We start from the raw sequence: 57,671 nt of genomic DNA on the forward strand, positions 1-57,671 counted from the left end.
TCTCATCCCTTTTCACTTTAATAATGCAAATTTAAAAAAGTAAAAATTTCTAAATTAACTTTGCAAACATAGGAGCGCGCAAAGTTTTTTTTGATATTGAAGGTTTTATAAAAAATGCTAAGAGCGCAAAGCTTTGTGTAACTTTGTGTAAATCTTTGTTTTCTCTGTGGTAAATTTTACCGCAATGAGCGCAAAGCTTGTGTGCTTTAAAAATAAACCTTAGCGAACTTTGCGTAAATCCTTGCGCTCTTTGCGGTTAAACATCACTTTAAAATAAACCTTAGCGAACTTTGCGTAAATCCTTGCGCTCTTTGCGGTTAAACATTACTTTAAAAATAAACCTTAGCGAACTTTGCGTAAATCCTTGCGCTCTTTGCGGTAAAACTTTTTGCGGTTAAATAACTTTACTTAGCCACATCAATAATCGCCTGAGCAAATGCTTTTGGATCTTCTTGCGGAACATTGTGTCCTATTCCTTTTAAGATTCTGTGTTCGTATTTACCGATGAATTTATTGGCGTAAGCTTTTCCGTCTATGTTAGCACCGTCGAAATCGCTTCCTATCGTAATAGTCGGAACTTTAATTGCTGGTCTTGTCGCCAATTTTTTTTCCAAACTATCGTATTTAGATTCTCCAGGTTCCAGAGATTGTCTCCATCTGTAATTATGAATAACAATTGCTACGTGATCCGGATTATCAAAAGATTGTGCGGTTTGATCGTAAGTTGCTTTGTCGAAATTCCATAACGGAGAAGCAATTTTCCAGATCAGTTTATTAAACTCATAAGTATTTTGGCTGTAGCCGAGTTTTCCTCTTTCGGTAGCAAAATAATATTGGTACCACCATCCTAATTCGGCTTGAGGAAGTAACGGTTTTAAATTCGCTTCCAGATTTACAACAAGGTAACCGCTTACAGAAACCAATCCGTTTAGGCGGTCCGGCCAAAGCGCTGCCATCACCACTGCTGTTCTTGCTCCCCAATCGAATCCGCCAATAGTGGCTTTATCAATTTTTAGTGCATCCATAAAAGCAATAATATCGCTTGCTAATGCTGCTTGTTGTCCGTTTCTAAAAGTATCTTTAGAAAGAAAAGTTGTTGTTCCTGATCCTCTTAAATAAGGCGTAAGAACTCTGTACCCTTTCGCAACTAAAATAGGCACCACTTCATTGTAACTATGAATGTCGTAAGGCCAGCCGTGAAGCAAAATTACCGGAGTTCCGTTTGAAGGTCCTGCTTCTGTATAGCCTACGTTTAATAATCCGGCATTAATTTGTTTTAAGGTTCCAAGAGAACTTGCCATTGTTTGTTTTTCTGATTGCGCATTTACAAATGTCATTGTAAAAAATAAAGCTGCTATTAAAAGCATTTTAGAAGCTACACTATTCGTGAAACTGCTTTTGTTGTATAATGTTTTCATGATTATTATTTTTTAATATTTTGATTATGAGTTAATTTCTTCGTCAAAAGTATTCTGATAACCATTCTTGTACAATCAGAAAATAGTTGAAACGGACGAAGTAAAACCTGAAACGGACAAACCTAAACCTGAGATTTTATTTTTTCATCACTAAAATTGGTTTCCCTTTCTCGACGATATAAGTAGCTAACTCAGACGCTTTGGCATTAGTATGATTTTTTGCCGAGTGAAACTTTCCTGCCGGAATAAAAAGAACTTCTCCAGCTTTTAAGGTTACCGGCGTTTCATCTTCAATTTGATATTCCAGCGAACCTTCTATCACATAAATAATTTCTTCTCCCGGATGCGCGTGTTTACCGAACGAAGTATGAGCATCAAAATCAATTCGGGCCTGAACCGTTTCTTTTCCCGGAATACTTAGATCGTGTTTTTGTAAATCGGTTCTTTTTATGCCACTTTGTTGTGCTTGAGCATTTGATGGAGTGAATAATGCAATAAGACCTACGATCATAATTGCGTATATTTTATTTGTTTTCATTTTGTTTGTTTTTTTAGATTGTGTGTTAAATAATTTTTCTCGCAGATTTGGCAGATTGAGCAGATTTTATTTTTTAATCTTTATAATTCTTTGCTTTTGATTTAAACACATAGAAACATAGTTTTACTGAATCAAGAAAGGGCGTTTCACTTTAAATAGTACCGCATAGTTGTACTATGTTTAAAAATCTTGATTTTTTAGAAAGAACTTTATGTAAATTATAAAATCTATATTTCTATGTGTTTAAATAATCTACACAACGATTTCTAGTTATTTTCTTAATGATTTAAAAGCCGCACGAAGTTCTTCCGTAAAAAGTTGTGGCTCTTCCCAGGAAGCAAAATGACCTCCTTTTGATACTTCATTAAAGTAAATCAGGTTTTTATAACTTTTCTCTGTCCAGCTTTTAGGTGCCTGATAGATTTCTCCCGGGAAAACAGTTACAGCAACCGGAATTTTTATGTCGTTTGTTTTCTGTTCAACCACATTAAAGTTGTTCGTATTATTTTCCCAATACAATTGTGCCGATGAGTTTGCTGTGTTTGTCAACCAATACAAAGTGATATCATCCAGCATTTCATCTTTTGTAAGTGATTTTTCAGCATTTCCTCCGCTATACGTCCATTCGTTGAATTTATCTAAGAAAAAAGAAGCCAATCCAACAGGAGAATCTGTAAGTCCGTAACCTAAAGTTTGAGGTCTTGTTACCATCATTCCCGCATATCCGCCACCTTTTGTATATAGTTTATTAAGAGATACAAAAGCAGCTTTTTCTTTAACTGATAATCCTTCAGGAGCAGGATCCCCGTCTTTTAAAGCTTTCGCAATATCTGCAGGAACTGTTGCAGGCATATTTACATGAATCCCCAATAATCCTTCTGGAGCCTGGCGTGCCATAGCATCCGCAATTACAGAACCCCAATCGCCTCCTTGTGATACATAAGTTTTATAACCCAAACGTTTCATTAAAATATCCCACGCATTACCTATTTTTTCCGGTCCCCAACCTGTTCCTGTTGGCTTTTCAGAAAAACCATAACCTGGCATTGACGGAATTACAAGATCAAAAGCATCTTCGGCTTTTCCTCCGTACGCAGTAGGATCTGTTAAAGGTCCAATTACTTTCAAAAGTTCGAAGAAAGATCCCGGCCAACCGTGCGTAATTACCAATGGTAATGCATTTTTATGTTTGGATTTAATGTGAATGAACTGAATGTCTAATCCGTTGATATTGGTTACAAATTGAGGTAATGCATTTAGTTTCACTTCTGTTTTACGCCAGTCGTAAGTAGTTCCCCAATATTTTACAAGACTCTGAATTTGTTGTAATTTAACGCCTTGCGACTGATCTGTAACGGTTTCTTTATCCGGCCATCTTGTAGCGTTTACACGATTACGAAGATCTGTCAAAGCCTCTTTCGAAATACTAATATGATACGGACGAATTGCTTCTGAAACTACTTTAGTTTGCTTTTTTTGTCCAAAGCTTGTTGCGGCGATCAACATAAATGTTCCTGTTGTAATGGCGTTTAGGAAGCTGCGTTTGTTTGTTTTAATTGTTTCCATTTTGATTATAAATTTTGTTAATGTGATTAATTTCTTTGTCAAAAGTATCTCGATAACAAGCGATTTAAAATCAGTAAATAGTCTAAACGGACGAAGTAGAACCCGAAACGGACATTGAGGAAGTCGAAGGCTTTAAGGTGATAGTGTCAAATTGAATTCTATGATATTTTTTAGGAGCAATTTAACCTAATTTAATTTTTTTCTTCAAATATAGCCCGTGGTTTCAACCACGGGAACACAATACGAGGCGTGATAATATTGTACCCCGTGGTTGAAACCACGGGCTATGTCTGACAACTTTGCGTTTACATCATTTCTAAACCTCACAGGCTTAAAGACCTGTCGGGTTTATTACATTATATAATTTATTTAAACAAATAGATTTTCGGTTTTACTATGTCACAATCTTTGTCGAGTTTCTAGTGTGATTTCTCCCTTCGTTCGAAATGACAAACTTTGGGGCAAACTATGCGATACTATTAAAAGTGAAACGCCTTTTTACGCATACCAAAACTATGTCTTTATGTGTTTAAAAAACAATAACGCACAAAAAAAGCCCAATCTATAAAATCAGGCTTTGATCAATATACACTTAATGATTATCCTTTTAAATGATCAAAATAAGCATTCGTTTCTTCTATAAGCGAATGCATCAGTTCTTTGGCTTTTGTGTGCTTTAAAATCGGTGCTATTTGTCCGCCCCAAAATAAAATCATATCCCATTTTTGCTGCTCAAGAGCTGCTTTTCGTAAGGGTGATATTAGAGTCGTGTGCAAAGGAAACGGCAGCACATCTTTTTCTTTGTCTGAAATTTCTTTGGCAATCCTGCTGGTTAATCCGCGGCCTAAACGTCCTGTGTACGCACGTGATAAAGTAGTGTATTTTGCTGCATCAGAGAATAACATTTCTCTATGAATGGGTAATGCATTCGATTCGTCACAGGCCAGAAACGCGGTTCCTATCTGAGCGGCACTTGCTCCTAAGGCTAATGCTGCAGCTACTCCTTTTCCGTTTGCAATTCCTCCTGCAGCGATAATGGGAGTTTTTACTTTTTCGCGAATGAGTTGTAGTAATACAAAAGTACCTGTTAAGGATGATTCGGCGGAAGCCAAAAACGAAGGTCGGTGTCCTCCTGCTTCAAAACCTGAGGCAATAATCATATCTACGCCGGTACTTTCGAGAAAAATAGCTTCATCTAAAGTCGTTGCCGCGCCAACGGTTACGATTCCTGATCTTTTGCATTGTTCTAAAACATCGGCAGAAAGTGCCCCGAACATAAAACTGAAAACTTTTGGTTTTATATCTAAAATTACCTCCAGCTGATTTTCAAACCTGGACTGAAACGGAGCAGGTTTTTCCGGTAATTCAATACCAACTTCATCAAAATAAGGTTTAAATAATGCGGAAGTTTTATCATATTGTTCATCTGACAAACCAGATTGCGGAATATCATGATCCAAAACCCAAAGATTGATATTGTACGGTTTATTGGTTGCTGCTTTTAATTGTTTGTCGGCCTCAAAAATTTCCTGAGGCGACATTGTATAAGCACCATATCCGCCAAGTCCGCCGGCATTTGATACCGCAGCGGTTAATGCTACAGTTGATAAATTTCCGCCAAATGGTCCCTGCATTATAGGATAATCAATCCCTAATAATTCCGTAGCTTTTGTATTGTACCACATTGCTATTTTATTTAAAGTTATTCGCTTGTATCAGTCAACATTTTATTGACGATAAGCCATTTTCCGTTAATCTTATGGAAAGATAAAAAATCGCGATAATTAAAGTCGTACATTTTAACATTAATTTCAGCTGTAGCTATTGAATTTACTACATTAATCTTCAAGATTTTTCCTTTGAAAGGTTTTCCTGAATCTTTAGGACTTTGTCTGTTTTTTACGCCATCAAGATAAAGATCTACCGTTTTAAAATAAGGCTGTCCTTTTATATCTCCAAAAAGTAGAGCGCTTTCATGAAAGATACTTCCCAAACGTCTTTCGTCGCCTTCGTAAATTCCTTTAAAATAATAATTTTCTAATGCATCAGTAATCGCTGATACTTCGGCCTGATTTTCCATTTTAATGTTATTTTGAGCTTTTATGCCCTGCAAAGTACAGAGCATAAAAGCAATTAATAAAATAGTTTTCATTTAATTATAAGTTGTGTCCTGCACCTTTACCGCCATCAACGTTGATGATTGCACCGGTAATAAAACTGCTTTTTGCAACGGTATAGACCATTTCGGCTACGTCATCGACTTCTCCTACTCGGTTTAAAAGATGCAATCCTGCACTTTGATCTGATTTGTCTCCGTGCATTGGCGTACGGATAACACCTGGTGCAATCGTATTTACACGAATGTTTTGCTTGCCAAATTCGGCTGCTAACTGAATCGTCAAGGCGTGAATAGCACCTTTACTTGACACGGGAGCCGAAGCAGGCCATCCGCCCAATCCGTGATTTACCAAAGGAGTTCCTATGTTGATTACAACTCCATCTTGCTGTTTCAACATTTGCGAAATTACCGATTGTGTGGTGAAATAAGTTCCTTTTAGGTTGGTGGTCAAAAATTTATCCAGATAAGCTTCGTCAACTTCTAAGAATGATTTGCTGTCGAAGATTCCGGCATTGTTTACCAATACATCTACAGATCCAAATTTTTCTAAAGCAATTTTTACCAATTGTTCTCCGGTTTGTTTTTTACTTACATCTCCGGCAAACATTGCCACATTGTCTCCTGCTCCAAATTCGTTGTAAGCACTTTCTAATGCCGATGGTGTTAACGAATTGATGACAACATTATCGCCTCTTTCCAAAAAGTATTTGGCGATTCCTTTTCCGATACCGGAAGCTGCTCCGGTAACGATTATCGTTTGTTTTTTCATGATATTTATTTTTTATCGGCTGTTATACCTTTTTCTCTTAATACAGATACCTGATCTCCCGCGTAACCCCAATCGTCGAGTTCGATTTCCTGAATAACAATGTGAGTTAAATGCGGATCTTTGTTTAATACATCGGTAATCAGGTTGGTGATTCCGCTTATTAATTCCTGTTTTTGCTCGCGGGTAACACCTTCGCGGGTCAATTCGATTTTTACGTAAGGCATGGTCTTAGTTTTTAGATACTTCGGCTGTGATAGTAAAATCTAAATCAAAGTCGTTGTAGATTAATGTATCGCCTAAATCTTTGAAGAAGTTTCCTGAACGAAATTTGATATCGTATTTGGTACGATCAATAACCAATTTACCTGTAAGTGAAAGTGTATTGTTAATGCTTTCTACTTCGGTTTCAAAACCTGTACGATGTGTGATGTCTTTTATCGTAAGATTCCCTTCCAAATAATATTTACCATTTGAAATTTCTTTTACAGAAAGAATCTCAAATCTTGCAGTTGGAAATTTTTCGATCGAGAAAAAATCATCCGAAGCCAGATGTCCAGCAAACTGTGCATTTGTATCCGGATCTGTAACATCCAGAATTTTTATTGAGGCTGTATTGATGACAATATTTCCGCCATTTATTTTTCCGTCATTCAAAATAAAATTACCTTCTTTGATACCAATTGTACCATTATGTGCACCGGTAACTTTTCTGCCGGTCCAATCGATGTTGCTGTTTGCGCTTACGATATTAAAATTTGTTGTTTCCATTTTTATTGTATTTAAAAGTACAGTACAAAGGAACGGCGAGTATGGAAATTGGTTACGTGATGTAGATCACAATCTTTTTTTTGAGGTGCAAAGAGGCAAAGGTTCAGAGGTGAAAAGGTTTTGTTTCGCGCAGATTTAAAAAGATTTAGGCAGATAAAGGCAGGTGAATATTAAGGCAATGCTTGTTTTTTTAATCGCGCAATCCCGATGGTTATCGGGAGCAGAGACGCAAAGTTTATTGTTTCTAAGTTTTTTTTATTCTCATTTTTGTCATCCTGAGCGAAGTCGAAGGACACGCGAGCAGCTCGACAAAGATTGCGATTTTGATTGTGGAATCTCTAGTGTGATCTCTCCCTTCGGTCGAGATGACAACTATGAGGAAAATTGGAAATTAAAAAATCCATTTGATCCTTATAATCTGTGGCAAAAAAACTTTATGAATTATATAATCTACTTAGGGTTTCTCTTGAAACTCCCAGATAAGCCGCAATTAAATGCTTAGGAACTAAATTATAAAGTTGTGGATATAATGCCAGAAGTTCTTCGTAACGGGTTTTGACATTGTTATTCATAAAAGATAAAAGTCGTTTTTGCGAAGCGATATATCCTTTGTTGGTTCTCCAACGGAAAAAATGTTCGATTTGATGAAATTCAGCACACAATTTTTCGCGGTCGCTGTTGGAAAGGCAAAGCAATTCTACATCAGAGATACAATCTACATTTATGGTTGCGGGGGTTTGATTGTATAAAGCACTATAATCTGATGTCCACCAGGTGGGCATGGCGAATTGCAGAATGTACATTTTGATTTCATCATTGATAAAAAAAGCTTTCAAACAACCTGAAATTACAAAATATTCGCAATCAACTTTGTCTCCGGCACTAATAATAGTTTGTCCTTTTTTGAATGATAACGGTTTAAAATGCGAAAAGAAATAATCGAATTCTTCGTCTGTTAGCGAAGCGGTTTTGGCAATGTGTTGTTGGAGGATTTCTTTGGATTCCATAAAAAAGTGGCAAAGGTTCTGAGTGACAAAGGTACAAAGGATTTTCTTTAAAGTTGCTAAGGTTCTGAGGTACTAAGGTTCTGAGTTTTTTTTCTTTTAAAATCAGAGTCGTCTATAATTTCTAATGAAAACGGATGCCTAGCCCTGATTGAAGTGGAAATCCTTTTTATTTTTTTCTTTAGAAAATAAAAAGATTGAAACGGAAAGCAGGAAATAGCTCCTAATAAAATTAGTTGCTAAAGCGCTAAGATACTGAGATACTAAGGTTTTTTTAAAGATGATTATCTTTTTGTTTTAAATAAAAACAGGAACGAGTAGTATTAAATATCGTTCCTGTTTTTTTATTAGTAGCTTTTAGCAAAATTATCTTCTGCCTCTAAATCCGCCTCCGCCTCTTAAATTACCATCGCCTAGACGGTTTCCTTCTCTTTGGAAATTTTGAAAATTACGGGTTTGCGATTCTCCACGATCTCTGGATAATGCTGAGCGATCGAGATCATTTGTAATATCAGAACGACCTGGTTCTCCCAGTGGTTTTTCTCGTTGGCCCAGAGTTTGATTGGCCTTTGGAAAATTATCATGCTGGACCCCATCGCCTAAACGATTTCCACCGCCCAGATTTTGGTCTTGTTTAGGTAAATTTTTATTTTGAATTCTATCACCGGCTCGCGTTGCTCCGCCAATATTCTCATTCGGTTTATTGCGCTCTGTGGCTGAACCCGGATTTTTTGATGAACCAAGTTTTCCGGCTTGTGTCCAGCCTCCGTTGCCATTGTTATAGTGACTCCAGTTTCCGTTAGCGTCTTTTTTATAGACATGTCCGTCGTGTCCGGCATATACATTATTGTTGGTATGAATGGTTGTTCCTCCTCCTCTATGATGCGTAATTACGCCTTTTTGACCTCCCGAAGTTTCGTAACCAATTGCAGTACCACGCCTTGTAGTAACATGTCCGGATTCTACCCACTGACGCCCATTTGTGGCAGCAGAATGTCCCCATTGTGCATAGGCATTATGCCCCTGATTGGTTCTGGCGTAATTTCCTGTCCAGGGATTATAGGTACTTGCTGCTGTACGACCTCCGTACCAGCCTTGTACACTTGCCGAACGTCCATATCTTCCTGTTGCAGGATTGTACCATGCCGAAGTTCCTGCCGCACCATAAGGTCCGTATACGCTTCTTCCGGCAGCCCAGCCACCTGTCCAGGGATTGTAGACTGCACCGCCTCCATACGTATAAGGCCAAGGACGATAAATTGGGTATAAACCTCCGTAATATACATATGGCGGATAGTAATATCCTGTACCATAAGTTAATATAGCACCTACTGTAGCTCCAATAATAAAAGCGCCCAAATAACCGGCTGTTGTGCTGCTTTCTACCGTGGTATCGGTTGTTGTTTGGGTAACATAGGTGACATTATAAACAGGTGAACTTGGCGGAATGGTATAAATTTCTTTAGGAACAGAATCTGCTGTTTTCCAAGGCCCGTTTGGGCTTGTCGACATGAACCAAACTGCCTGAAAACACAAATAATACAAATCGCCTACTTTTATGACCTTATCCTGAGTATTGCTCGCATATTGCATTTTGGTACCTTCGATAGGTTTAAACTGAGGTGTTCCGTCGTAGGTTACTTTGGCTTTTGCTTCGGCATCTGCTTTGTTTATAATGGCTGTTGTAGGAACCTGAGCCAGCATTACGGCATCTTTGGCTTCCTGCGTTCCCGGTACAGATGCTAATACGTTGGCCCTTGGCGAATCTTTAGGAATTTTGGCAAAATCAGCCGGCAGGTTATTTCCGCCATATGTCCACGGCCCAGTTAGTGCTGCAGACTTAAACCATCTTCCGGATAACAAAACATAATATTGTCCGTCGCCTTCGTTGGCAAAAATATCATTTTCGGTATTGTCGATGTATAAAAGTTTGGTTCCGTCTATTTTAATAAATTTTGGGGTTCCGTTTATGGCAATTAATTCTGCCGGTTTGCTACTGTAGAAAATCTGTGGGGCGGTACCTCCAGATGAAGCGGGAATCATTTTTTTTACATCATCAAAATTTTGACCTGACGGAAGATTACTTAAACCGGAAGGCAGTTGTGTGGTTTTTACCCATTTTCCGTCGAGAGTTTTCGAAGTAACCCAAACATTATCTGCCAGCAAAAAATAGTCTTTTGTTGTTTTATCAAAAAACAAATCCCAATTGGTATTGACTACGTATTGAATATCTGTTTTTTCTACCGGTACTAAAACCGGCTCTCCTTGTACAATAAGCAAAACTGCCGGATTTGTACTGTAAAAAATAACGGGCGGATCGTTCTTGCCTGCAATGCCTTTTGAAGGGCTTTTGGTCTGGTTTAAATCTGCCAGAATACGATCTACCGAAATAGGATCACCTCCTTTAGGCAATGTTTCTTTGAAAAGTTTTTCCATTTCTGGAACTTTTTTTTCATCAAGTGCCGGAAATCGCACATCGGTTACCTGAACATTTTTAAATAATACGTTGCGGTTATTTTTGTCGACTAATGTCTCTGCCTTCACAGAAGCTACACCCAGTACTTGTTTGCCGTCTTTTGGAGTCAGTGAAAAGGCAAGTCTTGCCGTAATTTCTTTATAGTCTTTCCAATCGTCGACCTGTGGCTGGTAATAAACCAGTTTTGTGCCATTGTTTGCTGTTTCACGCGGCCACCCATCATCTGTAATTGAATCAGAAACAGCGGATTGAACTGTTTTTGAAGCTGCCTGATTCTTATCCTTATCTTTCTTGCATGAGAAAAAAATTGAACTAATACAAAGTACAATTATTAGAAAAGCCTTTTTCATAAATTAAAAAATTTAAATTACTATTTATTGAAAAATCATTTTTATATATCCCTTAAAAATTGTGATGTATAAAATTAAGTTTACGGACAATATAAATCTAATAATCAGGCTTTTCCTTTGTTTCAAATTGTAACTTGAAACCAAAAAAGGTAATAAAATTTTAAATTTCAAAAAATAAATTCCAAACTCCAATTAGAAATCCCTTTGAATTCGCTCAGAATTACAAAAAAAAAAACTTTGTCCCGATAACTATCGGGACAGTTTCTTTCTAAAAATTTTTGTGCCTTTGCCTCTCTAATCTTTTGAACCTTTCTTAAGCTAAAACCATCCCGCCATCCATAATAAAATCGGCTCCGGTAATGAATTTTGCTGCATCGCTGCTTAGATATGCCACCATTTTGGCAACATCTTCTGAGGCTCCCATTTGTTTTAACGGAACTTTTTCGATCACAACATCCATAATTGATTTTACGGTTGTTTTATCCAGCCCGACTTTGTTCATCACCTCCGTTTCTGTTGGACCGGGACTAACGGAATTTACCCTGATTTTTCTTGGCGCCAATTCTAAAGCTGCTGATTTCATAACCGAATTCACAGCGGTTTTGCTCGAAGAATAAATCGATGATCCCGGACCTGGCATACTAGCTGTATTCGAAGAAAGAAATACAACCGATGCATTGTCATTAAGGATTGGAATAAATCTGCTTAAGGTAAAATACGCTCCTTTGAAGTTGACATTGATAATACTGTCGAATAAGGTTTCTGTAGCTTGTTCTATATTTCCTAATCCTGCAATTCCGGCATTGATAAAAAGAATATCCACTTGTCCGAAATCTTCTTTTACTTTTGATGCCAGTTTTTCAATATCCAAAATATTGGATTGATCCGCAACAATAGCGGTTACTCCCAAATCTAAAGCTGCTTTTTCGATTGCTTCTTTTCTTCTTCCTGTAATGATTACCGTTGCGCCCTGTTCTTTTAATTGTTTGGCTGTTGCGTAACCTATACCGCTGTTTCCGCCTGTAATTACGGCTACTTTATTTTTAAAATCGTCCATTTTTTTATTTGTTTAAATTAATGGTACAAATTTAAAGGGGAAAACATATTGCTTTTTCAGTGGTATCATGGAGTATACCTAGATGTGTTTTTTATCTTTTTCCCACCATATAAGTGATATAAGTTCATTTAAATTTGGAACGTTAAAAAAGTAATTGCTTATAATTTCTTATATCATTTATATTGTTTAAAACCATTCAAATTCACACTTTCTTACATTACTTATATGGTTTAAAAACAATCCACGATTCTCTTATAATTTCTTATATCACTTATATGGTGAAAAAAAATGTTTTTATATATTCGTCTAAAAATTGTTATGGAAAGAAATCAGAAAGAAGAAGTTCAGGCGCTTCAGGATACTATATATGTTTTGGGAGGGAAATGGAAATTGCCTATCATCAATGCGATCTGTAACGGAAACCATCGATTTAAAGAAATTCAGCAAAGTATTCCGGGAATTACTTCAAGAATGCTTTCGAAAGAATTGAAGGATATGGAACTGAATAATCTCGTAAAAAGAACTGAAGACCGTGATGCAAAAGTGGCTATTCTTTATGAATCAACACCTTATTGCCAATCCTTTGGCCCTATTATAACCGAAATGATCAATTGGGGAATAGCGCATAGGAAACACATTAAAAATAAAGTTGAAAAATAAATCTAAAATTAAAATTCCAAAAAATAAATTCCAAATTCCAATTGGGAAGTCCTTCGACTTCGCTCAGGGTCACAATAGAAAAAAACCTTTGAAACTTTGTTACTCTGAACCTTTACCCCTATTCCAGACTTTTTAACTGCAACGCTCTTTGTAAAAAACTCTGATGTGTTAATTTGCTTTCGGCTTCGTTAATCGCCTGGAGCAGATTGTTTTGATTATCGGCAATTTCTTTTAGAACGCTGGACATTACATCCCAAACGGGTTTCATTTTCAGGATTAATTCCTGTCCTTTTGGGGTAAGTGATATCAATCTTTTTCGTTCGTCGACTTTGTCTTTTTTTGAACGGATTAACTTTTGTTTTTCAAGTTCTTTTAATAAACTAATGGTCGAAGGATGTGTGTAACCAATTTCGTTTGCAATTTCGACTACACTCAAAACTTCTTTATGATGCAAAGTATACACGACAGGAAACCATTTAGGTTCAAAGTCGATTCCGTATGATTTATAAAATAAAGCACCGTCTTTTCGCAACTGCTCACTAAGTCTTTGCAATCGTGTCGAAATGGCTAAAATCCCAGATTCATCAATTATATTCATCGTTACTTTTTTAGTTTTAAATGACAAAAAACATTGTCGGCACTCATAACAGGAAACGTGTCCGGAAGCGATTCTTTTTCGATTCGTACAAAATGATTTCTTTCATAAAAACGCAAAGCAGCTTCTAAGACTGTTATGGTTCCCAAATATAAATCATCAATTTCATTTTCGCTGCAATAATCCAGTAAAGTGTCTAATAATTTCTGGGCAATCGAAAACTCTTTTCCACGATATTGTTTCTTTACAAACATTTTTCTGATCGCAGCTTCAGAATCGTTAAATTTTATTAAAGCAATTGTTCCTACCAGTTCATCATTTACAAAAGCGCCCCAGAAATGACCTCCGCTTGTGTAATAGAAGTTTTTTATATTTAAAAGATCAGGCTGATCCTCAATAGTAATAGGAACGTTAAATTCTTTTTGCTGAATGTTTAAAATTAAATCTACTACCTCATTTGAGAATTTGTTTTCTATGGGAATAATTTGTGGTATCATATTTGTAAAATTTAAAACACAAAACTACGTAGTTAAATACATAAATAAAAATATTTGATTGAAAATTGTTTGTTTTTTTTTAGGAGCTAATCCCGCTATGCGTTGCAATCTTTTGTGCCGAACCCCGGCACAAAAGGATTTCCACTTCTATCGAGGCTAGGGTATTCGTTTTCATAATTATATTTTTCTTTTAGTTTGTCGTTTCGACGAAGGAGAAATCCTCACGAGAAGGTCGACAAAGATTGGATCTAAGTTGCGGAGTTACTTGCGAAGATTTCTCCTTCGTCGAAATGACAGACAGAACGGTAACTTTATATATTTCAAAACATTTTAAACAAAAAAAACTTTGTGACTTAGCGACTTTGTGGCAACTTTCAAGTCAGGTAAAATGTGAAACTTATCACAAAAAAGTAAAAAGATTTGCAGATATGACCAATCGGTCATATATTTGTACTCGTAAAATGAAAACTATCATGACAAAGGGAGAAGAAACCAGACAATTCATTATAGAAAAAGCAGCACCAATTTTTAATACAAAAGGGATTGCCGCTACTTCTATGAGCGATATTATGGAAGCAACGAAATTGTCTAAAGGAAGCATGTATGTGCACTTTGAAAATAAAGATGTACTGGCCTGCGCCGCGGTAGATCATAATATGAAAGTACTGGGCGATAAACTGGTATCTGAAATTACTAAAAGTAAAACAGCCAAAGAAGAGCTTTTTACTTATATCGATTTTTTCAGTAATGCCGTAAATCCTCCACTTACCGGTGGTTGTCCGTTACTGAATTTTGGTACCGAGGCTGACGACACCAACCCTATCGTAAAAGAGAAAATCAATAAAGGCTGTAACGCTAATCAGCAGTTATTGACCAATAGTGTCAACAAAGGAATTGCCAACGGAGAATTTAACCCGGAGTGGAATGCTGAAGAGTTTGCCATCGTTATGTTAGCCATGATGGAAGGCGGTCATCTTATTGCGAGAATGGCGGGTAATAATGATAAAATGAAAGTCATAGCTAAAACATTAAAAAAAATTATAGAGGAAAACACACTCTAATTTTTTTTGCTAAAAAAGTGACCGATCAGTCATTTTTAATTACAGTATCAAAAATCAATTACAATTACAATAGCAAAATCAATAATTAATAATAACATCAATAATTTAAAAACAAATACAATGTCAAAAACAATTTTAATTTCAGGAGCCTCAAAAGGATTTGGAAAAATCTGGGCAGAAACATTTTTAGCAAAAGGATACAAGGTAGCTACAACAGCAAGAAATATTGATACCCTGGCCGATTTAAAAGCACAATACGGAGACGCAATTTTACCTCTAACATTGGACGTAAACAAACGCGATGATTCGTTTGCACTTGTAGAAAAAGTAAAACAACACTTTGGAACTATTGATATCCTGATCAATAACGCAGGTTATGCCTTAAACGGAGCTGTTGAAGAAGCTAGTGAGACAGAAGCAAGAGCACAATTTGAAACTAACTTTTTTGGTACTCTTTGGTTGACCCAGGCAGTTTTACCCATAATGAGACAGCAAAAAAGCGGACATATTATACAAGTTTCTTCTATTTTAGGAATTGCAACTTTGCCTAATTTAGGTCTTTATAATGCTTCTAAATTTGCTGTAGAAGGTCTTACAGAGACTTTAGCTCAGGAAGTAAAACAATTTGGAATCAATGTTACTTTGGTTGAACCAAACGGTTATTTTACAGACATCTGGGGTAACGGTTTCAATAGTAAAAGTATTGATGCTTATGATGGACTTAAAAAAGCAATAGCAGAAGGACATGATCCTGACACTTTTGGACAAGCAAGCGCTACTGCACCTGCAATTGTTAAACTGGTTGAAGCAGAAAATCCTCCTTTACGCCTATTTTTAGGAAAAGTAGCTTTACCACTTGCAAAACAAGTTTACCAACAAAAATTAGCCACTTGGGAAGAATGGGCTGATGTTTCTGTAGCTGCTCACGGTTAATTTTAAACCTTTCATTAAAAATAAAACCTCCAAAATTATTCGTTTTTTGGAGGTTTTAAATTTTATACTTTATTCGTATTTCAGGTATTTTAGAACATCAATTTTCGTTGCCTGATAAGCTCTTGTAAGTACCACTAATAACGTTAAGAACAATAAAGCAGTAAAGCCAATTATAAACGGATAAACAGAAATAGTAATTCTGTACGCAAAATTCTCTAACCATTTATTTAGTAAATAATAGACTGGAAATAAAGCTATTAAAAATCCAATTATACTAAAAATAACATATTGTTTACAAAGTTCTTTTAATAAAACATTCGTTTCGGCACCCAGTGTTTTTCTAATAGCGATTTCTTTCATGCGTCTTTCGATAGAATAAGAAGCCAAAGCAAATAACCCGAAAAGTGCAATTACAATAACAACAACATTCAATAAAGAGAAAAGATTCTTTTGCTTTACATAACTGCTATAAGACTTTTTATATTCTTTATCTACGAAATCATATGAAAACGGATATTCTGTATCTACTTTTTTTGTCCAGAGATTTTCTATATCAGCTATGGTTTGCTGCATGGTTTTAGGATCGGCCGTAATATAAATATTGTTTAAAATTCCTGAAAACCAGGGAACAGTTTTAAAATGGAAAAAAGACATTGGAGGAATTGGATCTCCCGGATTTCCTATATTAAAATCTTTTACAATCCCAACAATAATGGCATCTTGTCCGTTCCAGTGCAATTTTTTTCCTATCGGATTTTTTTCATTTAATAGTTTTAAGGCCGTTTCATTAATTAACATTGAAGCAACAGTATCCTGCGCAAATTTAGGACTCAAATAACGTCCTTTTACAATTTTTATTTTCATCATTTCCAGCAGTCCAAAATCTATTGGTACATTATTTCCGTCAATATTTCTGTCTTTATAATGATATGATATTACAGATTTTGCCCCACTTCCAAAAACAAAACCACCTCCTGCAACTTGTTGTACTCCTTTAATATGCTTCAATTGGTTTTGAATAATACTATATCGTTCAAAACGGTCTTTATCAGTTATTCCGTCGCCGTAGATATTTCTGTAGGAGATATTAAGGATTTGTTTTCCGCTAAACCCAAGGTCTTTGGAGTTCATTAGCTCTATTTGCTCATACACAATATAAGATCCAACAATAAAGAAAGCCGCAATAGCAAATTGAAAAATCAGCATTCCGTTTCTAAGCCAGACACCGCTTTTGCTTCTTCCAAAATTTCCTTTTAATACTTTTAGTGCTTCAAAATTAGAAACATACACTGCAGGAAATATTCCGGCAAGAATAACAGTCAAAATAAATATAGCCGCAAGCTGCAAATAGAACTGACCACTTTGCAATACGAGCGTTTTTTCTAAAAAAGCATTATAATAAGGCAGAGAAAGCTCAACAATAACAAGCGATATCAAAATTGAAAACAATGAAATGATAGCAGTTTCAAAAATAAATTGCTTGATTATAGCTGATTTTGAAGCCCCGATAATTTTACGCACTCCAACTTCTTTTGCTCTCTTTATCGCATTTGCTGTAGCTGAGTTAATATAGTTTACAATAGATAGAATTAGAATTAAAACAGATAACCCTACCATGATAAGCAAAAATTGAAGGTTACCGTTTGCTTCTATCACGCCACTGGTTTTAGTATGTAATCGTATAGAGGATAACGACTCTAAACCTGGTTTTACCTGACCATATTTCTTAATAAACTCTTCAGGTGTAATACCCTGATCTTTTGCAAAAAGGGCGGTCATGTTGTCAAAATATAATTTTTGAAGATTTTGAATCACTCGTTGCTGTCCATTAGGATTCTTTAATTTTAACAACAGAACAAATTGAAAATTACCCCATTGCTGAATAGTTTGTTTTATTCTTGCATCTATAAAATTAACTACGCACGACGGATTATAAACTGATTTTTTATCGAGTTTATAAACACCTCTTACTATTAGGTTTTTACCCTGCAGCACAATTTGTTTACCCAAAGCTGGTTGGTTTCCGAAAATCTGAACAGCCAAATCCTGCGACAAACAAATGCTGTTTACATCTGGTAATGCATTTTTTGCACTTCCTTCAATAAATTGATAAGGGAAATAATCAAAAAAGTTTTCTTGCGCCTCAATTATTTTGTCAGACTGTACTTTTTTATTATTAAAGCGAATAATATCATTGCTATAGTAACCGCTTAGATAACAGTAAGATTCGACTTCAGGGCTTGCGTCTTTTATAGCAGATCCTATTGGTGCTGAACTTGAAGCCCAATAAGTAGTGGGATCCATCTGATTAGCAACCATAAAGACATTTTCTTTATTGGGATTCCATTGATCATAAGAATGCTCGTCATTCCAATACAAAATCGCAAAAATTAAACCTGCAATTCCAATACTCAATCCCAAAACATTCAGGGCTGTAAAAACCTTATTGTTTTTGATATGATAAATAAATATATTGATCCAGTTTTTTAGCATGATTAGTTGATTGAGTTCGTTACTAAAACATCTACATTTCTATGGTTCATTTTTTCTGAAAGTATGATTCCGTCTTTCATTAAAATCGTTCTTTGCGAAAACGAAGCATCGTAATCTGAGTGCGTTACCATCAGGATTGTCGCTCCGCTGGCATGAAGATCTGTTAATAATTCCATCACTTCATTTCCGTTTTTACTGTCCAGATTTCCTGTAGGTTCATCGGCAAGAATAATCGCAGGATCATTGATTAAAGCTCTTGCAACGGCAACACGCTGTTGCTGACCTCCTGAAAGTTGCTGTGGATAATGTTTCAAACGATGCGAAATACCTAATATCTTTGCCATTTCGTCTACTTTTTTCTTTCTTTCAGATGACGGAACGTTGTTGTAAATCAGCGGTAATTCGATATTATCATAAACCGATAATTCATCAATTAAATTAAAATTCTGAAAGATGAAACCAACGTTTTCTTTTCTCGCTTTCGATTTCAAACTTTCTTTCAGTCCAATCATTTCCTGCCCTAACAATTCATAGCTTCCGCCAGATGCGCTGTCTAATAATCCGATGATATTTAATAAAGTTGATTTTCCGCTTCCGGATGGTCCCATAATCGATACAAAATCGCCTTGATTAATGGTTAATGAAATTTCGCTTAATGCTTTTGTTTCTACTTCTTCAGTTCTAAAAATTTTAGAAAGCTTAGTAATTCTGATCATAATAATTCGTTTTTGATGTTTGTTTTTCTTGCTGAAAATTTTATGGCTGAAGTAAAAAACAGATCCTAAATTAAGATAATTGATAACATAATTTATAAATATCTATTTTTGTTACATTTACCAGCAATAATGATTCTCATACTTGATGATTTACTAATCTAATTGTGATTTTCATGCCAAAAATTTAAAATTTGTAACTATCTAATTTTTAAATTTTTATTTTCACACAACAACTTAAAGTGTCCATTATTGGACAGCTTTCGTCCAAAACCGAACAAAAATGAAAAAGACAAATGCCTCAATTTTAATCATAGACGACCAGGAAGACATTCTTTTTGCGTCGAAAGTGTACCTGAAAAAGTATTTTGAAGACATTTATACCCTTAATAATCCAAAAAATATTGTCGAATTATTGTCGAAAAAAAGCATTGATGTTGTTTTGCTCGACATGAATTATCGAATAGGATTTGAAGACGGAAGAGAAGGTTTGTATTTATTGAAAGAAATAAAAACACTTTCGCCCAAAACAGTTGTGATTTTAATGACGGCTTTTGGTAAAGTCGAAACCGCTGTTGAAGGTTTAAAAAATGGCGCTTTTGATTATATTTTAAAACCGTGGGAAAATAAAAAACTACTGGAATCTGTAAAACAAGCCGTTGACAAATCGCGCAAAGAACAGAAGAAAGAAAAAAATATTGAAATTGAAAATGACTTTTTTATTGGAACTTCAGAGATTATAAAGAAAGCATATTCCTTAGCAGATAAAGTGGCTAAAACGGATGCCAATGTTCTGATTTTGGGCGAAAACGGAACCGGAAAATTTGTTCTCGCTCATCATATCTACAAACAATCCGAAAGGAAAAACAATCCTTTTGTTGCGGTTGATTTAGGATCTTTAAACTCTAATATTTTCGAAAGTGAACTTTTCGGTTATGCAAAAGGCGCTTTTACAGATGCAAAAGTGGATACTCCCGGACGTTTTGAAATGGCACAAAACGGCACTATTTTTCTGGATGAAATTGGCAATGTTCCGCTGCATTTGCAATCTAAATTACTGCAGGTTATCCAAACCAAAACAGTAACCCGATTGGGCGAAACAAAAGCAAGACCACTAAATGTTCGTATTATAACGGCAACCAACTTAAACCTGAAACTTGAAGTTGCCGAAAAAAATTTCCGTGAAGATTTGTATTATCGTATTAATACCATGGAAATTATTTTGCCTCCGCTAAGAGAGCGTAACGAAGACAAGATTCCGTTAGCCGAATATTTATTGGATAAAATGACCGAAAAATACGGAAGAGACGAAATTACTTTTGATAAAAAAGTACCGGAACAAATCGAAAAACATGCCTGGAAAGGAAACATTCGCGAGATGGAAAACAAAATCGAACGTGCCGTAATTTTGTGCGAAAACAATAAAATTACAATTGCTGATTTAGATCTGGAAACCATAACGGCTTACGAAGAAAATCCGGATGATATTCAGCTTTCTTCTGTAGAAAAAGCTGCGGTTGAAAAAGCATTGCTCAAAAACAATAATAATATCAGCAAAACTGCAGAAGAATTGGGTTTGTCAAGAGGGGCTTTGTACCGTCGTTTAGAGAAATATAACATCAAAACAGATGAGTAACACCAATTTCACTAATTGACACTAATTTTTGTTTGTGAAATTAATTTCACAAACAAAGTTTATTATTAAAATTTGTGTTTAAAATTGTTTTACAATACTTGTGTCCAGATTATAACACATGAGAAAAATGAAAGTTTTTAATTTTTAATTCTCCATTTTTAATTTAAAAAATTATGTTTAAAACATTTCAAGCCTATAAACTGCTTTTTATTCTATTAATTTTAATTGTTAGCGCGATTGAACTTTCGATTTATTTCTTTAAAATTGATTTGTTTTATACTGGAGTATTTGGCCTTTTTATTGTTTTCCTGATGATTCGCGAAATGTATTTTTATGTTCGCAATTTTGTTTTGATTTATAATAAAACGATCTCCTCAATCCTGCAGAATGATTTTAGTTCTGATTTTTCGAAACATAAATTCAATACAAATTATAGTGATTTATTTCGCTTGTATGACACTTTAAAAAGCAAAGAAAACGAACAGATTTCAAAAGATATTATCTACCGTTCTATTTTAAATAACATTGAAACCGGAATTATCATTTTGCAAAAACAGGATAATGACTGGAATATTTTTTTAATGAATGACTACTTTTCCACCCATTTTAATGTACCAAAAGTATCGAAGTGGAAATACCTGAAAAATCAATTGCCATCGCTTTGTGAAATTATCGAGGAAGACAATTTTCAGGAAACAAAAACAGCTATAGAAATTAGCGTTAACGAACAAAACAATCAAACCTTTGTTTTGCAGGCTTCTAGAACCGAGATTTTCGAACAGGATTATTTTATCGTTTTGCTGGATTCAATTCAGAATGTAGTGGAGAAAAAAGAGAAAGAAGCTTGGGTTAATTTAATGAAAGTGATCTCGCACGAGCTTTTAAACTCCATTACACCTATTCGTTCTATTTGCCAGAATTTACAAGATTTGGTCGAACAGGATTCAATGTCAGATGAAGATCTTGAAGATGTAAAAAACAGCGTTGCAACGATGTTAAGGCGAAGTGACCATTTGCAAAAGTTTGTCGAAGGGTACCGAAAACTGGCGATGTTGCCTTCTCCTAAAAAAGAAAAAATAGAATTGCAGCACTTGATCGATAACTGTATTAAGATCATGAATCCTTTATTTAAAGAGAAAAATATTGAGGTCATTAATAACATTGCTTTCAAAAGATTCATAAACATCGATTCTCAACAAGTAGAACAAGTATTAATTAATCTGCTAACAAATAGTTTTCATGCACTAAAAGACTCTTTACAAAAGAAGATTTTAATTTCGGCGGAAGCCAAAGAAAACCGAATCTTCATAAAAATTACCGACACAGGAAACGGAATTGAAAAAGAAATAGAAAACAAAATATTCCTGCCTTTTTTCACCACAAGGCCAGAAGGCGCCGGAATTGGCCTGACGCTTTCTAAAAATATTATAGAAGCCCACGGTGGCTATATTAATCATAAAAATGAAGAAGGAAAAACTACTTTTGAGATTTGTCTTGTTGAGGACTAAACATTTATATTATATAACATCAACGTAAAATTATATAACCATAGCCACTGATTTTAAAATAATTTCATGGAATGAAAAATACAGTAATTTTATTAGTAGATGACGACGAAGATGATTGCGAACTTTTTATCGCTGCGATTGCTTCATTAAACAAAAATATACTCACTACAATCTCCAGTAATTCACTTGAAGCATTAAATAATCTAAAGACAGCAACTGTTTTGCCTGACTTTATATTTCTGGATATGCAAATGCCATACTTAAGTGGTGCCGAATTTATACAAGAATTGCGACAAATTCCTGAACTTAGTAAAATTCAGGTTGTGGTGTATTCTTCGCATTCGCACGAAACCTTAAAAAAGTTAACGCAAGAATTTACTGCTGTACAAATTTTCACAAAGCCAAATAATTTCCAGGACTTGGTAAGCACTTTGGATGCCATATTGTAATATTTTTTTTTAATCCATCAATTCTCTGCGCATTTTTGTCATTTCGGCGAAGGAGACTCGAGCGATAGCGAACAGACGGAGTAAATCCTCGCCAGAAACTCGGCAAAGATGGGCTTTTAGGAACGGAGTTACTTTCGAAGATTCCTCGTTCGGAATGACAATGATTGGGGCTATTTTGTGTAAAACTAAGTTACTTAAATTCTTGTGTTTAAATTATTAGCACATTATAAAGTATCATTCTCTATTCAATATTCTAATCAGAAATCATGTAACATTTTGGGGAAAAAGTATAAATTCCAAACTCAGCTCCGTTAGTAACTTTGAGTTTATTATTTTATCACTAATACCTTAATTGCTATGTTACTACAATTTATATCCAATTTATTCGAAAGCGACGAATCTATTCAAAATCCGTACGATATTGTAATTCAGATTAATGATAAAGTTTCACCTTTAGACCGAAGAAATCTTTATATGTTGCCTTTACATGATTTTTTATCTGAAAATAATTATGGTGAAATTTCGGGTGGCGGAATTCTTAAAGAAGAGCCCGGAGAAATTATTTTTTGTGATATTCATGTCAAATTTTATAAGGAAGAAATTAATAAAGCGGTTTTAAACGACATTATTAATTTTGTCGAAATTTGTGGCGCCCCAAAAGGATCAAAAGTAATTATAGAAAAAACACATCAGGAAATTCCGTTTGGTAAAAACGAAGGAATTGCTATTTATTTTGATGGAGAAAATGGTCACCAAAAAGATCAGGAAGATTACAATGTTGATTTTGTACAATCAGAAATTTCGAAGATAACCAATACATCTCAGGAAAGATACTGGAAGGGAAACTCGACCACCGCTTTGTATTTTTACGGAAAATCTTTTGATACCATGAAAGATGGCGTATCTGATTTTATGCATACTTATCCCTTGTATAAAAGTGCCAGAATTGCTCAAATAGCGTAATCAGGTTATGAAAGTCCCATTATTAGCTTTCAACGATAAAGGTATATATTGCCAGCAGGCAGATGTATATCTCGATCCGTGGCGTCCGGTTACCAACGCCATTATTACGCACGGACATGCTGATCATGCGCGTTGGGGACACAAAAATTACATTACACATTATGACAATGTGCCTATCATAAAACATCGCTTAGGAGATATCAGTGTGACCGGAAAAGACTGGAACGAAACTTTTACCGTAAATGGTGTACAATTTTCGCTTCATCCTGCGGGTCACGTCATTGGTTCTGCTCAGATAAGAGTAGAATACAAAGGCGAAGTCTGGGTTTTTACCGGAGATTATAAAACCGAAGATGACGGAATTTCTGTGCCTTATGAAGTGGTCAAATGCCACTCTTTTATAACAGAGTGTACTTTTGGATTACCCGCTTTTAAATGGACACCCCAAGCCGAAGTAATGACCGATATTAATAATTGGTGGGCAGAAAATCGCGCCGAAGGAAAAACTTCTGTGCTCTTTGGATATTCGTTAGGAAAAGCCCAACGCTTACTAAAATATCTCGATCCCAATATTGGAAAAATATACACGCATGGAGCGATCGAAAATATGACGGAAGTTTTACGTCCCTTAGTCGATTTTCCAGCCACTATAAGAGTCACATCCGAAACTAAAAAAGAAGATTTATTAGGAAGTATTGTTCTTGCTCCGCCAAGCGCACACGGCTCGACATGGATTCGTAAAATGACTCCCTTTGTGACAGGTTCTGCCAGCGGATGGATGACTTTTAGAGGTGCCAGAAGAAGACGAGCCGTAGACAGAGGTTTTGTTTTAAGCGACCATTGCGACTGGACGGGTTTACTGGAAAGCATTAAAGCAACCGGAGCCGAAAAAATAATCTGTACCCACGGATATTCGGATATATTCTCGAAATATCTACAAGAGTTAGGGTATGATGCCCGAACTGCTCACACGCAATATGAAGGAGAATTAGGTGAAATGGATTCTAAGAAAGATGTTGAAGAAGAAAGAATAGAAGAGCAAAGAGAATAGATGCAAGAAAAAAGAGGATAGACGAAGAAAGATAAAAGATAAAAGATAATAGAAGAAAGAAGCAAGATACAAGAATCAAATCTTGTTTCTTGTATCTTGCTTCTTGCCTCTCTTCTTAAAAAAAAATAAAAACATGAAAAACTTTGCCGAACTTATAAAAGCGCTTGACAGTTCTAATAAAACTTCGGTAAAAGTAGATGCTTTAACCAATTATTTCATTAATGCCAGTAATGAAGACAAAGTCTGGACAATTGCTATTCTTTCGCACCGCCGCCCTCCCCGACCTGTAAATACAACTTTATTGCGATTATGGGCGAATGAACTAGCGGATATTCCGCTTTGGCTGTTTGAGGAAAGTTATCATATTGTGGGCGATCTTGCCGAAACTATTGCTTTGGTAATCCCCACTACAAAAGAACATTCAGATAAAAGTTTAACCGAATATCTTCAGGAAATTATTGCCCTGAAAAAGAAAACAGATATCGAAAAAAAAGAATATCTGCACGAAAACTGGCTGGCGCTTAATTATTACGAACGTTTTGTTTTTACTAAATTAATTACCGGAAGTTTTAGAATCGGCGTAAGCCAAAAATTAATGACACGTGCCCTTTCTAAAGCTGAAAATATTGATGAAGATTCATTAGCACATAAATTAATGGGCGATTGGAATCCGAACACCATTACGTTTCAGGAATTAATTTTAGACGAACAAAACAGCGATTATTTATCCAAACCTTTTCCGTTTTATCTTGCTTATCCTATTGAAGGTGAACCATCAAATTTAGGAAATCCCGAAGATTGGAGCGCTGAACACAAATGGGACGGAATCAGGTCGCAAACCATCATCCGTGATAATGAAATTTTTATCTGGAGTCGTGGCGAGGAATTAGTAACCGATAAATATCCTGAATTTGCATCTTTCATCGGAATTATTCCTGATGGAACTGTAATCGATGGGGAAATTCTTCCATTCATAGAAAATGAAATAGGAACTTTTAATGATCTTCAAACCCGAATTGGTCGAAAAACTGCTTCTGCTGCAATCCTTAAAAAATCTCCTGTAATTATAAAAGCTTACGATTTATTAGAATGGAAAGGTCAGGATATTCGAAATCTTCCTTTTGAAGAAAGACGTGTATTATTGGAACAATTGTATGAAGATATCAAACACCATGATATTCCGCTGCAACTTTCTGAAAGGGTGAAATTTTCAACCTGGGAAGAATTAACAGAGGAAAGGTTGCGTTCCCGCGAAATGAAGAGCGAAGGTTTAATGATTAAAAGAAAAGATTCGCCTTATCTCGTAGGAAGAAAAAAAGGCGATTGGTGGAAGTGGAAAATTGAACCTTTGGTGATTGATGCCGTCCTCACCTACGCCATGCGCGGTCACGGACGACGTTCGAATTTATTTACCGATTATACTTTTGCCCTTTGGCATAATAACGAAAATAATGAACGCGAATTGGTCACATTTGCGAAAGCCTATTCCGGTTTAACCGATGCGGAATTTAGAATGGTTGATGATTGGATTAAAAAAAATACACTGGAAAGATTTGGTCCCGTTCGAAGCGTTACGCCTCAATTGGTTTTCGAAATTGGTTTTGAAGGAATTGCGCTTTCAAAAAGACATAAAAGTGGGATTGCGACACGGTTTCCGAGGATTTTAAGATGGCGACATGATAAAAAAATTGATGAAGCTAATTCTATTGAGGATTTGAAGAGTATGATTTTATAGTTAAGGATTGCGAGATGGCACACGGATGACACGGATTCGCAAGCGAAAACACGGATGAGCGCGGATTTTATTCTTGCTTTTCTTGTTTCTATCCGCATTTTTTGTCATTTCGACGCAGGAGAAATCCTCGCGAGAAGCTCGACAAAGATTGACGATTTTAGGAACGGAATTTTTAGTGCGATTTCTCCTCCGTCGAAATGATAAAATTGTGGTAAAAAAAAAAAAGGCACACGGATGACGCGGATTCGCAAGCGAAAACACGGATGAGCACGGATTTTTTATAGAGTAGTTTTAAAGCTCCAGAGGAGCGTAATATTTATAGAAACTATGAAAATGTGCCAAAAAAAGAGCTCCAGCGGAGCGATATATAAATTTTTAATGATGAATATGTCACCCCGATGGGGTTCTAAAAAATAAACTTATAAATTTCTATAAATATGACGTCCCGCTGGGACTTATTTAAAAAAACCGATTACTTAATTTTCTTTCAAAAAGCAAAACTTAATGAAACTTAATATCTTAATGGTAAAAAAATAATGAACAGAGAGCAACTTTTTGCGGTAGCAAATGAATGGTTTGAGAATCAGGGATGGAAACCTTTTCCGTTTCAGACTCAGGCTTGGACTGCTTTTTTGCAAGGAAAAAACGGTTTATTGAACGCTCCTACAGGCAGCGGAAAAACCTATGCGCTCTGGTTGCCAATTGTTCTCAACTACATAAAAAATAATCCCGATTATAAAACCAAACACAAACCCGGACTTAAAGCGATTTGGATTACGCCTTTACGTTCTCTTTCGGTAGAAATAAAACAAGCTGCAGAACGTGTGGTTAATGATTTGGGAACTCAAATGACCGTCGGAATTCGTTCTGGAGATACATCAGCAAGCGAGAGAGCCAAACAAAAAGGAAAAATGCCGGACTTATTGGTTACCACTCCGGAGAGTTTGCAATTGCTTTTGGCAACAAAAGGTTATGATAAAATATTTGGCAATTGTACGGCAATTGTTATTGATGAATGGCACGAATTATTAGGTACAAAACGCGGTGTTCAAACCGAATTGGCTTTATCCCGACTAAAAACTATTGCGCCAAAAATGCGTATTTGGGGAATTTCAGCTACGATTGGGAATTTGCAGCAGGCGCAGGAAGTTTTACTTGGTGTAGATTCTGAAGCGTATCATAATTCGGTTTTGATAAAGGCTCAGATTCATAAAAAGATAAAAGTCATTTCGATTATTCCGGATAAAATGGAAACGTATCCGTGGCGAGGTCATATGGGTTTGCATCTTATTGATGAAGTGGCAAAAATTGTAAAAGCCAGTAAAACAACATTGATTTTTACCAATGTACGATCGGCTTGTGAAATCTGGTTTCAGCGATTGCTCGAAAAATATCCTGAGTTTGCCGGAGAAATGGCGATGCATCACGGAAGTATTAATCGCGAAACGAGACTTTGGGTTGAACAAGCGATTAGAGACGAAGAACTAAAAGTTGTGGTTTGTACTTCAAGTCTGGATCTTGGAGTTGATTTTGCGCCTGTAGAAACTATTATTCAGGTTGGCGGACCTAAAGGTGTTGCGCGATTTTTGCAAAGAGCCGGAAGAAGCGGACACCAACCGGGGAAAGAAAGTGTGATTTATTTTCTGGCAACGCATGCAATCGAATTAATAGAAGCTTCGGCATTGAAAAAAGCGGTTGAAGAGAATGTTATCGAAGATCGTGTTCCGTACTTAAACAGTTGGGATGTTTTGGTACAATACCTCAATACTTTGGCGGTTTCGGATGGATTTCTGCCCGATGACATTTTTAAAGAAGTCAAAGGAACTTTTTGTTATCAGGCAATGACAGAAGAAAATTGGAATTGGGTTTTGAATTTCATTTCTAACGGAAGTCAAAGTCTGCAAGCTTATGATGAATATAAAAAAGTTGACGTTGAAGAAGACGGACGTTATAAAATAAACAGCCGATTGATTGCCATGCACCACCGCATGCAAATAGGAACTATTGTGGGCGATGCTGTTATCAACGTAAAATTTATGAGTGGCGGTTATATTGGCACTATCGAAGAATGGTTTGTGTCGAAATTAAAACCAGGCGATACTTTTATCTTCGCGGGAAAACAACTCGAATTGTTCCGAATAAGAAATATGCAGGTTTTGGTTAGAAAGGCGGATCCTAAAAAGAAATCAAAAGTGGTAAGCTGGATGGGCGGCCGAATGGCACTTTCGGCACAAATGAGCGAATTGCTGCGTCAGGAATTGTATCGTGCCAATACCGATAATTTATCGCCGGAACTCAAAGCATTACAACCTTTATTTGCACGACAAAGAAAGGAATCTATTGTTCCCGGAGACGATCAGTTTTTGATTGAAACGTTTAAAACCAGAGAAGGCTATCACGCTATTTTTTATCCTTTTGAAGGGCGGTTTGTGCATGAAGCGCTGGCAAGTTTATTGGCTTATAGAATTAGTTTACTTTTGCCTATCAGTTTTTCGCTTGCGTATAATGATTACGGATTCGAATTACTTTCTGATCAGGAAATTGATATGCAGAATGTTCTGGATAATAATTTATTCTCCACGGAATATGTGCATCATGATTTGCAAAAAAGCCTTAATGCGACCGAAATGGCCAGACGAAAATTCAGGGATATTGCCGTAATTGCAGGTTTGGTTTTTACTGGTTTTCCGGGAAAAATGGTCAAGACAAAACATTTGCAAAGCGGATCTCAATTGTTGTTTGAAGTTTTCAGGGATTACGAACCTGATAACTTATTATTTCAGCAAGCGTACCGCGAAACCTTTGAACATCAGCTGGAAGAAGGCCGTTTGATTATGGCTTTGGAACGAATAAACAATCAGGAAATTATCTGGAAATCCTGTTTGAAACCTACGCCTTTTAGTTTCCCTTTAATTACAGACCGATTAAGGGAAAAATTATCCAGTGAAACATTAGCAGAACGAATAAAAAAAATGACCGCTTCGTATATGAAGTAATATTTTATGACGATTACCATACAAAATCAGACATTTATTTTGCATCCGAGTGGGGCATTATTTTGGGAAACCAAAAAATTGCTTCTCATTTCTGATGTGCATTTAGGAAAAGTATCGCATTTCAGGAAACACGGCGTGGCGATTCCGAATAATGTGGTTTCGGAAAATTTTAAACGTTTGACCGATATTGTGGAAAATTTTAAACCTGAAAAAATTATTTTCCTGGGAGATTTATTCCATAGTTCTAAAAATACCGAATGGGATTTATTCGAAAAATGGGTAGAATGCTGCACCAATACTATTATCCTAATTGCCGGAAATCATGATATTATTGATAAAAAACACTATCTCAAACTTGATATTGATGTTGTAGAATTTCTGGAAATTGACGATTTTTTACTTACACATCATCCTACCCTAAAAGAAGGTTTTTTTAATTTTTCAGGTCACATTCATCCTGGAATTATGCTGCGTGGTTTTGGTGCGCAATCTTTAAAATTACCTTGTTTTTTTCAGAAAGAAAATCAAATGATTCTGGCTGCATTTGGCGAATTTACCGGAAAGCATCTTTTGAAACCACAACAAAATGATATTGTATATGCGATTGCAAATGATGAAGTTATTAGAATTAACTTAAACTGATTTTTTAAGGTAAAGTTGTTTTTCATTTGTGTCACGGGTAGTATCATTTTCGTAATTGAATTCTTCGTAACCCAAAGACTTTAATGTATCTATTAAAACCGTATCAATTGTAAAAGCTTTCGCCCAAATTAAGTCGTATTTTCTTTGCAAAGCTACTTCTTCGGCACGTTTAAAAAGCACGTTGATATCGTCAGGATTAAAGTACACAATATGATCTACCCCTATTGGTTTATTGGCATCAAGGTTTTGATTCGAAAGTCGGGATGAATTGAGTTTCATGAAAGACAACGGATTTTCGCCATCATACGCCATTAACATTTCGACTGAAAAATCGTTTTGTATTTTGAATAATTTCTGGCTTGAAAGGTTTTCATTGGCGTACTTCTCTCCTATTTCTTTCGATGACCCAAATAAATCAGAATAGAATTTTAGTGCTTTTTCTTCCATCCAAACTACATTATCATTGATGATTACTACGAATTTTGCTGCTTTAGACATATCTTTTATTTTTTTTATTACTGCAAAGTTGAGATGATTTGATTGATCAGAAAAGAGCTAAAAGGCTTTTGTTTTGTTCGAAAAGGCAGTTCGATTAATTGGGGACTTCTTTTTAAACACATAGAGACATAGCTTGTTGAATCGCTTAAGAAAGGCATTTTACTTTTAATAAATCACAATAGCAGCAACTTTAACAATTGAGATGCAGATGCTAACAATTTTATTCACTTAAAGACAATGCATTGTATTGTCATTTTATTGTCAGGCTGAGCGAAGTCGAAGCCCACGTTTCAATTGGAGCGCCCTTCGACTTCGCTCAGGGTGACAATTGGAATGTTTAAATAAAAAAATTAAACCCAAGATTGGGCTAAAAAACTAAAAAAAGAGATCGAAAACGAATAACTACTCCATTCGCTCGTCGCTCGCGAGAGGGATAGAAGCAAGCTACCGAAGTAGCGCGGATAGCCCGACAGCATCCCAATAAGAGGGCGTATAAGCGCATAGTAAATTTGCCCTCTTATCGGGATGGTGACTCGCCCAAAGTATAATTACGTATATACTTTTAAATATACTAAACATTCTTTCTGCGATATTCTAAAGGTGAAATTCCTTCGCATTTTTTAAAAAATCTTCCAAAACCGGATTGATTGGGGAAGTTTAAGGTGTCACTGATTTGATTGATTGTAAGATCTTTATTTTGGAGTAATATTTTGGCTTCGAGAATTACAATTTCATCGATCCAATCGCTGGCAGTTTTTCCGCTATTGTTTTTAATTACTTCTGAAAGATATTTGCGCGATACATTTAAAGCATAAGCATAATACTGAACGGATCTTTGACTTAGAAAATCTCTGGAAAGGATTTCTTTGAACTTTTCGAACAAAGGATTTTGAACTGAATTGTTTGTAATGGTTTGTTTTATAATGTCTAATTCGTAAATCAGTATATAAAGATAAGCTCTTAGAATAGAAGACTGATTATCAGAATTATGTTCTATCGATTGTCGTAACAAAGTAAAGATTTGTTCAAACTTAATTTTGTTTTTTTTCTCAAGATTGAAAACATGCATTTCGCTATTGTCGAAAAATTCATATTGCGAAAGAAAAAAAACATTGGCCTGATTGTGCAGGAAAAATTGAGGTTTGAAAAAGATAATATCGATTAAAATTTCTTCGCTATCTTTTGTAAAACTTCTAATTACCGAAGGTCCCAATGTTAGTATAGCTGGGGCGTGAATTACTGTTTTCTTGAGTTTGGTTTGCATTACTATACTACCCTTTCGAAGAAATTCTATGGCATAACTTTCTGCACGATAAGGTTCGCTGATATAAGGATGATCTTTTGCCTGAATATAAAAATAATCTTTATTATTGTCGGCATTATCAAACAAACTCTTATGGTGTGTGAGCGAGTATGTTGTAATTTTATTCTTCAATTGTTTTTGCTTTAATCTATACCAAATATAGACAACGGTTTTCTGCATAACAAATAATGGCGCCATATAGCGCCATTATCAGTATTCTCCTAAAAGAATCTATATTTAAAAATTGAAACTTATTTTTTATCAATTTTATACAATCTTCCACCATCCGTAATGGCATATAAAGCACCATCATTTCCTTGTGTTACATCTCTAAAACGTTGGTTTTCTGAAGCCAAAAGTCTTTCTTCACCAACCACTTTATTGTCTTTTATAGCAAGACGTACAATGTGCATGCCGCTTAAAGCGCCTATGAAAAGGCTATTTTGCCATTCCGGAACACGATTTCCTGTGTAGAACGTCATTCCGCTTGGTGAAACTACAGGATCCCAATAATAAACCGGTTGCTCTAAACCATCTTGTTGCTGAATTCCCGCTCCTACTTTTTCTCCGCTATATTCGATTCCGTATGTAATTGTTGGCCATCCGTAATTTGCACCGGATTTTAGACGATTGATTTCGTCACCTCCGCGTGGTCCATGTTCTGACAACCAAATTTCTCCTGTAGTAGGATTTAGTGCCAAACCTTGCGGATTTCTATGTCCAATAGTATATAATTCAGGTAATGCTCCTGTTCCTGTAAAAGTAGGATTTCCGGTTGCTGGCTGCCCTTCTTTTGTTAATCGAACAACTTTTCCTAAACCTGACGATACAGATTGTGCTAATGGTCTTGTTTCTAACACAGAACGCTCTCCAGTACTTACTACAAGGAAACCGGATTTATCAAAAAGGATACGGCCACCGTAATGCAGCGTGCTTCCATTAGCCGGCTTTGCTCTGTAAATTACAGTTGCACCTTCGATTGTTTTTTCATCAGCTGAAAGTTTTCCTTTCGCAACAGCGGTATTATTTCCGCCTGTTGTTGCTTCTGCATAAACCCAGTAAATCATTCTGTTTGTTGCGAAATCTGGATCAATAGTTAAACCTAGTAAACCTCCCTGATTGGCTGCGTTAACAGCAGGAATTCCTGTAATTGGAGCGCTCAAAACACCAGCAGTTGTAGCAATACGCATCGTTCCTGTTTTTTCGGTAATCAATAATCTTCCGTCAGGAAGACTTTTAATCCCCCATGGGCTTGTTAAGGCTGTTGCGATAACAACTCCCTGATAAGGTGTATTGGTTTGTAAGCCACTAACTCTGGTTTGACCTTCGAAAGCGGGTTTATAAGTTGTATTGGGAGCAGTGCCTTCGACAGGATTTGTGGTTGTACCCGGATTTACATCGACATCTTTGTCGCTAGAGCAGCTTAGTAAGGTAATTAACATGCTCGAAACAATAGCAATTTGGTTAATATTTCTCATAGTTTTGGGATTTTTATATTAGAATAGATCAAAACTCTTAAATTTAAAACAAATCCTGTTATATAATTTATGAGAAAAGTTATACGATTATAAGGTTTTTATTATTCACTAGTGTTTTTTTAAACCGCAAATTTCACAAATTATCACAAATTTTTAATCTGTCAATCTTGCTTAAACTTTGCGTAATTCTTTGCGTGCTTTGCGGTAAAAAAACTTTTAGTTTAAAAATCAAGGTTAACTAAAATATTTTTATACATTTGCAATCATCAGATGATATGATAACCTAAATATGACATTAATCCATAAAAAATCGCTTGCAGAAGAAGTTGCTTCAAAATTACAGGAGCAAATTTCTCTTGGTCATTATAAGATCAATGAGAAATTGCCTATTGAAGCAGAATTGATGAAAAGTTTTGGTGTTGGAAGATCTTCGATAAGAGAAGCGATGAAGTTACTTGCTAATTCAGGTTTACTTAGGATTCAGCAAGGAGTTGGTACATTTGTTCAGGAAGTTACCAGCATACAAGAACCTATGGACCAACGATTAAAACGGGCAAGTCTGAAGGATTTAGATGAAGTGAGACAATTGTTAGAGTTGAAAATTGCTGAAAAAGCGGCTATCAACAGAACCGAAGAGGATATCACCATAATGCAGCAGCATTTGGCCAATAGAATGAAAGCTGCTAATGAAGGATTGATCGAGGAATGTGTCGAAGCGGATATACAATTTCATATTGCTATTGCAGAAGCATCTAAAAATGACATCCTTGCCGATTTGTATAAATCTGTATCGAAACATTTAAAAAAGGAGTTTCTTAGCATCTATCCCGACACTAAAATATTTCAGGAAACATATACTATACACGAACAACTTTTAAAAAACATCATTGCAAAAGATCCAAAAAAAACATGGAATACTGTTGCCAAAATAACAGGACATACTAATTACTAATTTTTACGTAAATTCATCAGATGATCTGATTTTTTTTTAATTCATTATGAAAACACACACCATTGAAAGTTCAAAGCAGTTAGCCCAACAAACTGTTTTCTCTATTTTATTTACTATTAGCTTAACTCATTTTATTAATGATATGCTTCAGGCTGTTGTTCCTGCGGTCTACCCTATTATAAAAGATAAATTTCATTTGACTTTTAGCGAAATTGGTTTAATAACCCTGACCTATCAACTTACAGCATCTATTTTACAGCCTTTCGTTGGGTTTTATACCGATAAAAAACCACGCCCGTATTCTTTAGCTGTTGCAATGGTTTTTACGCTACTTGGTTTAGCGGCTGTGGCAGTAGCTTCAAGTTTTACTAATATTTTACTTGCCGTTAGTTTAATTGGTATTGGATCTTCTATATTTCATCCCGAAGCTTCGAGGGTGGCGCATATGGCTTCCGGAGGAAAAAGAGGATTGGCGCAATCTATTTTTCAATTAGGAGGAAATGCAGGAAGTGCCATCGGCCCTTTGCTTGCCGCTATCATTGTAGTGCCTTACGGGCAGTTTAATATTATCTGGTTTTGTCTTGCAGCCGCCGTGGGAATCATTATTCTTTCGGGCGTTGCAAAATGGTATCAGGAACATTTAAATCTAAAAGCTAAAAATAAATCGGCTATAACAGAAGAAAAACATCATTCGCTTTCACGACAAAAAGTGATATTTTCATTGGGTATTTTGTTGGTACTGATTTTTTCAAAATACTTTTATATGGCCAGTATGACAAGTTATTATACTTTTTACTTAATTGATAAATTTCATGTATCTGTACAGGAATCTCAAATTTATCTTTTTGCATTTCTTGGTGCTGTTGCTGCCGGAACTTTATTTGGTGGAGCTTTGGGAGATCGTTTTGGTCGAAAATACATCATTTGGATTTCGATATTAGGCGTTGCTCCTTTTACATTATTATTGCCTTACGTATCTCTTTTCTGGACCGGAGTTTTATCTGTTATTATTGGTTTAATAATATCATCTGCGTTCTCTGCAATTTTAGTTTATGCTACTGAATTAGTTCCGGGAAAAGTAGGTTTAATTGCGGGACTTTTCTTTGGACTTGCTTTTGGTATGGGCGGATTAGGTTCTGCTATATTAGGAAAATTGGCAGATGCCACAAGCATCGAATATGTTTTTAAGGTTTGTGCATTTTTGCCTTTAATAGGAGTTTTGACAAGCTTTCTTCCTAATATTGAAGGAAAGAAAAAAACTGCTGCACAAGAAGATTAAATTGTTTTTTACTAATTCGATTATTATATGTAAAAAGCGCTGGATGTAATGATTCAGCGCTTTTTTGTTTGTATTAAAAAAATAAAACTATTTTACCAGCCTTTTACAGCTCCGCCTTTAAATTCTTTTATAGCGGCTTGTTCTACCTCCGGAGATTGAAAAGCTTGTAAAAACTGTTTTACTTTTTCTTCATTTTTGTTGTCTTCACGGCTTACTACTAAGTTTACATAGGGAGAATCTTTGTCCTCAACAAACAAAGCATCACGCGAAGGAACTAATCCTGCCTGAGAAGCAAAAGTATTATTGATTATAGCAATTGTTACATTGGCATCATCAAGGGATCTTGGCAATTGAGGCGCTTCTAGTTCTACTATTTTAAGTTTTTTAGGGTTGCTTACGATATCTGTTACTTTAGGTAATAAACCAATTCCGTCTTTCAATTTTAGTAAACCGTTTTTCTCCAAAAGTAATAACGAACGTCCACCGTTTGTTGGATCATTTGGGATAATAATGGTGCTTTCGTCTTTTAGCTCCGAAAGGTTTTTTATTTTTTTAGAATAGGCTGCTATTGGGTAAATGAATGTTTTACCAATGATTGCCAATTTGTATCCACGTTGTTTCGATTGCTCATCAAGATATGGTTTGTGCTGAAAAGCATTTGCATCAATATCTCCCTGGCTCAAAGCTTCGTTAGGAATCACGTAATCATTAAAAGAAATCAACTCTACTTCAAGTCCGTATTTTTCTTTTGCCACTTTTTTAGCAACTTCAGCCACTTTGTATTCCGGTCCTGTTGCAACTCCAACTTTTATGTGGTGCGGATCGTTATTTTTGGCTTTGCCACAATTAACCAATGAAAGTGTCAAGGTTAAAATTCCGATTGCTTTTAAAAAATTATTTTTAGTAATCATGTTTTTAATTTTATAATTAATATTTATTTGTTGTCTAAATTTAACCGTAACGTTGTCTGAAATTTAACCGCAAAGAACGCAAAGGTTTTTCGCAGAGTTCGCTAAGTTTTAAGTTGTGCTAACACAATGTAAGTTCGCAAAGCTTTGTAAAATTTGTGTTCTCTGTGGTATTTTTAACCGCAAAGTTGCCTGAAATTTAACCGCAAAGAACGCAAAGGTTTTTCGCAAAGTTTGCTAAGTTTTAAGTTTTGCTAACACAATGTAAGTTCGCAAAGCTTTGTGAACTTTGTGTTTACTACACTTAGTATATTAAAAAACTTTGTGTTCTCTGTGGTATTTTAACCGCAAAGTTGTCTGAAATTTAACCGCAAAGAACGCAAAGGTTTTTTCGCAGAGTTCGCTAAGTTTTAAGTTGTGCTAACACAATTTTAAGTTCGCAAAGCTGGTTCAACATAAAGCTTTGCGAACTTTAGCTTCTCACAAAACTTAAGATATTCTAAAAAAAAACTTTGCGCACTTTGCGGTAAAATCTTAAAGTAATCTCAAAGTAATATCATAGTAATCTCAAAGCATTCATTTACCTATGATCAAATCGTTTCGATAAAAAGTCACCCGCAAACTGAATCACAAACACCAAAAGTACCAATAACGCCAAAACCGAATTCATCGTTACGGCATCATAACCAATATATCCGTACTGATATCCAACTTGTCCTAAACCACCGGCACCAACAGCACCACCCATTGCAGAATAACCTACAAGCGTAATTAAAGTGATCGATGCGGCATTGATTAAAGACGGTAAAGCTTCGGGAAGCAATACTTTATATACAATTTGAAAAGGTGTTGCGCCCAAAGCTCTTGCTGCTTCGATTAATCCCGACGGAAGGCCTAAAAGACTATTCTCTACCAATCTGGCAATAAATGGCGCTGCACCAATGCTTAGCGGAACCAACGCGGCACTTACACCAATGGAAGTTCCTACCAACGCACGCGTAAACGGAATCATCCAAACGATTAATATAATGAAGGGGATTGAACGAAAAACATTCACCAATACCGATAAAACTCTGTTTAAAACCGGTTGCTCCAGAATTTGATTTTTTCGGGTAAGGAAAAGCAAAATACCAGTTGGAAGCCCTAATGCAAAACCAAAAAAGCCCGACACAAATGTCATCACGATGGTTTCCCACGTACCGTTTAATAATAAGGTAATAATAGAATCAGACATAACCTATGATTTCTGTTTTAATATGTTTAGAAATAAAATATTCAATTGCAGCTTCGTAATTCTCGCGTTTGCCCGACAATTCTATCAGCATCACACCAAAGTTTACATCTCCGGCCTGATCCATTTGCGCACTCACGATTTTAAAATTCGTATCGAACAATCGCGAAACCTCAGAAATAACAGGTTCGTTTACCGATTTTCCGGTCATTTCTAATCGTAATAACGGACTCAAACCTTCTGCATCTTCCTTTTGTAATCTTTCCTGATACACTCTCGGAATATCAAGATGCAATGACGAAGCGATAAATTCCTTTGTTAATTCGTGTTTAGGGTCGGCAAAAATTTCTCCTACACTTCCCTGCTCAATCAATTTTCCGTGGCTAATTACCGCAACCTCGTCGCAAATCGATTTTACAACTTCCATTTGGTGTGTAATCAACAAAATAGTGATGTTCAAACGGCGATTGATGTCCTTCAATAGATTCAAAATCGATCTTGTTGTTGCAGGATCAAGTGCACTCGTTGCTTCATCGCACAAAAGCACTTTCGGATTGTTGGCCAATGTTCTCGCAATGGCAACCCTTTGTTTTTGGCCTCCTGAAAGGCTTGCCGGATAATCATTTGCTTTTTCGGCCAAACCTACTAATTCCAACAATTCAAAAACACGGGTTCGAATAGCGTCCTTTGATGCACCAACCAATTCTAACGGAAAAGCCACATTCTCAAAAACCGTTCTTGACGAAAGCAGGTTAAAATGCTGAAAAATCATTCCTATTTGTCTTCTTTCAATCGCCAATTGTGCATTCGATAATTGCAGTAACGATTTTCCGTCTACGATAATTTCACCTGAAGTTGGTCTTTCCAATAAGTTTACACATCGAATCAACGTACTTTTTCCAGCTCCCGAAGTTCCAATTACACCAAATATTTTTCCCTGAGGAACTTTAAGCGAAACATCTGATAAAGCCGAGACAACTCGGTTTTTCTGATGAAAATTCTTGGTGATGTTTTTTAATTCAATCATTTTTTTAATTCAAATTAAATCTGCTATATCCACAGATATCAATACTTAACGCTTCTGAAATTCCAGAATGTAAAATCAAAAAGCCTTTCAATAAATTATGAAAGGCTTCAGAAATAAATCATTTTATTTTTATATATAAGCCAGTTCATACCATCGCATAGTCGCACAACACATTATGCTGCAGCTATAATAATTGGTATTCTGGTTATCGTTTTTCATTGCTGCGGCAAATTTAAAGAGATAATTTGAATTTTAATGCAAAATCATAAACTTTTTTAACCCTATCAATTTAATAGACTGCTTTAGGATTTTGGAGCTTTTTCCTGCTGTCCTTCCAAATCTTTTGTGCCTCCCGATAGCTATCGGGACCAGCACAAAAGGAGTTTCCCTCCTATCAGGGCTATGGCACTCATTTTCATAAGAACTTATCAGAATAAAAAAGATAAAAAACCATGTAAATTCGTTTTTTCGCGATAGCAAATCTGTCTTATAGGTGTGCTATAAAACGATTCAATTTGAAATTATACAATATTCCCGTTTGTATTAAAAACATCCCAATCTCATTTTCAAAACTTAAAGTTGCATTAAAATTGGACTTTCTTCCCCAAATAAATTGATTAACTAATATTAATTTTTACATTTGCGTTATTTTTATTTGTTCTAAATAGCTTTATTTTCCAGCCTTATTTATGCAGATAAAAAACCTTAAACAATAAATACCCAAATATGAAAAAGAATATTTTACTCTCTTTTGCATTAGCCGCTACCTTATTTGTTAGTGCACAGCAAAAAAACAACTTACTCGAACAATCTTTTTGGAAAACTGCACCAGATGTCGCCACTGTAAAAGCTGAAATAGAAAAAGGAAACAATCCGGCAGAATCTAATGCAAATGCTTTTGATGCTGTTGTGATTGCTATTAATAATGACGCGCCTCTTGCAAGTATAAAATTCTTATTAGACCAACCCGGAAATCCATTAAATAAACCCACTCACGATAATCGTATTTATTTGCACTGGGCAGCTTACAGAGGAAATACAGAATTGGTACAATACCTGATATCAAAAGGATCTGATATTAATTTTGAAGACAGTCATGGCACAACTCCAATTGCTTTTGCAGCAGGAAGTGGTCTTTTAAATTCAGGAGTTGCTGAAGCTTTTTTTAAAGCCGGAATCGATCCGAAGAAAAAATATAGCGACGGTGCCAACCTATTACTTATAGCAATTCCGTTCGACAAAGATCTTACGCTTACCAATTATTTTATTACAAAAGGATTATCCTTAAAAGATACTGATAGTAACGGAAAAACTGCTTTTGACTACGCCGCCAGAACAGGAAATGTGGCTCTTTTGAAAAAACTTTTAGAAAAAGGGGTTAAACCAACAGACAATGCGCTTTTAGTTGCTACTCAGGGAACACGCAGAGAAACCACTCCTCTGGAAGCTTATAAATATTTAGTAGAAGAGGTAAAACTAAAAGCTACTTTTACTAATAAATCAGGAGAAAATGTACTGCACCTTTTAGCAGGAAAACAAAATCAGACTGAAATTATTAATTACTTTTTAGGTAAAGGTGTCGATGCAAACCAAGTAAACAAAGACGGAAATACAGCTGTTATGATTGCTGCCGGAGCTAGAGAAACTGCAGTTTTAGAACAATTGTTGCCAAAGGTAAAAAACATTAATTTACAAAACCTAAAAGGCGAATCGGCTTTGACAATGGCGGTAAGATCAGGAACTCCTGAGGCAGTTGCGCTACTTTTAAACAAAGGTGCAGATGTAAACGTAAAAGATAAAGACGCAAATAATCTAGGCGTTTATTTAATACAATCCTACAGACCGGCAGGACGTGGTGAAGCTAATGCGGCAAAAGATCCTTTTGAGGCAAAAGTAAAATTACTTCAGGATAAAGGATTAAACCTGGCTGCTGCACAAAAAGACGGAAGCACGCTTTATCACTTTGCAATTGCTAAAAATGATTTGGCTTTACTAAAAAAACTAGCTTCTCTGAATATTGATGTCAACGCTAAAAATAAAGATGGTCTTACAGCTTTACACAAAGCAGCAATGGTAGCCAAAGACGATACCATCCTGAAATACCTTGTGTCTCTTGGAGCCAAAAAAGAGATCAATACCGAATTTGACGAAAGCGCTTATGCTCTTGCTAAAGAAAATGAATCGTTAACTAAAAATAATGTTTCGGTTGAATTTTTAAAATAGGTAAAAAGTTATGAATTATGAGTTATGAGTTTTTAGTTAAAATCAAACTTATAACTCTTAACTCATAATTCATAACTCGTAAATCATAATCCATAATTCATAACTCAAAATTCATAACTCAAAATATGAAATCAATATTTAAAATAGCACTTACAGGTACATTACTCTTTTTAATCTCTTTTCAGGCAAATGCTCAGGCAAGCAAATACAAATGCATGCTGCAAATGGCCAATTATATGGGCGAAGGCGCTTATATCGTAGTTTCTCTTATTAATTCTAAGGGAGAATATGAGAAAACACTTTATGTAATGGGTGATGATAAAAAATGGTACAAATCACTAAAAGAATGGAACAAATTCCAGACAGCAAAACCTACTGATATTAGTGCCAAAACCGGAGCATCTGTTACTGGCGGAGATCGCAGTATTACTACCATAGAAATTGATGATTCTAAAATTAACAAAGGATACAAACTACGATTTGAGTCGGCTGTTGAAGATCAGAAATATTATGTAAATGATCTTGAAATTCCGCTTACTACTGAAGGTCTTGCTGATAAAACAGAAGGTAAGGGATATATTAGATACGTGAGATTAAACAAGATTTAATACTCTTTCGTTACAAGTAAACTTTGTCAAAGTTTTGAACTTTGACAAAGTTGTAATAACCACAATGATTGTCATTTCGGCCAAGGAGAAATCTACGTAAAAAAACTAATGCAAAGTTTTTCCTTAAATTGTCGAGCTACTTGCGAGGATTTCTCCTTCGTCGAAATGACAAAAATGAGAATTAATATACATTCGAATACCACTCAATGACTCTTTCTTTCTGGCGTTACGCACACTTGGCTCTGGCTTTGTTTTCTTCTTTGTTTTTAATTTTAGCTTCGACTACGGGAATTATTCTGGCAGTTGATGCGATGCAGGAAAAAACACTTCCGTATAAGGCAGAAAATTTCGACCAGATAACGCTGGCGCAAACATTGCCTGTACTCAAGAAGTCTTACTCTGAAATTACAGAGTTAAGCGTAGATCATAATCAGTTTGTAACTCTTCAGGCTATTGATCAGGATGGCAATGACATCAACTCTTATATTGATCCCAAAACGGGTAAAGCTTTAGGTAAACCTATAAAAAAGAGCGAATTTATTCAATGGGTTACCGGTTTTCATCGTTCTTTGTTTCTTCATGAAACGGGACGGTTTTTTGTTGGTGTAATTTCATTTTTATTATTCTTAATCGCCATTTCCGGTTTTGCACTTGTTTTAAACAGACAAAGAGGCATCCGTAATTTCTTTTCGAAAGTGGTAAAAGATTATTTTGCCCAATATTATCATGTGGTTTTAGGAAGATTGGCGCTGATTCCGATTTTGATCATCGCGCTTACAGGAACCTATTTGTCTTTGGAAAGATTCAACTTTTTTATGGAGAAGGAGAAAAATCAAAAAGAAAAATCAGAACTTGTTGCAACTCCAAAAGGAAAAACTGTTTCTGTATTTTCGACTACTCTCCTGGCTGATGTCAACAAAATCGAATTTCCTTTTACAGATGATCCCGAAGAATATTATATCATTCAGTTAAAAGATCGCGAAATTGAAGTGAATCAGGTTACAGGCGCAGTTGTGACCGAAAAACGTTCTCCAATGACCGTTCAATTAGCTGATTTGAGCCTAAATCTTCATACCGGAAAAACCAACGGAATCTGGGCATTTATACTGGCTATTGCGAGTATTAATATTTTGTTTTTTATTTATTCGGGTTTTGCTATTACCTTAAAAAGAAGATCAAGCCGTATTAAAAATAAATTCAAAGCCAGTGAAAGTAAGTTCATCCTTTTGGCTGGTTCTGAAAACGGAAGTTCCTTGCGATTTGCCAATGCCATTCTAAAACAATTGATTGGCCACGGAGAAAAGGCTTTTATTACTGAATTGAACAGCTACACGCTTTTTCCGAAAGCCGAACATATTATTGTCTTTTCGTCTACACACGGATTAGGACACGCACCTTCTAACGGAAGCAAATTTTTATCACTTTTAAATAAATATCCGCAAAAGCAAAAAATCAAGTATTCGGTAGTGGGTTTTGGTTCTAAAGCCTATCCGGATTTTTGTGAATTTGCTTTTGAAATCGACAAACAATTACAAAGTCAAAATTGGACTGAACGTTTATTTAACGTACAAACTGTAAACGATAAATCGGCCACAGAATTTGTCGAATGGATAAAATTATGGAATGCCGAAACCGGAATTCCGTTATCGACAACGCCATCTTTATACAATCATGTGCCAAAAGGTTTGCAAAAACTAATGGTCTTAGATAAAACACTGGTTTCTGAACACGAACAGACTTTTATACTTACCCTAAGAGCGAATATGAGAGCCAAATTCAATTCAGGAGATTTACTGGCTATTTATCCTGCAAACGACACGAGAGAACGCCTCTACTCTATTGGTAATCATTCCGGTAACATACAATTGGTTGTAAAATTACATCCAAACGGGCTGGGTTCTGAGTTTCTAAATAACCTTGCTCCGGGAAATACAATCAAAGCAAGAATTATCAATAATAAAGCGTTTCATTTTCCAAAGAAGGTTTCGAAAGTGGCTTTAATTTCAAACGGAACCGGCATTGCGCCTTTCCTTGGAATGATAGAACAGAATAAAACCAAAACAGAAACGCATTTGTATTCCGGATTCCGTATGGAGACTGAGACTGTTTCTGGATATAAAAAGTTTACTGCTGAAATGATCCAGAAGCAAAAATTACAAAGTTTTCATTTGGCTTTATCCCGAGAAGCAGAGCATTTTTATGTAATGGATCTCATCAAACGAGATGCTGATTTTTTTATTAATTTACTAAAAGAAAATGGCGTCATCATGATTTGTGGATCACTGGCGATGCAAAAAGATGCTGAAGCTATTCTGGATAAATTATGTCTTGAAAGAAATGCAAAAAGTATAACAGATTATAGAGAGAATGGTCAGTTATTGACGGATTGTTATTAAACACTAATTGCACACTAATTAATTTTGATTTTAGATTGTAGAATATAGATTGTAGAATATAGATTATAGAATATGGATTATAGAATATGGATTTTGCATTGCAAATTATGGATTAAAATAAAATCTGCATAATCTGCAAGATCTGCGAGAAAAAATAATTACGCATAGCAAAAAAAACAAAGATTTTCCCTCCTTGTTTTTCATTTCGAGAAACGAGGAATGACAAACTAGACGGAAATATTCTTATGAAAATAAATGTTTTAAAAAAATCATGCATAAATCAATCCTCAATAAATTTTTAATTCTTTTCGTACTCTTTGGTTTATCAACCAGCGCGCAAATATTACGAAAAAGAACAACTTTACTTATGGGCGGGCGTTTTGATATTACGATCGTGGCAAAAGATTCTCTTTCGGCAGAACAGAATATCGACGAGGTTATTGCAGAAATTACCCGAATCGAAAATTTAATATCCGACTGGAAAGCAACTTCGCAAGTTTCTGAGGTGAATCAAAATGCGGGAATTAAACCCATAAAAGTCGATCGTGAAGTTTTTGAATTGACACAAAGAGCCATAGCATTTTCTGAAGCTACAAAAGGCGGTTTTGATGTGAGTTTTGCCGCTATGGACAGAATCTGGAAATTTGACGGATCGATGACCGACATGCCTTCGGCGGAAGCCATAAAAAAATCGGTAGAAAAAGTGGGTTATAAAAATATTATTCTGGATTCGGTTCAATCGACTATCTTTTTAAAATTGAAAGGAATGAAAATTGGTTTCGGAGCTTTAGGCGAAGGATATGCAACAGATAAATGCCGAAATATGATGCTCGCAAAAGGCATTAAAGCCGGAATCGTAAACGGATCCGGCGATATGACTGCCTGGGGAAAACAACCCAACGGCAAAGACTGGAACATTGGCATGACGAACCCATTTCATCCTGATACATTATTTGCTGTAGTTCCTTTAAACAATGGCGCAGTAACGACTTCCGGAAGTTATGAGAAGTTTGTTGTTTTTAACGGAAAACGCTACTCACACATTATAAATCCTGCAACAGGTTATCCTGCGACGGGATTATGCAGTGTGTCTGTTTTTGGTCCAAATGCAGAAACAGCAAACGGATTAAGCACTTCTTTAATGGTTTTAGGACAAAAGGAAGGTTTGCTTTTACTAAAAAAATATCCGGAATACAGTTGCGTAATGATTACCGATAATGGAAAATTAGTAAAATCGAAAAACTTCAAAATAAAGAAATTTAAACCTAAACTTTAGCTTCATTTTACAATCTTTAGATAAAAAAAAGATAATCAAAAAAGGATTGTCTTATAAATATTGCATCGTTATATTATTGATAAAACCTTTGAAACGAAAAGCTGGGTTTATGCATTTCTATCTCATTCCTGCTAGTTTCGAGTTGTGCCTCTTTTGCATAAGCCATCATTTTTTGCTCATAATTTTCAATAGCCATTTCAAGAGTTTCAAATTTCCCGCTTGTTAAATTTTTAGATAAGATTAAAGCATCTAATAATCCAATATTGGCTCCCTGACCTGCAAAAGGCGGCATTATATGTGCGGCATCACCAATAAGCGTTATAGGCAAAGGGCGATTATTTTTCCAGGGTTTATCTAACGGTATTTTTCTTGTTGGCCACAAAATAAAAGAAGATGTGGCGGTAAATAACTGTTTATAAACCTGCTCCCAGCCGGACAATCTATTACTAAGAAATTTAATTATGCTTTCTTTATCATCAGCTTTCAAAGCATTTGTATCTGGCATTTCAAACATTACATTATAACTCAGCACACTGCCGTTCTTAGAGTTTGCTAATAATAGATTGCCATCTTTTGCAATCATTAGTATATTGTCATCACACAAATCATAGAATTCAGGACATGAAACTTCCGGCTCAAATACTTCGCCCTGAATAATAAGAGTTCCTGTATATTCGATTTCAGCATCAGTAACATATTTTCTTGCCTTAGAAATTCCGCCATTTGCGCCAATAACAAAATCTGCGATTGCATCTGCTTCATTTTCAAATTGCAGAATCCATTTGCCATCGTCTGCTTTAAGGTCTGTAAATTTTCTGCCCCAAACAACCGTTCCCTCCATTAAACTGTCCAGTAACAGTTGTCTTAAGTCGTTTCTGTTTATTTCAGGATTATCGTATAGGTTTTCGGCTGTTGGTTTTTTAGAAAAAAGTACTTTGCCTTGTTCATCTGCAATGGTTCTTCCCATTGGTTTTGCCCGTGCAAAATAAGTTTCTAATAATCCTGCTTTTTCAAGAGCATCTTGTCCGGACCCCTTGTGCAGGTCAAGTGTACCACCGGAAATTCTTGTACTCGCGTCTTCATCTCTTTCGTAAACCGTAACATCTATTCCGTTTTGTTGTAATAATTTTGCCATGGTGAGACCAACGGGTCCTGCCCCAATAATAGCTATCTTTTTGTTTTTCAATAACATAATTTAGTTTTTATTTTTGAAAGACAAAATTCTAAAAAGCTTGTTTCTTAGGATTGTACAAATACGACAAAATCGTTACTAATGGTTTGCTTTGCTTTTCGTGCAAATGCACCTGGTGTAGTGCCGCTGTAACGCTTAAATTCTCTGCTAAGATGAGATTGATCTGTATACCCTAATTCCTGAGCCAAACCGGCAATATTAGCATCTGGAAAATGCCATAAATGATTCCGTACCTGCTCAAAACGCATCAAACCTGATACATCTTTTACGCTATGACCGGAGGATTGTTTAAAGTTTCTTTCTAATGTACGAACTGTTGCATGAGCTGCCAATGCTAATTCACTGACCGGAATAATTCCTTTAGCGTTTCGCATCGCCAATCCGGCTTTAAACAATAAACTATCAGCAGGAACTTGTGAGTGGGCATTCACAAAAAATTGCTGAACCTGCGCAATCGCCTCTTCTATTTTGTTGGCCTGAATGAAATCATTCAAACGCGACTGAAGCTGAGCAATAGGATGTTCTAAAATATGTACTCCGCCTTTGCCCTTTCCTGATGGCAATCCGAGTAAATCGAAAACAGTCCAGGGAAAACATCTTATGGCAATGATTTCTAAGCGATTATTCGAATTTAAAATAACAGGCTGATTGAGTAATCCCATTATAAACGGTGATGGCAAGGGCTGTAAAACTCCATTATAAGAAACACTACAAGTACTTCCAAAATAAAAAATAATTTCAGCATAACCATCCGGCATAACTTCAAAATTTGAGAATTCTTCACCGGAATCTCGTCTGTCGTACCAAAAACATTTGATGCTATCCTGCAATATTTCAGGAGCGTCAAATTCGAGATGGTATAATTTGAAATTAAGCATATTCAAAATTTAAGAGAGACAAAGATAAAGAAGAATATACGAAAGCCTGAACACATTATAATGCGAACCACAAAGTTTATCATCCTGAGAGAAAGGATCGCAATAGCAACTCCGGAATCTTTGTCGAGTTTCTTTGTCATGGCACACGGATGACACGGATTAGCTTCGCAAAAACGCAGATTAAAACGGATTTTTTATTCTTTTTATTTTCTAAACGTAAAGTAACCACAAGCTTGTCATCCTGAAGAATGAAGGATCACACTAGTAATTCCGTAAAGTAATGCCGCAATCTTTGTCGAGTTTGTTTGTCGAGCTTCTCGTGTGATCCTTCATTCTTCAGGATGACAAAAACAAAAAATCCGTGTAAATCCGTGTTTTTGCGAAGCAAATCCGTGTCATCCGTGTGCCATGACATTGTTTGTAAAACTCCAGCTGAAACTGGAGCCTATTCAAAATCCTTATAATCTGGAACATTTTTCTCCAACATTAGAATTTTTAATGTAATTCTAATGATCTTCTAATTCGTTTATTTAGATTAAATATAAACAATGACATAAGTTTGCGCTCCTATTGGTAAGTAAATAAATTATGAAATTTTTAGCAGTTGTGTTTTTGTTTGTTCATTTTTCAGTTTGGTCTCAAAAGGGAAATATAAACGGAAAGGTTCACTTTTCCCACAACGAACCGGCTTTGGGTGCTTCGGTACTGGTTTTAGGAACACAAAATTTTTCTATTGCTGATCAAAATGGTCAATTCGAAATTAAAGCATTGCCTTACGGAAAATATACTTTGGAAATTTCTTCTCCCGAAGCCAAAACAAAAACTATCGACATTCACGTACACCAATCTTCTCATCATATCACTATTTCTTTAGAAAAAAGTGATCCTAAAGCTTTGAAAGAAGTGGTGATTCAGAAAACTACTGTAAAGAAAGAAATTATGGAGAAAGGTTTCTCTGTAAATGTCATAGACACTCAGGAAGCGGCAAAACGTAATATTCAAACTAACGATTTATTAGGACAATCAGCTGGAGTTCGCATCAGACAAAATGGTGGATTGGGTTCGAGCATCAATTACAACCTGAATGGAATGTCCGGAAATGCCATCCGAATATTTATAGACGGAATTCCTATTTCGACTTACGGTTCTTCATTCAGTTTAAATAGTATTCCGCCTGCATTAATTGAGCGAATCGAAGTTTACAAAGGAGTAATTCCGGCACATTTGGCGGATGATGCTTTAGGAGGTGCCATAAATGTAATTTTGAAAAAAGGTGCTAAAAATACCCTGAATGCTTCAATATCTTATGGTTCGTTTAACACCACTCAATCTAACTTTAATACCACTTACAGAGATAAATCAGGCTTTACTTTAAAAGGTTCCGGTTTTTATAATTACTCTGATAACGATTATGAAATTTGGGGGAAATTTGCTTACAACATTCAGCCTAACGGAGTTAAAAAAGAAATTAAGGCCAAACGTTTTAATGACGCGTATCGTTCTTACGGAGGACGTTTTGAAGCCGGATTTACAGATGTAAAATGGGCGGATACTTTTTTAATTGGTTTTAATGCTTCTGACGATTACAACGAAATTCAGCACGGACAAGCAATGTCGAAACCCTACAAAGGTCGATTTACTGAAGCTGATGCACAGGTAATCAGCATCAATTATGCTAAAAAAGATTTTATTGTAAAAGGGCTTGAATTCACCGTGAATTCTGTTTTTAGTCAAAGAGGAGAAGTTCTAAATGACACAGTAAAATGGAATTACAACTGGTTTAACGAAAAAGCAATTGGCATTGATGGTCAGCATTTTTTATCGCCAACAGGTGCTCAACAAGGTGCCGCTACAATTTTGCACATCAATAACAAAATATTCAGTACAAGAGGCGGATTAAATTATACCTTAAATGATAATCACAAATTTGTATTCAGCAGTATGCTTTATTCGTTTGACAGGGATGATTATGATGAAAAGAAATCTGAAATGGAAAGAAATTTTCAGCAAAAACGAGATCTGCAAAAAAGCGTTTTGTCCTTTGCCTACGAACTTCAGGCATTTGATTCACGCTTAAGAACCAATTTGTTTGGGAAACGCTATAACCAAAAAACAGAACAAAGAACCCCGCAGATCATTACAACAGGCGGACAGTCTTCAATAGTCGAAAAATTAGAGAATAATAATACTACTTTTTATGGTTACGGTTTCGCAGGATCTTATTTTGTTTTACCAAAATTGATGTTCTCTTTATCTGCAGAAAAAGCGATCAGGCTTCCTTCTGAAAATGAAATTTTTGGTAATCCGGGCGAAAATCAAACCAGTAACAGCGCATTAAAACCTGAAGAAAGCGACAACCTTAATGTAGGATTACGTTTTGGACCTTATATCATTAATCAGCATAAATTTAGTTTTGGCGGCTCGGGATTTTGGAGAAATTCTAAAGACAAAATCGTTCGTGAGTTTAGTAATCGTTTAAATGAAGCTTTGCAGACCTCACCTTCAGTAAACTTAGGTACAGCGCAATCTTTAGGGTATGAAGCCTCATTGGAATATTCATATAATAAAAGATTATTTATCGGGATGAATATGTCTAAATTCAATTCGCTCTTTAAAGATAAATACGATAAAAATGGACAAATACTGGATTACTATAACAAGCAATATCCTAATGAGCCTTATTTTATTATTAATGGAAATGCGCAATATAATTTTAAAGATGTATTGCAGTCTAATTCGGAGTTGAATTTGTATTACAATTTTACTTATGTGGGAGAATTTTTTACCACCTGGCAGGAAACCCAAATTGATAAAGTACCGTCTCAATTTCCGCATGATTTAGGTTTGAGCTACACTTTTCCTAACAAAAAATACATTGTGAGTTTTGATGCCAAGAATATCACCAACGAACAGGTTTACGACAATTTTGGCGTTCAAAAACCTGGAGTAGCCTTTTATCTGAAATTCAATTACATACTGAATAAGTTTTAAATCTATATAATTAATTTTTTTAAATACCATGAATATGAAAAAAAGTACATTTAAATTAATGGCATTTGGTTTGGTTTTTACCACATTTGCCTTAACGACAAGCTGCAGCAGTAATGATAATGAAGACCCAATAACACCTACATTACCGGAAACTGAAAGCCGTTGGATAACAGTTGCAGGAGCCTTAATGCAAACTGCTCCGGGAGACGGAAATGGCGGTACTAAAGTTTTTTCTGTCAGTAAAGAAGATGCTAAAAATCCAAACATTTCTATTAATGTTTACGACAACGGAACACCTGTACAATCCACCAGAACTGCTCGTTTGCAATCATCTGTAGACGGAAGCACTCTTTTTAATATCACGTATACAGGTGCAAACGGTGGTGAGTTTATGACTTATAAAGTAAATGGCGGTAATAATTTTGCACAATCAGGATCTACAGTCAACATTTCTCAATATGCAGGAACTTCACCAAGATGGACCAAACTTTTTGACGGAGATAAAACGGGTGTAGCAGTAAATGTTACCGCACCTGTAATTGTAACTAACGAAGATAAATCATACAAGCATACAAGAGGTTCTGCAACTGTATTAAGCTTAGACTTAAAAAACATCCTAATTTCTGCTGCAAAACAGTACGAAATTCCGTTAACTCCGGAAGAAGAAGCTTTAGGACATCACATTTTCCGTTTAGATGCACCAACGCTAAACAAAGCCGGAAACAAATTAATCATCGGAACATGGATGCGTAAAACAAATACTGCTACCGGAGCAAACGAAACTGAATTTGAGCGTTTAGGTTCTAAATCACTTGTGGTTGATTATCCTTCCTTATTAAACCCTAAAATTATTACTTCTACAGTTGGTTTTGGAGACACAAGCGGATACCGTAGTTTTAATAGTTTTGTGGCTAACGATGGAAATATTTATCAGGCTACTCAAAGAGATACAAAAAACGGTTCTTATATCTTAAAAATCAATCAAAGCAACGAATATGACAACTCTTACGTTTTTAGTTTAGACACTGCTCTTGGAGTAAAAGGATCTTACATTGATGCATGGAGATACGTTGGTAACGGAATCGCTTTTGCAGTTTACACTCATGACGGTGCTAACAATCAAGGATTTGTGGCAAGAATCGACTTAAACGCAAAAACAGCTAAAAAAGTTGAAGGTATTGCTTATGATGCTGATTTAGATTTTGGTCAATACCAGGGCTTTGTAGTTGACGGAAACGATCTATATGTAGCTGTTACACCAGTTGGTAAAGACGGAAACATTTATATCATTGATGCTGTAACAGGTGCCGTAACTAAAGGAGCCAAATTGGTAAACAAAGCCGGAAACCATTATATTGGTGTATTCTAAAAATAACAGTAGCAGAAATGCAATTGCAAAAATGCTATTACTTGAGTTTTTTTTTAATTAGAACATTCCGCTTCATAATTTATGTAGCGGAATGTTTGTTTAATATTGATTCTTAAGTTGGCAATTAACCGCAAAGAACGCAAATGTTTTACTTTATATTATGCTGATAAACAAAAAGTTCGCAAAGCTTTCTATTGATACAGCTTTGCGAACTTTGTCTTTTTTATAAACCTCATAGATTTATAAAATTTGCGTTCTTTGCGGTAAAATTATGCTCAAAGAAAAGCAACCTTTACAAATTAAGTATCACAAGTAATAAAATCCCAATCCTGCTCCATATAATTGATCAGCCAGTTTAAGGCATATTGTCTTTCATAAACAATACCCGGATTTATACCTTCTATTTCCCTGCCATTGATTCTCTCGTCGACACATGCCCAATTAAATCTGTAATACAAATCATTAGCATCCAAAATTTCGCTTTTAGATCTTATGGCCACTATCGAATCAATAAAAATATTGGGATCTTTATCCTGACCAACAGGGTAATTATCCGGATCAATATTTTCCAGATCGCAAAACTCATCCGGAAAATCCAGCGTTTCAATTTTATTCAAAGCCCACATCAAAACCCAAATACCTTCACATTTCCAACTTTCGTTTGCTTTTTTATCATCGGTTGGGTTGGCCAGAAATTCTTTTTCGTTTTCCGTCGTAAAATCCCAAAGATTATAATTTTGAAGATATTCTGTAGCTTCTTCGGGAGAAATACTATTAAACGCCACTAAATTGACTACTGCCAAAGCACTCACTCTTTGCGCAATTTCTCTTGGTGTCCTTAAAGTAGTCTCCTCTTCAGATTCTATACAAGGCAGGTTTCTGTTGATTTTGATGTTATATTCTTCCAGAATTTTTTCGTTATTCTCTTTTCTTTGCAACTGATCTTCCGTCAACTCATTCTGATCTGCATCAAAATAAACCGAATTAATTTTGACATCTAATACATCAATTTCACAATTTCCTTCAGTATCAATAATCAAATCTAAATTTTTGTCCAGAAAATGCTGGCCGCTCGATTTACTAATAACAGTATCAGGCTGAACAAACAAAATCGCATCAAGTTCCTCGGCAATATTGGCTATTATGGTTTTTAAATTGGCTATTTCTCCTTGTTCCGGGATAATGGTAAATTCAGAATTTAAAGTCTCTATTTTACGCAAAAAAAGTTCTTTTACTTTTTCATTTACAGTTGGCAATCCATAAACAAAGCCATAAAGTCCTTTTAAATTAGCCGTTAGCGCAGAATCATTGATTTCCGGAATTTGATAAGAAGGCTCGGCTCTCTGGCGATACAAGATTTTTATTTTTTGCGAAGAACTTCCTTCCTTAATTTCTAATGTTATGATATCGGACTCCTCTTCTTTATCAATTAAAATATTTCCTTTTGGAAAATGAGATACGATTATTTCTTTAATATCATCAAACCCTGATTGGTGTGAGTAAATGGTACAAATCATGCTATTATTTCTATTTGTGATTAAATATCCAGGCGTATAAAAATTATTTATTTACGCTAATATAGGTTTATTTTACTACAAAATGCAAACGTAATCAGGATGATTTTATAAGTTTTAAAAAAAGTTTCATGTAGATTTTACTGATTAGAGCAGATCAATTAGGATTATTATTTTGGTAAATAATTTTTAAATCAAGCTGCATTATCAGCTTAAATCCATATTAAATCTGCGTGAAATATTTTTAATTGGCTTTCGCCGAAATACACTTCTTTATCTTTAAAATTAAAAAAATAGAATAACTTTTTAAATGCTATAAAACCATCCCGTACTTTCCTGATACTAGTAAAATAAAAGGCTAGAAAAGACTTTCATAACGAATCACTTTTATTTTGTGGTAAGGACTAATTTAACACCGCTTTATAAATATTTTTTTATAGATTTGTGTAATCGATTACATTTACATATATTTATCGATCGAAGTTCTTTTTTTGCGAATCGATAAAAAAAGAACAAACAATAAATGCATTTAGCAAAAAAGTCTCTCTATTTAGACTAAAATTTTTAACCATAATTCAATTAGAATGAAAACTCACCCAATTAACCTTTTACGTATTGCTTTGGCAATTATGATAATAAGTTGTACGCAAAACAGTTTTGCTCAAAATTCAAAGACTTATGACACTTATAAGAATATTGAATTTAAAATGGCAAAAGTAAAAGAACCTGTAATTCCTAAAAACAGTGTAAACATTAAAGATTTTGGAGCTGTAAATGGCGGGTATGTTTTAAATACAAAGGCTTTCGCCGATGCAATAGCCGCGGTAGCAAAAAAAGGCGGTGGAAAAGTTGTTATTCCTCCCGGAATCTGGCTTACAGGTCCAATTTTATTAAAAAGCAATCTTGAACTTCATGCAGAAACAGGTGCAATAATCATTTTCTCGCCAGATAAAAGTTTATATCCTCTTATAGAAACCAGCTTTGAAGGATTGAATACCTGGAGATGTATCTCTCCTATTTATGGTAAAAATCTTGAAAACATTGCTTTTACAGGTAATGGTGTCTGGGACGGATCTGGAGAAGTCTGGAGACAGGTTAAAAAGAACAAACTAACTGACAGTCAATGGAAAAAAGTGATTGCTTCGGGCGGAGTTTTAAACAAAGATAAAACCAGCTGGTATCCGTCTGAAACTTTTATGAATGCCTCTAAAGGAGCAGATCAAAACGTACGTCTGGATTTAAAAACCAAAGAAGAGTTTGAAACGATTCACGATTTTTTACGTCCGGTAATGGTAAGTATTCAAAATAGCAAAAGAGTACTGTTTGATGGTCCGGTATTTCAAAATTCACCAGCCTGGAACATTCACCCTTTGATGGTCGAAGATTTAATTGTGCGTAATGTAACGGTTCGTAACCCTTGGTATTCTCAAAACGGAGATGGTCTTGATGTAGAATCCTGTAAAAATGTAATCATCGAAAACTCAAGTTTTGATGTTGGTGATGATGCTATTTGTATTAAATCAGGAAAAGACAAAGACGGTCGTGATCGTGGCGTTCCTTGCGAAAACATTATCATAAAAAACAATATCGTATATCACGGACACGGCGGCGTAACGGTTGGAAGTGAAATGTCAAGCGGTGTAAAAAACATGCATGTATCTAATTGTACTTTTATGGGAACAGATGTTGGATTGCGTTTTAAAAGTAACCGCGGACGTGGCGGTGTAGTCGAAAATATTTTTATATCGGATATTTTCATGACAGATATTCCCTCTCAGGCTATCTCGTTTAATTTGTATTACGGAGGAAAATCGATCGAAGAAACTTTGGCAGAAGGTGGTAATACACTAAGTTCTAAAGCAATGCCAGTGAATGAAGAAACTCCTCAGTTCAAGAATATCTCAATCAAAAATGTAACGATAAAAGGAGCTCAACAAGCAGTTTTTTTACAAGGTTTGCCAGAAATGAATCTTGAAAATATCGAAATTTCTAATCTGACAGGAAATGCAAAAAAAGGCTTTTCTATCATCGATGCTAACGGAATTAAAATACACAATGCAAAATTAGAAATTGAAGAAGCTACTGTATTTGAAATTTACAATACCAAAAACATGTCTCTTAAAAATGTAGAGTTCAATTCTACTTCTCCTAAAGCAATTACGGTCAACGGAGAAAACAGTCAGAATATAGAATTTGTTTCATCAGCTAATTTTAATCTGGCTAATAAAACAACTGTTGGAGAAACTGTTCCTAAAGGAACCGTAAAGTTCTAAATTGAAAGTAACTCATAAAAAAGGGTTGAATCAGCAATTTTGATTCAACCCTTTTTTTTATTTTATATCTTTCGGAAATTTAGTCTAAACAAAACCATTCTTTCACCTCTTCGGCAATCGTTTCGTGCTTTACAAGGCTTTCAAACTCGTTATTTTTCGGATTATAGCAATACACTTCCTGCCATTCTTCATAATAAATCGCAACTTTTTGTATCGCATCACAAATAAATAAAAGCTCTTGATTTGTCATTGTTGGATGTAATGATATACGAACCCAACCCGGTTTATTGCTTAAATTTTGCTCAAGAAGTTCTTCTGTCATTTTTTTAGATTCCTCTTCATCAATACCAAACAAATAATGTGCATACGTACTTGCGCAAGACCAACCGCCACGAACCTGAATTCCGAAACGATCATTCAAAAGCCTTACAATTAAATTGTAGTGAATATGTTCTATAGTAAAAGAAACGCAGCCAATTCTTTCGGTATTTAAATCTCCTAAAAGAGATAATCCTTTTATTTTTTGAAGTTGAGAAAAACAAAGTTGCATCAATTCAGTTTCTCTCTCTTTCATGTTTTCGATTCCCATTTGGTTTTTCAATTCCAGACATAAGGCTGTACGCATAACTTGCAGAAAACCAGGTGTTCCGCCATCTTCTTTTACTTCGATAGCATCACTATAATGATAACCGCCCCAAGGATTCGTGCATTTTACATTTCCTCCACCGGGATTATCCGGAAAATTTGCCTGGTATAATTTTTCATTAAAAACCAAAATTCCGCATGTTCCCGGACCACCAAGAAATTTATGAGGAGAAAAGAATATCGCGTCCAACTGTTCTTCAGGATTTTCGGGATGCATATCGATTGGAACATAAGGTGCCGAAGCTGCAAAATCAACAAAACAAAAACCTCCGTTTTGATGCATAATTTTTGCCAGTTCGTGATACGGCGTAACGATTCCTGTAACGTTAGAGCATGCTGTAAACGAACCAATTTTCATGGTTCTGTTGGCGTACTTTTGAATTTCTTTTGACAATATTTCAGGATCAACCAGATTATTTTCATCTCCGGGCAAAACAACCACATCGGCAATAGTTTCATACCAAGGAACCTGATTGGAATGATGCTCCATATGCGTGATAAAAACTACCGGCCTTTCATCATCAAAATTCAGTTTTATATTGTAAATATTATCTTTAGCACGCAACCCCATAATGCGCTGTAACTTCGATAAAGCCGCTGTCATTCCGGTTCCTGTGGCTACCAAACAATCTTGCTTGTTAGCGTTTACCTGTTTTTTAATCAGCTCTCTTGCGTATTGATAAGCATACGTTGAAGCTTTACCTGTTTCGCTGGAAAAAGAATGCGTATTGGCGATCATCGGACCAATTTTATTCAGCATAATGTCTTCTATCGGCAAATACAATCTTCCGCTGGCAATCCAATCGGCGTATACCATTTTTTGTGTACCGTAAACCGATTCGAAAGTATGATATACACCAACAGTATTCTCTCTAAATTTAGAAAAATAAGATTCTAATGGACTTATTTCTGTTTTGTTTAAAATAGCATTCATTCTTTTATTTCTTTTAAAGAAAACTTATTTTTTAAAGTTTTTTATTCCCGAATTCAGCCAATTGTAATAGTCCCCGATATTCGGATTATAGGCCGAAGGTTCGGTTAAATTGGTGCTGTTGTGATCTACAATTACATAAAATGGCTGAGCATTTGCTTTGTAGGTTTTAATTTGTAAATCGCTCCATTTATTACCAATCGTTTTAATCTTTTTTCCAGTAGTTTCAGAAATATATTGTTCGTTCTCCGGCAATTCTTTTTTATCATCAACATACAATGAAATCAAGACAACCTCATTTTTTAAGACTCCCAGAACTTTCGCATCTGACCAAACGAGTTCTTCCATTTTTCTGCAATTCACGCAGGCATAACCTGTAAAGTCTAATAAAACAGGCTTTCCTGCTTTTTTGGCAAATTCCATTCCTTTATTATAATCGTGAAAAGTGATAATGTTTTGCGGACCAAACTCTGCTCCTTCCGGTAAAACTTCTTTTATTTCAGATGAACTTTTAGAACCTCCAAATCCGTCTGGTGATTCGCTGTAATGCATTGGCGGCGGGAATCCGCTAATTAACTTTAATGGCGCTCCAAAAAGCCCGGGAATCAGGTAAATTGTAAAACTCAAAACGAGTAATCCAAAAGTTAATCTTCCAACTGAAATATGGTTTAAAGGAGAATCGTGTGGCAAAGTAATTTTTCC

Annotated in this window: 46 protein-coding genes (1 of these 46 running past the window's edge); 20 read left to right on the forward strand and 26 right to left on the reverse strand. The window is 35.6% G+C overall.

Annotated elements, in window-relative coordinates; translation table 11 throughout:
• Positions 1-404 precede the first annotated feature (404 nt).
• From FLP_RS07205 to FLP_RS07255, 11 genes are all read right to left on the reverse strand, one after another.
• Positions 405-1,418 (reverse strand): alpha/beta fold hydrolase, encoded by a 1,014-nt coding sequence (locus FLP_RS07205; RefSeq protein WP_065448849.1) that lies wholly within the window; start codon positions 1,416-1,418, stop codon positions 405-407.
• Between the two features lie 136 nt (positions 1,419-1,554).
• Positions 1,555-1,956 carry a cupin domain-containing protein gene (locus FLP_RS07210; RefSeq protein ID WP_065448850.1) on the reverse strand — a complete coding sequence of 134 codons (402 nt, stop codon included), beginning with the start codon at positions 1,954-1,956 and terminating at the stop codon, positions 1,555-1,557.
• A gap of 270 nt (positions 1,957-2,226) precedes the next feature.
• Entirely contained in the window at positions 2,227-3,522 is a 1,296-nt protein-coding gene (locus FLP_RS07215; RefSeq protein WP_065449119.1) for an epoxide hydrolase family protein, read from the reverse strand.
• A gap of 599 nt (positions 3,523-4,121) precedes the next feature.
• On the reverse strand, positions 4,122-5,207 hold the full coding sequence (locus FLP_RS07220) for an NAD(P)H-dependent flavin oxidoreductase (RefSeq protein ID WP_065448851.1): 1,086 nt from the start codon (positions 5,205-5,207) through the stop codon (positions 4,122-4,124).
• Positions 5,208-5,224: 17 nt separating this feature from the next.
• The gene (locus FLP_RS07225; RefSeq protein ID WP_065448852.1) at positions 5,225-5,674 is read right to left on the reverse strand and encodes a nuclear transport factor 2 family protein; all 450 of its coding nucleotides are present in this window, start codon (positions 5,672-5,674) and stop codon (positions 5,225-5,227) included.
• A 4-nt stretch (positions 5,675-5,678) separates the two neighbouring features.
• Complete coding sequence (locus tag FLP_RS07230; RefSeq protein WP_065448853.1) at positions 5,679-6,410, reverse strand: SDR family NAD(P)-dependent oxidoreductase; 732 nt, start codon at positions 6,408-6,410, stop codon at positions 5,679-5,681.
• A gap of 5 nt (positions 6,411-6,415) precedes the next feature.
• Positions 6,416-6,634: a tautomerase family protein gene (locus FLP_RS07235; RefSeq protein WP_065448854.1), complete on the reverse strand. Its 219-nt coding sequence runs from the start codon at positions 6,632-6,634 to the stop codon at positions 6,416-6,418.
• Between the two features lie 4 nt (positions 6,635-6,638).
• Positions 6,639-7,178, reverse strand: coding sequence for a YceI family protein (locus FLP_RS07240; RefSeq protein WP_065448855.1), 540 nt, complete (start codon positions 7,176-7,178; stop codon positions 6,639-6,641).
• 434 nt (positions 7,179-7,612) lie between these two features.
• Complete coding sequence (locus FLP_RS07245; RefSeq protein WP_065448856.1) at positions 7,613-8,185, reverse strand: Crp/Fnr family transcriptional regulator; 573 nt, start codon at positions 8,183-8,185, stop codon at positions 7,613-7,615.
• A 363-nt stretch (positions 8,186-8,548) separates the two neighbouring features.
• A complete protein-coding gene (locus FLP_RS07250) occupies positions 8,549-11,008 on the reverse strand; it encodes a hypothetical protein (RefSeq protein ID WP_065448857.1) in 2,460 nt (819 codons plus the stop codon).
• A 313-nt stretch (positions 11,009-11,321) separates the two neighbouring features.
• Positions 11,322-12,065 (reverse strand): SDR family oxidoreductase, encoded by a 744-nt coding sequence (locus FLP_RS07255; RefSeq protein WP_065448858.1) that lies wholly within the window; start codon positions 12,063-12,065, stop codon positions 11,322-11,324.
• Between the two features lie 318 nt (positions 12,066-12,383).
• Between FLP_RS07255 and FLP_RS07260 the strand changes: the two genes are divergently transcribed.
• Positions 12,384-12,725, forward strand: coding sequence for a winged helix-turn-helix transcriptional regulator (locus FLP_RS07260; protein ID WP_065448859.1), 342 nt, complete (start codon positions 12,384-12,386; stop codon positions 12,723-12,725).
• Between the two features lie 118 nt (positions 12,726-12,843).
• Here the strand turns inward: FLP_RS07260 and FLP_RS07265 are convergent, their stop codons facing one another.
• The gene (locus tag FLP_RS07265; protein WP_065448860.1) at positions 12,844-13,323 is read right to left on the reverse strand and encodes a MarR family winged helix-turn-helix transcriptional regulator; all 480 of its coding nucleotides are present in this window, start codon (positions 13,321-13,323) and stop codon (positions 12,844-12,846) included.
• A gap of 2 nt (positions 13,324-13,325) precedes the next feature.
• Positions 13,326-13,817 carry a GNAT family N-acetyltransferase gene (locus FLP_RS07270; RefSeq protein WP_065448861.1) on the reverse strand — a complete coding sequence of 164 codons (492 nt, stop codon included), beginning with the start codon at positions 13,815-13,817 and terminating at the stop codon, positions 13,326-13,328.
• 473 nt (positions 13,818-14,290) lie between these two features.
• Here FLP_RS07270 and FLP_RS07275 point away from each other — a divergent pair, with 473 nt between their 5' ends.
• Together FLP_RS07275 and FLP_RS07280 are read left to right on the forward strand one after the other, a co-directional pair.
• On the forward strand, positions 14,291-14,878 hold the full coding sequence (locus FLP_RS07275; RefSeq protein ID WP_065449120.1) for a TetR/AcrR family transcriptional regulator: 588 nt from the start codon (positions 14,291-14,293) through the stop codon (positions 14,876-14,878).
• Between the two features lie 120 nt (positions 14,879-14,998).
• Positions 14,999-15,811 carry an SDR family NAD(P)-dependent oxidoreductase gene (locus FLP_RS07280; RefSeq protein WP_065448862.1) on the forward strand — a complete coding sequence of 271 codons (813 nt, stop codon included), beginning with the start codon at positions 14,999-15,001 and terminating at the stop codon, positions 15,809-15,811.
• Positions 15,812-15,880: 69 nt separating this feature from the next.
• On the opposite strand, the gene FLP_RS07285 is transcribed toward FLP_RS07280, so the two are convergent.
• Positions 15,881-18,304 carry an ABC transporter permease gene (locus FLP_RS07285; protein ID WP_065448863.1) on the reverse strand — a complete coding sequence of 808 codons (2,424 nt, stop codon included), beginning with the start codon at positions 18,302-18,304 and terminating at the stop codon, positions 15,881-15,883.
• 2 nt (positions 18,305-18,306) lie between these two features.
• A complete protein-coding gene (locus FLP_RS07290) occupies positions 18,307-19,020 on the reverse strand; it encodes an ABC transporter ATP-binding protein (RefSeq protein WP_065448864.1) in 714 nt (237 codons plus the stop codon).
• Between the two features lie 280 nt (positions 19,021-19,300).
• Between FLP_RS07290 and FLP_RS07295 the strand changes: the two genes are divergently transcribed.
• The 8 genes from FLP_RS07295 to pdeM all read left to right on the forward strand — a co-directional run bounded on the left by FLP_RS07295 (position 19,301) and on the right by pdeM (position 29,997).
• Complete coding sequence (locus FLP_RS07295; protein WP_065448865.1) at positions 19,301-20,653, forward strand: sigma-54-dependent transcriptional regulator; 1,353 nt, start codon at positions 19,301-19,303, stop codon at positions 20,651-20,653.
• Between the two features lie 173 nt (positions 20,654-20,826).
• Positions 20,827-22,161, forward strand: a complete 1,335-nt coding sequence (locus FLP_RS07300) for a sensor histidine kinase (protein ID WP_065448866.1) — start codon at positions 20,827-20,829, stop codon at positions 22,159-22,161.
• Positions 22,162-22,232: 71 nt separating this feature from the next.
• On the forward strand, positions 22,233-22,610 hold the full coding sequence (locus FLP_RS07305; RefSeq protein WP_065448867.1) for a response regulator: 378 nt from the start codon (positions 22,233-22,235) through the stop codon (positions 22,608-22,610).
• A 357-nt stretch (positions 22,611-22,967) separates the two neighbouring features.
• Positions 22,968-23,573, forward strand: coding sequence for a hypothetical protein (locus FLP_RS07310; RefSeq protein ID WP_065448868.1), 606 nt, complete (start codon positions 22,968-22,970; stop codon positions 23,571-23,573).
• 7 nt (positions 23,574-23,580) lie between these two features.
• Positions 23,581-24,624: a ligase-associated DNA damage response exonuclease gene (locus FLP_RS07315; RefSeq protein ID WP_065448869.1), complete on the forward strand. Its 1,044-nt coding sequence runs from the start codon at positions 23,581-23,583 to the stop codon at positions 24,622-24,624.
• A gap of 133 nt (positions 24,625-24,757) precedes the next feature.
• Entirely contained in the window at positions 24,758-26,359 is a 1,602-nt protein-coding gene (locus tag FLP_RS07320; protein WP_065448870.1) for an ATP-dependent DNA ligase, read from the forward strand.
• A gap of 536 nt (positions 26,360-26,895) precedes the next feature.
• The gene (locus tag FLP_RS07325; protein ID WP_065448871.1) at positions 26,896-29,355 is read left to right on the forward strand and encodes a ligase-associated DNA damage response DEXH box helicase; all 2,460 of its coding nucleotides are present in this window, start codon (positions 26,896-26,898) and stop codon (positions 29,353-29,355) included.
• Between the two features lie 6 nt (positions 29,356-29,361).
• The gene (gene pdeM, locus FLP_RS07330) at positions 29,362-29,997 is read left to right on the forward strand and encodes a ligase-associated DNA damage response endonuclease PdeM (protein WP_065448872.1); all 636 of its coding nucleotides are present in this window, start codon (positions 29,362-29,364) and stop codon (positions 29,995-29,997) included.
• On the opposite strand, the gene FLP_RS07335 is transcribed toward pdeM, so the two are convergent.
• The 3 genes from FLP_RS07335 to FLP_RS07345 all read right to left on the reverse strand — a co-directional run bounded on the left by FLP_RS07335 (position 29,989) and on the right by FLP_RS07345 (position 33,276).
• Entirely contained in the window at positions 29,989-30,495 is a 507-nt protein-coding gene (locus FLP_RS07335) for a hypothetical protein (RefSeq protein WP_065448873.1), read from the reverse strand. The genes pdeM and FLP_RS07335 overlap by 9 nt on opposite strands.
• Before the next feature lie 571 nt (positions 30,496-31,066).
• Positions 31,067-31,930, reverse strand: coding sequence for a helix-turn-helix domain-containing protein (locus tag FLP_RS07340; RefSeq protein ID WP_065449121.1), 864 nt, complete (start codon positions 31,928-31,930; stop codon positions 31,067-31,069).
• A 119-nt stretch (positions 31,931-32,049) separates the two neighbouring features.
• Entirely contained in the window at positions 32,050-33,276 is a 1,227-nt protein-coding gene (locus FLP_RS07345; protein ID WP_065448874.1) for a PQQ-dependent sugar dehydrogenase, read from the reverse strand.
• 289 nt (positions 33,277-33,565) lie between these two features.
• Between FLP_RS07345 and FLP_RS07350 the strand changes: the two genes are divergently transcribed.
• Positions 33,566-34,228: a FadR/GntR family transcriptional regulator gene (locus FLP_RS07350; protein ID WP_065448875.1), complete on the forward strand. Its 663-nt coding sequence runs from the start codon at positions 33,566-33,568 to the stop codon at positions 34,226-34,228.
• Between the two features lie 46 nt (positions 34,229-34,274).
• Positions 34,275-35,507: an MFS transporter gene (locus tag FLP_RS07355; RefSeq protein WP_065448876.1), complete on the forward strand. Its 1,233-nt coding sequence runs from the start codon at positions 34,275-34,277 to the stop codon at positions 35,505-35,507.
• A gap of 92 nt (positions 35,508-35,599) precedes the next feature.
• On the opposite strand, the gene metQ is transcribed toward FLP_RS07355, so the two are convergent.
• The 3 genes from metQ to metN form a co-directional block, all read right to left on the reverse strand.
• On the reverse strand, positions 35,600-36,418 hold the full coding sequence (metQ, locus tag FLP_RS07360) for a methionine ABC transporter substrate-binding lipoprotein MetQ (protein ID WP_065448877.1): 819 nt from the start codon (positions 36,416-36,418) through the stop codon (positions 35,600-35,602).
• Between the two features lie 577 nt (positions 36,419-36,995).
• Positions 36,996-37,649, reverse strand: a complete 654-nt coding sequence (gene metI, locus FLP_RS07365) for a methionine ABC transporter permease MetI (RefSeq protein ID WP_065448878.1) — start codon at positions 37,647-37,649, stop codon at positions 36,996-36,998.
• Positions 37,642-38,673 carry a methionine ABC transporter ATP-binding protein MetN gene (gene metN / locus FLP_RS07370; RefSeq protein ID WP_065448879.1) on the reverse strand — a complete coding sequence of 344 codons (1,032 nt, stop codon included), beginning with the start codon at positions 38,671-38,673 and terminating at the stop codon, positions 37,642-37,644. Before metN ends, metI begins: the two co-directional genes overlap by 8 nt.
• 726 nt (positions 38,674-39,399) lie before the next feature.
• Here metN and FLP_RS07375 point away from each other — a divergent pair.
• From FLP_RS07375 to FLP_RS07390, 4 genes are all read left to right on the forward strand, one after another.
• Positions 39,400-40,896, forward strand: a complete 1,497-nt coding sequence (locus FLP_RS07375) for an ankyrin repeat domain-containing protein (protein ID WP_065448880.1) — start codon at positions 39,400-39,402, stop codon at positions 40,894-40,896.
• Between the two features lie 125 nt (positions 40,897-41,021).
• Positions 41,022-41,504 (forward strand): DUF2271 domain-containing protein, encoded by a 483-nt coding sequence (locus FLP_RS07380; protein ID WP_065448881.1) that lies wholly within the window; start codon positions 41,022-41,024, stop codon positions 41,502-41,504.
• 206 nt (positions 41,505-41,710) lie between these two features.
• Entirely contained in the window at positions 41,711-43,900 is a 2,190-nt protein-coding gene (locus tag FLP_RS07385; RefSeq protein WP_065448882.1) for a PepSY domain-containing protein, read from the forward strand.
• Positions 43,901-44,171: 271 nt separating this feature from the next.
• Positions 44,172-45,176 (forward strand): FAD:protein FMN transferase, encoded by a 1,005-nt coding sequence (locus FLP_RS07390; RefSeq protein WP_065448883.1) that lies wholly within the window; start codon positions 44,172-44,174, stop codon positions 45,174-45,176.
• Positions 45,177-45,249: 73 nt separating this feature from the next.
• Here the strand turns inward: FLP_RS07390 and FLP_RS07395 are convergent, their stop codons facing one another.
• Together FLP_RS07395 and FLP_RS07400 are read right to left on the reverse strand one after the other, a co-directional pair.
• Entirely contained in the window at positions 45,250-46,368 is a 1,119-nt protein-coding gene (locus FLP_RS07395; protein ID WP_065448884.1) for an FAD-dependent oxidoreductase, read from the reverse strand.
• Positions 46,369-46,415: 47 nt separating this feature from the next.
• Positions 46,416-47,246, reverse strand: a complete 831-nt coding sequence (locus tag FLP_RS07400; RefSeq protein WP_065448885.1) for a helix-turn-helix domain-containing protein — start codon at positions 47,244-47,246, stop codon at positions 46,416-46,418.
• Positions 47,247-47,834: 588 nt separating this feature from the next.
• Here FLP_RS07400 and FLP_RS07405 point away from each other — a divergent pair.
• Complete coding sequence (locus FLP_RS07405) at positions 47,835-50,237, forward strand: TonB-dependent receptor (protein WP_065448886.1); 2,403 nt, start codon at positions 47,835-47,837, stop codon at positions 50,235-50,237.
• Positions 50,238-50,271: 34 nt separating this feature from the next.
• The gene (locus FLP_RS07410) at positions 50,272-51,606 is read left to right on the forward strand and encodes a hypothetical protein (RefSeq protein WP_065449122.1); all 1,335 of its coding nucleotides are present in this window, start codon (positions 50,272-50,274) and stop codon (positions 51,604-51,606) included.
• Positions 51,607-51,905: 299 nt separating this feature from the next.
• Here FLP_RS07410 and FLP_RS07415 read toward each other — a convergent pair whose 3' ends face one another.
• A complete protein-coding gene (locus FLP_RS07415; protein WP_065448887.1) occupies positions 51,906-53,123 on the reverse strand; it encodes a DUF4272 domain-containing protein in 1,218 nt (405 codons plus the stop codon).
• Between the two features lie 581 nt (positions 53,124-53,704).
• On the opposite strand from FLP_RS07415, the gene FLP_RS07420 reads away from it, so the two are divergent.
• On the forward strand, positions 53,705-55,393 hold the full coding sequence (locus FLP_RS07420; protein ID WP_065448888.1) for a glycoside hydrolase family 28 protein: 1,689 nt from the start codon (positions 53,705-53,707) through the stop codon (positions 55,391-55,393).
• A gap of 79 nt (positions 55,394-55,472) precedes the next feature.
• Here the strand turns inward: FLP_RS07420 and FLP_RS07425 are convergent, their stop codons facing one another.
• The gene (locus FLP_RS07425; protein ID WP_065448889.1) at positions 55,473-56,972 is read right to left on the reverse strand and encodes an aminotransferase class V-fold PLP-dependent enzyme; all 1,500 of its coding nucleotides are present in this window, start codon (positions 56,970-56,972) and stop codon (positions 55,473-55,475) included.
• A 24-nt stretch (positions 56,973-56,996) separates the two neighbouring features.
• A protein-coding gene (locus tag FLP_RS07430; protein WP_065448890.1) for a protein-disulfide reductase DsbD family protein crosses the window boundary here: on the reverse strand, positions 56,997-57,671 show its end. 1,326 nt of this gene lie beyond the right edge of the window; the window shows 675 of its 2,001 coding nt (coding positions 1,327-2,001); its start codon lies beyond the right edge, outside the window; it ends in the stop codon at positions 56,997-56,999.

Source organism: Flavobacterium piscis (genome assembly GCF_001686925.1).
Lineage (GTDB): Bacteria > Bacteroidota > Bacteroidia > Flavobacteriales > Flavobacteriaceae > Flavobacterium > Flavobacterium piscis.

Excerpts from the sequence above, each read along its gene's own strand:
- FLP_RS07210 (WP_065448850.1), bottom strand. The coding sequence starts at position 1,956 with ATGAAAACAAATAAAATATACGCAATTATGATCGTAGGTCTTATTGCA.
- FLP_RS07350 (WP_065448875.1), top strand. The coding sequence starts at position 33,566 with ATGACATTAATCCATAAAAAATCGCTTGCAGAAGAAGTTGCTTCAAAA.
- FLP_RS07405 (WP_065448886.1), top strand. The coding sequence starts at position 47,835 with ATGAAATTTTTAGCAGTTGTGTTTTTGTTTGTTCATTTTTCAGTTTGG.
- FLP_RS07335 (WP_065448873.1), bottom strand. The coding sequence starts at position 30,495 with ATGTCTAAAGCAGCAAAATTCGTAGTAATCATCAATGATAATGTAGTT.
- FLP_RS07250 (WP_065448857.1), bottom strand. The coding sequence starts at position 11,008 with ATGAAAAAGGCTTTTCTAATAATTGTACTTTGTATTAGTTCAATTTTT.
- FLP_RS07235 (WP_065448854.1), bottom strand. The coding sequence starts at position 6,634 with ATGCCTTACGTAAAAATCGAATTGACCCGCGAAGGTGTTACCCGCGAG.
- metI (WP_065448878.1), bottom strand. The coding sequence starts at position 37,649 with ATGTCTGATTCTATTATTACCTTATTATTAAACGGTACGTGGGAAACC.
- FLP_RS07295 (WP_065448865.1), top strand. The coding sequence starts at position 19,301 with ATGAAAAAGACAAATGCCTCAATTTTAATCATAGACGACCAGGAAGAC.
- FLP_RS07425 (WP_065448889.1), bottom strand. The coding sequence starts at position 56,972 with ATGAATGCTATTTTAAACAAAACAGAAATAAGTCCATTAGAATCTTAT.
- FLP_RS07280 (WP_065448862.1), top strand. The coding sequence starts at position 14,999 with ATGTCAAAAACAATTTTAATTTCAGGAGCCTCAAAAGGATTTGGAAAA.
- FLP_RS07400 (WP_065448885.1), bottom strand. The coding sequence starts at position 47,246 with ATGCTTAATTTCAAATTATACCATCTCGAATTTGACGCTCCTGAAATA.
- FLP_RS07380 (WP_065448881.1), top strand. The coding sequence starts at position 41,022 with ATGAAATCAATATTTAAAATAGCACTTACAGGTACATTACTCTTTTTA.
- FLP_RS07270 (WP_065448861.1), bottom strand. The coding sequence starts at position 13,817 with ATGATACCACAAATTATTCCCATAGAAAACAAATTCTCAAATGAGGTA.
- FLP_RS07220 (WP_065448851.1), bottom strand. The coding sequence starts at position 5,207 with ATGTGGTACAATACAAAAGCTACGGAATTATTAGGGATTGATTATCCT.
- FLP_RS07245 (WP_065448856.1), bottom strand. The coding sequence starts at position 8,185 with ATGGAATCCAAAGAAATCCTCCAACAACACATTGCCAAAACCGCTTCG.
- FLP_RS07410 (WP_065449122.1), top strand. The coding sequence starts at position 50,272 with ATGAAAAAAAGTACATTTAAATTAATGGCATTTGGTTTGGTTTTTACC.
- FLP_RS07385 (WP_065448882.1), top strand. The coding sequence starts at position 41,711 with ATGACTCTTTCTTTCTGGCGTTACGCACACTTGGCTCTGGCTTTGTTT.
- FLP_RS07395 (WP_065448884.1), bottom strand. The coding sequence starts at position 46,368 with ATGTTATTGAAAAACAAAAAGATAGCTATTATTGGGGCAGGACCCGTT.
- FLP_RS07355 (WP_065448876.1), top strand. The coding sequence starts at position 34,275 with ATGAAAACACACACCATTGAAAGTTCAAAGCAGTTAGCCCAACAAACT.
- FLP_RS07275 (WP_065449120.1), top strand. The coding sequence starts at position 14,291 with ATGACAAAGGGAGAAGAAACCAGACAATTCATTATAGAAAAAGCAGCA.
- FLP_RS07265 (WP_065448860.1), bottom strand. The coding sequence starts at position 13,323 with ATGAATATAATTGATGAATCTGGGATTTTAGCCATTTCGACACGATTG.
- FLP_RS07315 (WP_065448869.1), top strand. The coding sequence starts at position 23,581 with ATGAAAGTCCCATTATTAGCTTTCAACGATAAAGGTATATATTGCCAG.
- FLP_RS07215 (WP_065449119.1), bottom strand. The coding sequence starts at position 3,522 with ATGGAAACAATTAAAACAAACAAACGCAGCTTCCTAAACGCCATTACA.
- FLP_RS07205 (WP_065448849.1), bottom strand. The coding sequence starts at position 1,418 with ATGAAAACATTATACAACAAAAGCAGTTTCACGAATAGTGTAGCTTCT.
- pdeM (WP_065448872.1), top strand. The coding sequence starts at position 29,362 with ATGACGATTACCATACAAAATCAGACATTTATTTTGCATCCGAGTGGG.
- FLP_RS07240 (WP_065448855.1), bottom strand. The coding sequence starts at position 7,178 with ATGGAAACAACAAATTTTAATATCGTAAGCGCAAACAGCAACATCGAT.
- FLP_RS07310 (WP_065448868.1), top strand. The coding sequence starts at position 22,968 with ATGTTACTACAATTTATATCCAATTTATTCGAAAGCGACGAATCTATT.
- FLP_RS07415 (WP_065448887.1), bottom strand. The coding sequence starts at position 53,123 with ATGATTTGTACCATTTACTCACACCAATCAGGGTTTGATGATATTAAA.
- FLP_RS07345 (WP_065448874.1), bottom strand. The coding sequence starts at position 33,276 with ATGAGAAATATTAACCAAATTGCTATTGTTTCGAGCATGTTAATTACC.
- FLP_RS07325 (WP_065448871.1), top strand. The coding sequence starts at position 26,896 with ATGAACAGAGAGCAACTTTTTGCGGTAGCAAATGAATGGTTTGAGAAT.
- metN (WP_065448879.1), bottom strand. The coding sequence starts at position 38,673 with ATGATTGAATTAAAAAACATCACCAAGAATTTTCATCAGAAAAACCGA.
- FLP_RS07390 (WP_065448883.1), top strand. The coding sequence starts at position 44,172 with ATGCATAAATCAATCCTCAATAAATTTTTAATTCTTTTCGTACTCTTT.
- metQ (WP_065448877.1), bottom strand. The coding sequence starts at position 36,418 with ATGATTACTAAAAATAATTTTTTAAAAGCAATCGGAATTTTAACCTTG.
- FLP_RS07420 (WP_065448888.1), top strand. The coding sequence starts at position 53,705 with ATGAAAACTCACCCAATTAACCTTTTACGTATTGCTTTGGCAATTATG.
- FLP_RS07260 (WP_065448859.1), top strand. The coding sequence starts at position 12,384 with ATGGAAAGAAATCAGAAAGAAGAAGTTCAGGCGCTTCAGGATACTATA.
- FLP_RS07255 (WP_065448858.1), bottom strand. The coding sequence starts at position 12,065 with ATGGACGATTTTAAAAATAAAGTAGCCGTAATTACAGGCGGAAACAGC.
- FLP_RS07290 (WP_065448864.1), bottom strand. The coding sequence starts at position 19,020 with ATGATCAGAATTACTAAGCTTTCTAAAATTTTTAGAACTGAAGAAGTA.
- FLP_RS07375 (WP_065448880.1), top strand. The coding sequence starts at position 39,400 with ATGAAAAAGAATATTTTACTCTCTTTTGCATTAGCCGCTACCTTATTT.
- FLP_RS07230 (WP_065448853.1), bottom strand. The coding sequence starts at position 6,410 with ATGAAAAAACAAACGATAATCGTTACCGGAGCAGCTTCCGGTATCGGA.
- FLP_RS07305 (WP_065448867.1), top strand. The coding sequence starts at position 22,233 with ATGAAAAATACAGTAATTTTATTAGTAGATGACGACGAAGATGATTGC.
- FLP_RS07300 (WP_065448866.1), top strand. The coding sequence starts at position 20,827 with ATGTTTAAAACATTTCAAGCCTATAAACTGCTTTTTATTCTATTAATT.
- FLP_RS07225 (WP_065448852.1), bottom strand. The coding sequence starts at position 5,674 with ATGAAAACTATTTTATTAATTGCTTTTATGCTCTGTACTTTGCAGGGC.
- FLP_RS07320 (WP_065448870.1), top strand. The coding sequence starts at position 24,758 with ATGAAAAACTTTGCCGAACTTATAAAAGCGCTTGACAGTTCTAATAAA.
- FLP_RS07285 (WP_065448863.1), bottom strand. The coding sequence starts at position 18,304 with ATGCTAAAAAACTGGATCAATATATTTATTTATCATATCAAAAACAAT.